The organism is Dactylosporangium sp. NPDC049525 (assembly GCF_040676755.1).
Classification (GTDB): domain Bacteria; phylum Actinomycetota; class Actinomycetes; order Mycobacteriales; family Micromonosporaceae; genus Dactylosporangium.
This window is the reverse complement of the sequence record NZ_JBFAPO010000012.1, coordinates 56,562-114,232: the sequence shown is the minus strand read 5'-3', so window position 1 is coordinate 114,232 and position 57,671 is coordinate 56,562. Positions and strand designations below refer to the sequence as shown.

Annotated in this window: 47 protein-coding genes and 1 pseudogene (1 of these 48 only partly in view); 28 read left to right on the top strand and 20 right to left on the bottom strand. The window is 70.7% G+C overall.

Translation table 11 applies throughout. The annotated features are described in order from the left end of the window. The first annotated feature begins 686 nt into the window (after nt 1–686). Nucleotides 687–2,729 carry a ThuA domain-containing protein gene (locus AB0K00_RS19720; RefSeq protein ID WP_363522626.1) on the top strand — a complete coding sequence of 681 codons (2,043 nt, stop codon included), beginning with the start codon at nt 687–689 and terminating at the stop codon, nt 2,727–2,729. A gap of 663 nt (nt 2,730–3,392) precedes the next feature. On the opposite strand, the gene AB0K00_RS19715 is transcribed toward AB0K00_RS19720, so the two are convergent. Further along, the gene (locus AB0K00_RS19715; protein WP_363522624.1) at nt 3,393–4,064 is read right to left on the bottom strand and encodes a response regulator transcription factor; all 672 of its coding nucleotides are present in this window, start codon (nt 4,062–4,064) and stop codon (nt 3,393–3,395) included. After that, nucleotides 4,061–5,245 carry a sensor histidine kinase gene (locus AB0K00_RS19710; RefSeq protein ID WP_363522622.1) on the bottom strand — a complete coding sequence of 395 codons (1,185 nt, stop codon included), beginning with the start codon at nt 5,243–5,245 and terminating at the stop codon, nt 4,061–4,063. Before AB0K00_RS19710 ends, AB0K00_RS19715 begins: the two co-directional genes overlap by 4 nt. 134 nt (nt 5,246–5,379) lie before the next feature. Here AB0K00_RS19710 and AB0K00_RS19705 point away from each other — a divergent pair, with 134 nt between their 5' ends. Further along, the gene (locus tag AB0K00_RS19705; RefSeq protein WP_363522620.1) at nt 5,380–6,246 is read left to right on the top strand and encodes a type II CAAX endopeptidase family protein; all 867 of its coding nucleotides are present in this window, start codon (nt 5,380–5,382) and stop codon (nt 6,244–6,246) included. A 202-nt stretch (nt 6,247–6,448) separates the two neighbouring features. On the opposite strand, the gene AB0K00_RS19700 is transcribed toward AB0K00_RS19705, so the two are convergent. Continuing rightward, complete coding sequence (locus AB0K00_RS19700; RefSeq protein WP_363522619.1) at nt 6,449–7,000, bottom strand: hemerythrin domain-containing protein; 552 nt, start codon at nt 6,998–7,000, stop codon at nt 6,449–6,451. After that, nucleotides 6,993–8,210 (bottom strand): hypothetical protein, encoded by a 1,218-nt coding sequence (locus AB0K00_RS19695; protein ID WP_363522618.1) that lies wholly within the window; start codon nt 8,208–8,210, stop codon nt 6,993–6,995. The genes AB0K00_RS19700 and AB0K00_RS19695 overlap by 8 nt, the downstream gene beginning before the upstream one ends. 152 nt (nt 8,211–8,362) lie before the next feature. Here AB0K00_RS19695 and AB0K00_RS19690 point away from each other — a divergent pair, with 152 nt between their 5' ends. From AB0K00_RS19690 to AB0K00_RS19660, 7 genes and pseudogenes are all read left to right on the top strand, one after another. Continuing rightward, nucleotides 8,363–8,503, top strand: coding sequence for a hypothetical protein (locus AB0K00_RS19690; RefSeq protein WP_363522616.1), 141 nt, complete (start codon nt 8,363–8,365; stop codon nt 8,501–8,503). Continuing rightward, nucleotides 8,500–8,952, top strand: a complete 453-nt coding sequence (locus AB0K00_RS19685) for a hypothetical protein (RefSeq protein ID WP_363522614.1) — start codon at nt 8,500–8,502, stop codon at nt 8,950–8,952. Before AB0K00_RS19690 ends, AB0K00_RS19685 begins: the two co-directional genes overlap by 4 nt. Continuing rightward, nucleotides 8,949–10,118 (top strand): zinc-dependent alcohol dehydrogenase, encoded by a 1,170-nt coding sequence (locus AB0K00_RS19680; protein ID WP_363522612.1) that lies wholly within the window; start codon nt 8,949–8,951, stop codon nt 10,116–10,118. The genes AB0K00_RS19685 and AB0K00_RS19680 overlap by 4 nt, the downstream gene beginning before the upstream one ends. Beyond that, nucleotides 10,115–10,237 (top strand): annotated as a pseudogene (locus tag AB0K00_RS19675) (DUF2243 domain-containing protein); the annotation flags it as partial. The gene AB0K00_RS19680 and the pseudogene AB0K00_RS19675, both read left to right, overlap by 4 nt. 157 nt (nt 10,238–10,394) lie before the next feature. Continuing rightward, nucleotides 10,395–10,511: a DUF2243 domain-containing protein gene (locus tag AB0K00_RS19670; protein ID WP_363522611.1), complete on the top strand. Its 117-nt coding sequence runs from the start codon at nt 10,395–10,397 to the stop codon at nt 10,509–10,511. Between the two features lie 21 nt (nt 10,512–10,532). Beyond that, entirely contained in the window at nt 10,533–11,180 is a 648-nt protein-coding gene (locus AB0K00_RS19665; protein ID WP_363522609.1) for a cytochrome c oxidase assembly protein, read from the top strand. After that, nucleotides 11,158–11,424 carry a hypothetical protein gene (locus AB0K00_RS19660; RefSeq protein ID WP_363522607.1) on the top strand — a complete coding sequence of 89 codons (267 nt, stop codon included), beginning with the start codon at nt 11,158–11,160 and terminating at the stop codon, nt 11,422–11,424. The genes AB0K00_RS19665 and AB0K00_RS19660 overlap by 23 nt, the downstream gene beginning before the upstream one ends. Before the next feature lie 54 nt (nt 11,425–11,478). Here the strand turns inward: AB0K00_RS19660 and AB0K00_RS19655 are convergent, their stop codons facing one another. Then, nucleotides 11,479–12,315, bottom strand: a complete 837-nt coding sequence (locus tag AB0K00_RS19655; RefSeq protein ID WP_363522605.1) for an MBL fold metallo-hydrolase — start codon at nt 12,313–12,315, stop codon at nt 11,479–11,481. A 111-nt stretch (nt 12,316–12,426) separates the two neighbouring features. Between AB0K00_RS19655 and AB0K00_RS19650 the strand changes: the two genes are divergently transcribed. Further along, nucleotides 12,427–13,428 (top strand): DNA topoisomerase IB, encoded by a 1,002-nt coding sequence (locus AB0K00_RS19650; protein ID WP_363522604.1) that lies wholly within the window; start codon nt 12,427–12,429, stop codon nt 13,426–13,428. A gap of 280 nt (nt 13,429–13,708) precedes the next feature. On the opposite strand, the gene AB0K00_RS19645 is transcribed toward AB0K00_RS19650, so the two are convergent. The 3 genes from AB0K00_RS19645 to AB0K00_RS19635 form a co-directional block, all read right to left on the bottom strand. Next, nucleotides 13,709–14,557 (bottom strand): SDR family oxidoreductase, encoded by an 849-nt coding sequence (locus AB0K00_RS19645; protein ID WP_363522602.1) that lies wholly within the window; start codon nt 14,555–14,557, stop codon nt 13,709–13,711. A 283-nt stretch (nt 14,558–14,840) separates the two neighbouring features. Beyond that, nucleotides 14,841–16,085, bottom strand: coding sequence for a PP2C family protein-serine/threonine phosphatase (locus tag AB0K00_RS19640; protein ID WP_363522600.1), 1,245 nt, complete (start codon nt 16,083–16,085; stop codon nt 14,841–14,843). Further along, the gene (locus AB0K00_RS19635) at nt 16,082–16,888 is read right to left on the bottom strand and encodes an SDR family NAD(P)-dependent oxidoreductase (protein WP_363522598.1); all 807 of its coding nucleotides are present in this window, start codon (nt 16,886–16,888) and stop codon (nt 16,082–16,084) included. Before AB0K00_RS19635 ends, AB0K00_RS19640 begins: the two co-directional genes overlap by 4 nt. 157 nt (nt 16,889–17,045) lie before the next feature. On the opposite strand from AB0K00_RS19635, the gene AB0K00_RS19630 reads away from it, so the two are divergent. Further along, nucleotides 17,046–17,633, top strand: coding sequence for an STAS domain-containing protein (locus tag AB0K00_RS19630; protein ID WP_363522597.1), 588 nt, complete (start codon nt 17,046–17,048; stop codon nt 17,631–17,633). 152 nt (nt 17,634–17,785) lie between these two features. Beyond that, the gene (locus AB0K00_RS19625) at nt 17,786–19,567 is read left to right on the top strand and encodes an ATP-binding protein (protein WP_363522596.1); all 1,782 of its coding nucleotides are present in this window, start codon (nt 17,786–17,788) and stop codon (nt 19,565–19,567) included. A gap of 56 nt (nt 19,568–19,623) precedes the next feature. On the opposite strand, the gene AB0K00_RS19620 is transcribed toward AB0K00_RS19625, so the two are convergent. From AB0K00_RS19620 to AB0K00_RS19610, 3 genes are read right to left on the bottom strand one after another with little or no spacing between them, the layout of a single operon-like run. Next, the gene (locus AB0K00_RS19620; protein WP_363522594.1) at nt 19,624–20,274 is read right to left on the bottom strand and encodes a methyltransferase domain-containing protein; all 651 of its coding nucleotides are present in this window, start codon (nt 20,272–20,274) and stop codon (nt 19,624–19,626) included. Beyond that, nucleotides 20,271–21,263: an alpha/beta hydrolase gene (locus tag AB0K00_RS19615; protein WP_363522592.1), complete on the bottom strand. Its 993-nt coding sequence runs from the start codon at nt 21,261–21,263 to the stop codon at nt 20,271–20,273. Before AB0K00_RS19615 ends, AB0K00_RS19620 begins: the two co-directional genes overlap by 4 nt. Nucleotides 21,264–21,299: 36 nt before the next feature. Further along, nucleotides 21,300–21,605, bottom strand: coding sequence for an antibiotic biosynthesis monooxygenase (locus AB0K00_RS19610; RefSeq protein WP_363522590.1), 306 nt, complete (start codon nt 21,603–21,605; stop codon nt 21,300–21,302). 167 nt (nt 21,606–21,772) lie between these two features. On the opposite strand from AB0K00_RS19610, the gene AB0K00_RS19605 reads away from it, so the two are divergent. Further along, a complete protein-coding gene (locus tag AB0K00_RS19605; protein WP_363522588.1) occupies nt 21,773–22,360 on the top strand; it encodes a ferritin-like domain-containing protein in 588 nt (195 codons plus the stop codon). Here AB0K00_RS19605 and AB0K00_RS19600 read toward each other — a convergent pair. Beyond that, nucleotides 22,326–25,079 carry an AAA family ATPase gene (locus AB0K00_RS19600; protein ID WP_363522586.1) on the bottom strand — a complete coding sequence of 918 codons (2,754 nt, stop codon included), beginning with the start codon at nt 25,077–25,079 and terminating at the stop codon, nt 22,326–22,328. The genes AB0K00_RS19605 and AB0K00_RS19600 overlap by 35 nt on opposite strands. Nucleotides 25,080–25,192: 113 nt before the next feature. Between AB0K00_RS19600 and AB0K00_RS19595 the strand changes: the two genes are divergently transcribed. Continuing rightward, nucleotides 25,193–26,149: an AraC family transcriptional regulator gene (locus AB0K00_RS19595; protein WP_363522585.1), complete on the top strand. Its 957-nt coding sequence runs from the start codon at nt 25,193–25,195 to the stop codon at nt 26,147–26,149. Between the two features lie 79 nt (nt 26,150–26,228). On the opposite strand, the gene AB0K00_RS19590 is transcribed toward AB0K00_RS19595, so the two are convergent. The 3 genes from AB0K00_RS19590 to AB0K00_RS19580 form a co-directional block, all read right to left on the bottom strand. After that, nucleotides 26,229–27,017, bottom strand: a complete 789-nt coding sequence (locus AB0K00_RS19590) for an oxidoreductase (RefSeq protein WP_363522583.1) — start codon at nt 27,015–27,017, stop codon at nt 26,229–26,231. Then, nucleotides 27,014–27,805: an alpha/beta hydrolase gene (locus AB0K00_RS19585; RefSeq protein WP_363522582.1), complete on the bottom strand. Its 792-nt coding sequence runs from the start codon at nt 27,803–27,805 to the stop codon at nt 27,014–27,016. Before AB0K00_RS19585 ends, AB0K00_RS19590 begins: the two co-directional genes overlap by 4 nt. Nucleotides 27,806–27,873: 68 nt before the next feature. Continuing rightward, entirely contained in the window at nt 27,874–30,642 is a 2,769-nt protein-coding gene (locus AB0K00_RS19580) for an AAA family ATPase (RefSeq protein ID WP_363522580.1), read from the bottom strand. A 730-nt stretch (nt 30,643–31,372) separates the two neighbouring features. Between AB0K00_RS19580 and AB0K00_RS19575 the strand changes: the two genes are divergently transcribed. The 9 genes from AB0K00_RS19575 (at nt 31,373) to AB0K00_RS19535 (ending at nt 41,484) form a co-directional block, all read left to right on the top strand. Next, complete coding sequence (locus AB0K00_RS19575; protein WP_363522578.1) at nt 31,373–32,500, top strand: hypothetical protein; 1,128 nt, start codon at nt 31,373–31,375, stop codon at nt 32,498–32,500. Next, nucleotides 32,497–33,960 carry an NADH-ubiquinone oxidoreductase-F iron-sulfur binding region domain-containing protein gene (locus AB0K00_RS19570; protein ID WP_363522577.1) on the top strand — a complete coding sequence of 488 codons (1,464 nt, stop codon included), beginning with the start codon at nt 32,497–32,499 and terminating at the stop codon, nt 33,958–33,960. The genes AB0K00_RS19575 and AB0K00_RS19570 overlap by 4 nt, the downstream gene beginning before the upstream one ends. Nucleotides 33,961–33,966: 6 nt before the next feature. Continuing rightward, nucleotides 33,967–34,569, top strand: coding sequence for a sigma-70 family RNA polymerase sigma factor (locus AB0K00_RS19565; protein ID WP_363522575.1), 603 nt, complete (start codon nt 33,967–33,969; stop codon nt 34,567–34,569). A 130-nt stretch (nt 34,570–34,699) separates the two neighbouring features. After that, entirely contained in the window at nt 34,700–35,353 is a 654-nt protein-coding gene (locus tag AB0K00_RS19560; RefSeq protein WP_363522573.1) for a hypothetical protein, read from the top strand. Further along, complete coding sequence (locus AB0K00_RS19555) at nt 35,353–36,195, top strand: DUF4142 domain-containing protein (protein ID WP_363522571.1); 843 nt, start codon at nt 35,353–35,355, stop codon at nt 36,193–36,195. The genes AB0K00_RS19560 and AB0K00_RS19555 overlap by 1 nt, the downstream gene beginning before the upstream one ends. A 9-nt stretch (nt 36,196–36,204) precedes the next feature. Continuing rightward, nucleotides 36,205–37,314: a DUF1996 domain-containing protein gene (locus AB0K00_RS19550; RefSeq protein ID WP_363522570.1), complete on the top strand. Its 1,110-nt coding sequence runs from the start codon at nt 36,205–36,207 to the stop codon at nt 37,312–37,314. A 265-nt stretch (nt 37,315–37,579) separates the two neighbouring features. Then, complete coding sequence (asnB, locus tag AB0K00_RS19545; RefSeq protein ID WP_363522569.1) at nt 37,580–39,430, top strand: asparagine synthase (glutamine-hydrolyzing); 1,851 nt, start codon at nt 37,580–37,582, stop codon at nt 39,428–39,430. Between the two features lie 174 nt (nt 39,431–39,604). Continuing rightward, nucleotides 39,605–40,006: a DUF4440 domain-containing protein gene (locus AB0K00_RS19540; protein WP_363522568.1), complete on the top strand. Its 402-nt coding sequence runs from the start codon at nt 39,605–39,607 to the stop codon at nt 40,004–40,006. Between the two features lie 14 nt (nt 40,007–40,020). Further along, nucleotides 40,021–41,484, top strand: coding sequence for an FAD-dependent oxidoreductase (locus AB0K00_RS19535; RefSeq protein ID WP_363522566.1), 1,464 nt, complete (start codon nt 40,021–40,023; stop codon nt 41,482–41,484). A gap of 398 nt (nt 41,485–41,882) precedes the next feature. On the opposite strand, the gene AB0K00_RS19530 is transcribed toward AB0K00_RS19535, so the two are convergent. After that, nucleotides 41,883–47,942, bottom strand: a complete 6,060-nt coding sequence (locus AB0K00_RS19530; RefSeq protein ID WP_363522564.1) for an RHS repeat-associated core domain-containing protein — start codon at nt 47,940–47,942, stop codon at nt 41,883–41,885. A gap of 825 nt (nt 47,943–48,767) precedes the next feature. On the opposite strand from AB0K00_RS19530, the gene AB0K00_RS19525 reads away from it, so the two are divergent. The 3 genes from AB0K00_RS19525 to AB0K00_RS19515 all read left to right on the top strand — a co-directional run bounded on the left by AB0K00_RS19525 (nt 48,768) and on the right by AB0K00_RS19515 (nt 51,485). Then, nucleotides 48,768–49,250: a cation:proton antiporter regulatory subunit gene (locus AB0K00_RS19525; RefSeq protein WP_363522562.1), complete on the top strand. Its 483-nt coding sequence runs from the start codon at nt 48,768–48,770 to the stop codon at nt 49,248–49,250. Nucleotides 49,251–49,257: 7 nt separating this feature from the next. Then, nucleotides 49,258–50,493: a cation:proton antiporter gene (locus tag AB0K00_RS19520; RefSeq protein WP_363522561.1), complete on the top strand. Its 1,236-nt coding sequence runs from the start codon at nt 49,258–49,260 to the stop codon at nt 50,491–50,493. A gap of 113 nt (nt 50,494–50,606) precedes the next feature. Further along, nucleotides 50,607–51,485, top strand: coding sequence for a glycosyltransferase family 2 protein (locus tag AB0K00_RS19515; RefSeq protein ID WP_363522559.1), 879 nt, complete (start codon nt 50,607–50,609; stop codon nt 51,483–51,485). A 34-nt stretch (nt 51,486–51,519) separates the two neighbouring features. Here AB0K00_RS19515 and AB0K00_RS19510 read toward each other — a convergent pair whose 3' ends face one another. Both AB0K00_RS19510 and AB0K00_RS19505 read right to left on the bottom strand, forming a co-directional pair. Continuing rightward, on the bottom strand, nt 51,520–52,287 hold the full coding sequence (locus tag AB0K00_RS19510) for a class I SAM-dependent methyltransferase (protein ID WP_363522557.1): 768 nt from the start codon (nt 52,285–52,287) through the stop codon (nt 51,520–51,522). Beyond that, nucleotides 52,284–53,402 carry a glycosyltransferase gene (locus AB0K00_RS19505; protein ID WP_363522556.1) on the bottom strand — a complete coding sequence of 373 codons (1,119 nt, stop codon included), beginning with the start codon at nt 53,400–53,402 and terminating at the stop codon, nt 52,284–52,286. The genes AB0K00_RS19510 and AB0K00_RS19505 overlap by 4 nt, the downstream gene beginning before the upstream one ends. A gap of 57 nt (nt 53,403–53,459) precedes the next feature. Between AB0K00_RS19505 and AB0K00_RS19500 the strand changes: the two genes are divergently transcribed. Continuing rightward, nucleotides 53,460–54,518, top strand: a complete 1,059-nt coding sequence (locus tag AB0K00_RS19500) for a lysylphosphatidylglycerol synthase domain-containing protein (protein WP_363522554.1) — start codon at nt 53,460–53,462, stop codon at nt 54,516–54,518. Here AB0K00_RS19500 and AB0K00_RS19495 read toward each other — a convergent pair. Continuing rightward, entirely contained in the window at nt 54,452–56,452 is a 2,001-nt protein-coding gene (locus AB0K00_RS19495) for a hypothetical protein (protein WP_363522552.1), read from the bottom strand. The genes AB0K00_RS19500 and AB0K00_RS19495 overlap by 67 nt on opposite strands. A 264-nt stretch (nt 56,453–56,716) precedes the next feature. Further along, nucleotides 56,717–57,055: an STAS domain-containing protein gene (locus tag AB0K00_RS19490; RefSeq protein WP_363522550.1), complete on the bottom strand. Its 339-nt coding sequence runs from the start codon at nt 57,053–57,055 to the stop codon at nt 56,717–56,719. A 142-nt stretch (nt 57,056–57,197) separates the two neighbouring features. On the opposite strand from AB0K00_RS19490, the gene AB0K00_RS19485 reads away from it, so the two are divergent. After that, a protein-coding gene (locus AB0K00_RS19485; protein WP_363522791.1) for a response regulator transcription factor crosses the window boundary here: on the top strand, nt 57,198–57,671 show its 5' portion. The gene runs 204 nt beyond the window's last position; only the first 474 of its 678 coding nucleotides appear in the window; the start codon lies at nt 57,198–57,200; its stop codon lies off the right edge, out of view.

Genomic DNA, 57,671 nt, shown 5'->3' with positions numbered 1-57,671 from the left:
GCGAAGATGTTGTGCCACATAGCAAAACGCCACCTAGCATTTACCCATGAGGCCGCGATCGGCACCGCGGCACGCGCTGCATTGAAGGCCTCGCACGGGAATCGTTCGGTGCACTTTTGTTCATTTGAACGAAAGTTGAATCATATGACATCGAAGCTCTGGACAGTCGGTACGGAAGGCTTCTACTGTGTCGGCCACGGGGCAGCATCGTTTCGACCATGTGAACGAGCCGGGGGTGGACTGCTTGTACCTCAGCTCTGACACCCACCGCACAGCCCAGGCAATGGGCTCGATCCGTGCATACCGCCCGCCGCCGCGGGCCCGAGCATCGTGACCGCCGAGCATCGCTGACCCACGACCGTCCCTTGAGGACGCGCCGCTGGGACCACCGTTGCCATCGACGCATGCGCAAGAACTGTCGCCGCACGCGGCGGCACAGGGAGAGCTCTCCGGCGACGCTGTCCAGAGGGTCCGGTTGTGGGTGCGCTCCACAGCCGGAGGCGGCGAAGCGGGAGTGGTTGGCCGGTGCGGCCGGGGGGACGGGACCCTTCCGGCCGCACCGGACACCGTCCGAACCCGTTTCCGTTCCTAGAACCGGAAGGAAAGCCATGCCCAGCCAACCTCCGACCACCAGAGCCCTGGCGTCACAACCGTTCAGCCGAGCGCGCAGACACCTCCGCCGGCACGTGTTACGCCGCCTGCTCGTTGCCGTGCCGGTGGCGTCCCTGGCCATCGGGTCGTTCGCCATCGCCGTCCCTGCATGGGCCGCACCGACGAGCACGCCGGCCACCCTCTCCCCCGCACCTCCCACCGGGACCAACAACTACTACCGGGGTCCGGTCACGCTGAACCTGTCCGCGACCGACGCGGTCAACGGTGTCCAACGCCTGGAGTACAGGCTCGGCAACGCGGCGCCGTTCCAGGCCGCGGTGTCCTCGACCGGCCCGTACCCCTCGACGTTGACCGGCTCGGTGCAGATCACCCAGCAGGGCACCACCACCGTCGGCTACCGCGCCGTCGGCGGCGACGGTTCGGCCGAGGCCGTCCGCACGATCACGGTCCGGATCGACACCGTCGCGCCGGTGGTCAGCTGGCCCGGCATCGTCGACGGGCACGTCGGCCACACCGCGACGCTGATCCCGACCCGGACCGATCCCGCACCCGGCTCCGGCGGCGTCTTCATCCACCGCATGTGGATCGACCAGACCGAAACGACCCCGCTGCCCGTCGCCACCTCCGCCCTCGCCACCGGGGCGCACACGATCAGCGTGCTGGCCAGCGACGCCGCCGGCAACGCGGCGCTGTTCGACCAGACGTTCGTGGTGACCACCTCGTTCGCCGACCTCGACACCCTCATCGGCGGCTTCGTCACCAGCGGCGCGATCAGCGCCGAGCACGCCGCCGCCCTGCGCGCCAAGTTGACGGAGGCGGCGAGCCTCGCGGAACAGGGCAACACCAACCAGGCGAAGCGGGCCCTCAACCAGTTCGTCGCCGCCGCGCAGGGCGGCCCGACCTCCGGCACGGTCCGGGACACGCTCGTCGGCGACGCCCGCTACCTGCAGGATCAGGTCACCGGGACACTCCCCGGCGATCCGCCGACCGGTATGACCGTCACGCCGGCCGCCGGGCCCAACCCGATCACACCGGCAGTCCCGCTCGCGGCCTCGACGAACTTCCCCGGCGCCACCTACCGGGTGCTGTACTTCTCGGCCACCAAGGGCTTCCGGCACGACCACATCGCCGACACCGCCCTGCTCGTCCAGCAGTGGGGTCAGCAGCACGGCTTCGACGTCGACATCTGGGACCCGAGGCTGGCCCCGGCGTCGCTGGCGAGCACGCCGTTCACCTCCGCCGCCGACCTCGCGAAGTACAAGACGATCATCTTCGGCTCCCCGGTGGACGGGACCAACCCCAACAGCGCACCGGCGGCCGACGCGCTCAACGCCGACGAGTTGGCCGCGTTCAAGGCGTACATCCAGGCCGGCGGTGGATACGTCGGGCTGCACGGCGCATCCGACGCGATCCACAACGTGCCGTGGTACCGCGACCTGGTCGGAGCCTGGTTCACCAACCACCCGGGCGGCCAGAACGGCGAGGGCACCTGCGGCAGCTGCATCAACGTGCGGGTCAACACCGAGGACTCCACGAACCCGGCCACCGCGCACCTGCCGAAGACCTGGCTCACCATCGACGAGCTGTACAACTTCGACCACAACCCGCGAGCCGAGGTGCACACGCTGCTGAGCCTTGACGAGTCCTCATACAGCCGCAGTCTCAACAGCGGCAACGCCGCGAACGCCCCGCTGGCACTCATGGGTGGCGACCACCCGATCGCGTGGTGCCAGAACTACGACGGTGGCCGCCAGTTCTCGCTCATCCTCGGCCACGATCGCGCGCAGTACTACCGCGAGTCATTCACCAGGATCCTGCTGGCCGGCATCAGCTGGACCGCCGGCCAGACCCAGGCGAACTGCTCGACCTTCCGGCAGACCCGCACGCTGATCACCACCAGCGCCGCGGCAGGCACGCTGGATCCGGAGTCCGCCGCGGCGGCCACCGCGCTCCTCGACGAGGCCCAGGCCGCCTACCTGCAGCAGGACCACAACGCCGCGACCAGGTCACTCAACAAGATCATCGCGCTGGCCGGCTCGCCCGCCACCGGCGCGGCCCGCGGCGAGCTCGACCGCCAGGCCCGCGAGCTGCGGGACTGGATGAAGTCCTTGAAGTAGCCCCGCGCCGACCACAGTGAACCGGAAGCCGGCTGGGTGTGCACCCCGCCGGCTTCCGGGACGGGCCGGTTCACTGCCCGGTGATGCGGCGAACCGACCCGTTCCAGGGGTTGTGTCGTCAGCTGTCAGCCCAGTGGTTGACCGGATGTCCGCAGGCCGACCTGTCGCCAACCGTTGCCGGACAGATGGCCCAGAGGCAGTTGAACGCGAGGCTCCGCAACCACAGCTCTGGCGCACCTCGAACCGGACTGGGCCGGGAAATCTCCGGCCTCGCGACAGCTTCCCGAACTCGGCGTCGCGATCGAAAGCCACGGTCGTGTCCAGGCAATGCCGCAGCGACCACGATGAACCTGCGAGGCGATCTGCCGTCACCAGCATTGCCGGATCAGGTGCTCGATACCACCGCCGAACCTCTCGGTCTTGCGGCTTCTCAGCTCCGCTGTGCTAACAGCTTCGCTTGCTCGGTCGTCTCGCAGGCAATTACGACGCTACACCCGAACTGACCGGCACCCGGGTGAACGCGTGGGTGACTCGGGCCTGCACGCGTAGGCCGTCGTGCCGGCCGGGGCGGACGCCTGGGTGCTCGTTCGACCTCTCCGGGGCCAAGGGCCCGGTGTGGTGCGGCGCGAAGGTGAGGTGCCGGGGCCGTGGCCCGCCGGGTGGTCAGCGGGCGAGCCCCGACTGGTAGGCGATCATCACCAACTGAGCGCGGTCGCGGACGCCGAGCTTGGCCAGCAGGCTGCTTACGTGCGTCTTCACGGTGGAGTAGCTGACGAACAGCTCGCCTGCGATCTCCACATTGGACAGTCCGCGTGCCACCGCGGCGAGCACGTCGGTCTCCCGTTGCGTCAGCCCCGGCAGCGGGCCTTCGCCTGGCCACTGCCCGGCCCGCGCCGCGTCCAGACGGGCGAACCGGTCGATGAGCCGGCGGGTGACCGACGGTGCCAGCAGCGCGTCGCCCTTGGCCACCACGTGCACGGCGCTCGCGAGGTCGCGTGGCGCGATGTCTTTGAGCAGGAAGCCGCTCGCCCCGGCGCGCAGCGCCTCGTACACGTGCTCGTCCGTGTCGAAGGTGGTCAGCACCAGCACGCGCACCTCGGTCGTGTCCGGGCCGGCGGTCAGGTGCCGGGTCGCCTCGAGGCCGCCCATGTCCGGCATCCGGATGTCCATCAGCACCACGTCGGGGTGCAGCCGCCGGCACAGCGCGAGCGCCTCCACGCCGTCGGCAGCCTCGCCCACCACCTCGATGTCGTCGTAGGAGTCGAGGATCATCGCGAAGCCGCTGCGGACCAGCGCCTGGTCGTCGGCGACCACGACACGCACGGGCCGGGTCACGGCTGCACCTGCGTCCCGAGCGGCAGCAGCGCCCAGACGCGGAAGCCGCCGCCGTGGACCCGGCCGCTGTCGAGTTCGCCCCGGTACATCGCCACCCGCTCCCGCATGCCGATGAGGCCGTGGCCGCGCACGGCCGGGCCGCCGTCGGCGTCCGCGGCGGGCTGTGCCGGGCCGGCGCCGTCGTCGGTCACCTCGATCTCCACGGCCTGTGCGGTGCAGGTGAGCCGGACCTCGGCGCGGGTGGCCCGCGCGTGTTTGAGGCAGTTCGTGAGGGCCTCCTGCACGATCCGGTAGGCCGCCAGCTCCACCCCGGCCGGCAGCGGGGCGTCGCCCCCTGCCACGGTCAACGTGACCGGCAGGCCGGCCCGCTCGACCCGCTCGACCAACCGCGGCAGTTGGACCAGGCCGGGTGCGGGCTCCGCGTCGACGCCGTCGCCGGCCGGGTCACCTTCGCGCAGCACCGCCAGCATGCGGCGCATCTCGGCCAGCGAACTGCGGCCGGTCTCCATGATCGCCGTGACCGCCGCGCGGGCCTGCGCGGGCCGGCTGTCCATGAGGTGCTCGGCGACGCCTGCCTGGACCACCATCACGCTCAACGCGTGGCCGATCACGTCGTGCAGCTCGCTGGTGATGCGCAGGCGCTCCTCCGCGGTCGCCCGCGCCGCCCGGTCCCGCTCCGCCTGCGCCTGGAACTGCGCGCGGGCGATGTCCTCGGCGTGGCGTTCGCGTCGCTGACGGCTGCCGGTGCCGAGGATCCAGCCACCGACCAGGATCGCGCCGTTGACCGCGATGCCCTCGGCGCTCAGGTCGCTCGGTTGCAGCGCGGTCGTCGCCGCGAGCCCGGCGAGCAGCACGAGCACAGCCCAGCGGGCGTTGCGGCGGGTGTCCCACGCGACGACCGTGTAGAACGCGACCTCGACCCCCAGGGTGCTGGCCCCGACGGAGTGCTGCAGTGCCATCAGCGCGAGCAGGCCCGGCCAGCAGGCGATGAGGGTGGCGAGCGGGTAGGCCCGGCGCAGCGCCACCGGCACGATCGCCGCCGCCGTCAGGATCAGCGACACGACGTCCGGTGACCGGTTGGCGGGCACCGCGTCGTAGGCGGTGGCGTGCACGAGCAGCGCCGCGGTGAGCAGGACCGCGGTCAGCAGCAGGTCCCAGGCTCGGTACGCCCTGGTGGTCATCGACGGACTGTATGCCGCCCGCCCTGCCCCACACATCGGTCCCGGGACGGAGGCGGGTTCCGTCTCGGGGCCGACGCGGCTTCGAGGCTGCGGACCGAGGCGGGCGGCCGTCCGGCCGCGCGAGACTCGGCGGCATGACGAGCATCGACATCATCCAGCCCGCCGCCGACCCGTCCGCCGCCGTCGAGCGGCACGCGAACCCGGCCGTGCGGTTCGTGCGCCGCCGGCCACTGCTCACCTTCTTCGTGTTGTCGTGTGCCCTCGCGTGGTGGCCGGCGCCGTTGTACGCCCACGGCTGGCTGCCGTCGGCCCAGACCGGCATCGGGCCGTTCCTCGCCGCGCTGGTCGTGCTGGCCGTGACCCAGGGCCGCCCGGGTGTGCGCCGGCTCCTGGCCGGCATGCTGCACTGGCGGGTGCCGGTGCGGGCATACGCCGCCGCGGTCGGCGTACCGCTGCTGGTGAGCGGGGCGGCGATCGGGTTGACCCTCGCGACCGGCGCGGCCGACCCCGGCGCGGCGGCCCTGACCGCGTGGACCGGCATCCCCGTGACGGCGCTGCTCCTGCTGATCGTCCCGGGGATCGGCGGCGCCTGGGAGGAGCCGGGGTTCCGCGGGTACGCGCTGGCGCCGCTCGAGCGGCGCTTCGGCGGTCTGGGCGGTCCGCTCGTGCTCGGCGTGCTGTGGACCGGATGGCACCTGCCGTCGTTCGTCACCGGCGACATCTTGTGGCCGGACGTGCTGGTGATCCTCGCCGCCAGCGTCGTGCTCGCGTCGGTGTTCCACCTCGGCCGCGACAGCGTGCTCATCGCGATGCTGTTCCACGCGACGAACAACGCGGTCGGCGGCAGCTACGCCAGTCAGCTGTTCCACGGCGCCGACAAGACCCGGCTCAACGTCATCACCGCGGCCGGCTGGATCGCCGTCGCCGTCGCCGTCGAGCTGACCCGGCGGCGCCGGGCCGGCCGGGTCGCGGGTGCGGGTGCGCCGGCCGCGCACCAGTGAGTCACCCGCTCGATGCGCAGCTGCGAGCGCGCCGCGCAGACCACAGTGCCCGGCGGTCTGCGCGGCGGTGCACCCCCGGTAGGGGCCGGCGCAGGTGATACAAGCCGGGCGGCGTGGCGCCGCCGCTGGCCGATCGGCAGGCCGGGCCGGGCGAGAGCCAGGCGGCTACGGCAACACCGATCGTCCGCCGTTGGTGCCGCAGTCAGTCGGATGCGCGGCGAACCGCGTCGCGGACCCGGTCGATCACCGCCAGCGGCGGGCCGGCGAGCAGGTTCGCCTTCGCCGTCTCCGTGCCCGCATGGGGCCGGGTCGGCGCGGCGGCCTCCGCGGCCCGCAGCACGCCGGCGAGTGTGCGCAGCCGGTCGGCGGGCACGCTTGCGCGCAGGTGCGGGAACTCGTACCGCTCCTCGTGCCGGGCATGCACCAGGACCGCGTCACGCAGCACCAGGAGGCCCGCGTCGAACCCTTCGGCGTCCACGCCGCCGTCGACGAGCGCCGTCAGCATCTCCTTCGCCTGCCGCTCCTCCAGGAGGCGGTCCTCCACCATCGCGTCGCCGCCCGCGGCGGCCAGCCCCCGCGACAGCGGATGGACGACCTCCTCCTCGGCGGTCTCGTGGGCGGCGAGCAGGCGCACCAGGTCATCGAAGGCGTCCCGGCGTGCGTCGCTGGTGCTGCCGGCGACCAGCACGAACTGCTCCTCGATCTGCGCGTGCTGGGTCAGCAGCACGTCGATGAGGTCGTCGTTGTCAGGCACGGCGAGCCCCTTCCTTCGCCCGCAGCGACTCGACGGGGTGGGGTCCTTCCGTCTCGATGCGGTACTCGTCGCCGTACATGCCACGGTGCTGTTCGATGACCTCCTCGCTCGGCGGCTGCTGACCTTCGTGCAGCTGCTGCTGCATCCACTCGAACCGCTCGTGCGCCTCGGTGACGTAACCCTCGCCGAGCTTGGTCAGGTCCATCTGGGTGGCGAGCAGGTGCCGCAGGTACCGTTTGTTCGGCTCGAACAGCAACGGCTCCGGCACCCCGGCGGAGCCGACGACCTGCTCAGGCTCCCGACCGTCGTGCTGACGCAGCAGTTCAGCAGCCTGTTGCAGGTGGGCGAGCTCCATCTGCAGGTGCAGCTCCCACACGGCTCTCACCCGCGGGTCGCTCTCCTGCTCCATGAACGAGTAGTAGAGCCAGCATTCGTTGTACTCGTGGGTCAGCAGCCGCTCCCACCAGTTCTCGCCGGGATCGAGCAGCGACTCGTAATGGGTCACGTGCTCCTGCTCGATCATGCTGATCTCCTGGTACAGCTGCCGAGCGATCGGCTCCATGTACTGCGGGCCAACGTTCATGTAATAGATCATCACCTGCTGCTCGGCGGACAAGATCGTCAGCGCGTTGAGCTTCGAGCGCGGGTCGACGACGTTCTTGTCGTACGGGGTGCGCACCTCGTCGAACGGGTGCCGGTGCTCCAGGACGGTCGGACGGCCCGGCATGACCTCCGTCAGCCCGTCGACGATCTTCTCCGCCTTGCGGCGCTCAAGCATCTCGTACAGGTTCGCGTAGCGGTACAGGTGGTCGAAGTCCTCCAGGACGCCGAACTCGTAGGCCTGCCGGAGGTACGGGTCGGGCTCGTGGCGGGCGACCCACGCGGTCAGGTCGACGGCCACCTGTTCGTAGCCGAGGGTAGTCTCCAGGACGCTGGCCACGCCTGGCAGCATCCAGTTGACCACCCGCTGCTGCTGGCTCTCCACGTACCTGGTGTACGCCAGCTGCCGCCTGACCTCCTGGTCCGGGCAGACACGGGCGAACTGGTGCGAGAACATGATCGACTCGACCTCGATGCCGTTCATCGTGATGATGCGGCAGCGGGTGTAGGGGTCGACGGCCTCCGGGTCGATCGGTTGCACGTTGAGCTCCCGCCAGCTGCGCAGCTGCTGCTGCAACGGGATCCCCTGGTGTTCGAGTGGGTTGAACATGCCTGCTCCTCACGTGGTACTTCGGCAACGAGGCGCGCCAATACCCGCAGGTCCGGCGGGCAAACACAGGTCGCTGACCGATGGGCACCGAGAGTGACCGAGCCCGCGGCGGCGCCGAGGCAGAAATCCGGTCCGCGCATGCATCGACGGGCATGCGCCGGGTAGGGACCGACCGGCAACGACGGTTCACCCACCTGGAGGACGGCATGAGCAACGACCGGCAACAGGCCGGGACCCTCGCGGACAGGCACGGCGCCGCGCGGCGGTACACCGGACAGGGCAAGCGGCCGTGAAGCGCGGACTGCTGATCGTCACCGCCGTGACCGCCGCGGCAGGGGCGGGAGTCGCGGCGGCCGCCCGGCGGCGGGGCGGCGCCGGCACCGTGCGCCCGATGGTCACCCGCGGCCGCTCGGACGCGGACCGCTGGCACAGCGTCACGATCAACCGCACGCCGGAACAGCTGGGTCCGAAGCCAGCCCCGCTGGACGAGCTGGACTTCCCCGTGCAGATCCGGGTGCGTCCGGCGCCCGGCGGCCGGGGCACCGAGGTCGCGGTGCGGGCCGAGCCAGGTGCGGACCGGGACATGATCCGGCACCTGCGGCGGGCGCTGCGGGAGGCACGCTCGCTCGCCGAGGTCGGTGAGGTGCTGTTGCCCGACGCGCCGGCGACGACGCACCCGACGGTGACCGGGGCGCCGCTGACGTACGCGACCCGGCACGGGCATGAGGAGGGCCGGCTGTGAGGGCGCTGTGCTGGGAGGGCGTGAACAAGGTCGCGGTCGAGGAGGTACCCGATCCGGTGCTGCGCAACAGCGGCGACGCGATCGTGCGGGTCCGCCGTACCGTGACATGCGGCTCGGATCTGCACCTGCTGGGCGGGTACATCCCGTTCATGCGGCAGGGTGACGTGTTGGGGCACGAGTTCATCGGGGACGTCGTGGAGGTCGGCGCGGAGGTCCGCAGGCACCGGCCGGGCGACCGGGTGGTCGTGTCGTCGTTCATCTCGTGCGGGCGCTGCTGGCACTGCGAGCGTGAGGAGTTCTCGCTGTGCGACAACGGCAACACCAACCCCGTGATCACCGAACGTCTGTGGGGCGCGGCGCCCGGCGGCTGCTTCGGCTACTCCCACGCGATGGGCGGCTTCGCCGGCAGCCATGCCGAATACGTACGGGTGCCGTTCGCCGACGTGGGCGCGTTCACGGTGCCGGACGGCGTCTCCGACGAGCGGGCCTTGTTCGCCTCCGACTCCGCGGCCACCGGCTGGATGGGCGCGCACCTCGGCGGCGTGCAGCCGGGCGACGTGGTGGCCGTCTGGGGTGCCGGCGCGGTCGGGCAGATGGCGGCGCGCGCCGCGATGCTGCTCGGCGCGCATCAGGTGATCAGCATCGACCGCTACGACTACCGGCTGGAGATGACGCGGCGGCACGTCGGCGCGGAGACGCTGCACTACGAGCGCACCGACATCGGCGCGGAGCTGCTGGAACGCACGGGCGGGCGGGGTCCCGACGTCTGCATCGAGGCGGTCGGCATGGAGGCGCACACGTCGGGCCCGCAACACGCCTACGACATGGTCAAGCAACAGCTGCGGCTGGAGTCCGACCGGCCGGCCGCGGTCCGGGCGGCGATCTACAACTGCCGCAAGGGTGGCAGCGTCTTCGTGTTGGGCGTGTTCGCAGGTGTGGTGGACAAGTTCCCGCTCGGCGCGGTCATGAACAAGGGTCTGACGTTGCGCGCGGCCCAGATGCACGGCCAGCGGTACATCCCGATGCTGCTGGACCGGATGGCCCGCGGTGAGCTCACCACGGAACACCTGGCCACCCACACCATGAGCCTGGAGCAGGGACAGGACGGTTACGACATCTTCAAGAACAAGGTCGACGGCTGCGTCCGAACCGTCTTCACGCCATGAGGAACCAGGTGTCCGGTGCCCTGCTCGGTGTCGGTGTGGCGGCGTTCGTGGACGAGACCGTGTTCCACCAGCTGCTGCACTGGCACCACTTCTACGATCGGTCCACGCCGGCCGCCGGTCTCGTCTCCGACGGGATCTTCCACGCGTTCGGCCGGTTCGCCACCGTCGCGGGTTGTTCCTGTTCGCCGACCTGCGCCGGCGGCAGGCCGTCGATCCGGCCCGCTGGCGGGCCGGTCTGCTGCTCGGCGCCGGGGCCTTCCAGCTGTACGACGCACCGTGCAGCACAAGCTCATGCGACTGCACCAGATCCGCTACGTGGCCGACGTCGCCCGGTACGACTGGACCTGGAACGTGATCGCGGTAGTGATGCTGCTCGCCGGGGCGACGCTCTGATCCGCGAACGGCGACGGCAGGGTGCATGAGCACGGCGGCGCCGCGGTCGTCTCCGCGGTCGGCCTGCTGCTGCTCGCGGGCCTGTGCGGCTACCCGGCCCTGCAGCTGCTGCCCAGGCGGCGGCCGTGGCCGGTGTGGCGGACGCTGAGCTGGTCCGCCGGGCTGCTGCGGGCCGTGCCGGCGCGGCACGCGCGGCGGGTGTCGCGGGTGCTGCGTTCGTCACCGGCCCGGCTCGCCGGGCACCCGGTGACGGCGCTGGTCCTCAACGCCGGTGGGCTGTGGCTGCTGTACGCGACCCCGCTGTACGCCCGCGTCGGCGGGCACCCGCTGGTGCACGCGCACGTGTTCCTCGCCGGCTGCCTGCTCACCTTCGCGCTGGTCGGCCCGGACCCGGCGCCGCACCGCGCCGCCTGGGAAACCCGCGCGGTCGTGCTGGTCGCGTTCCTGGCCGCGCACGGCGTGCTGGCGAAGTTCCTCTACGCCCACCCACCGCTCGGCGTGCCGGTCGGCGAGGCGAGGTCCGGTGCACAGCTGATGTACTACGCCGGTGACGCGGTCGACATCGTGCTGCTCGTCATGCTGTTCCTGCCGGTGTACCGGCGGCGCCGACGTGTTTTCCGCCACATCCGGCGGGTAGCCACGGAACATGGCTACCGACACGAACCATGACGTCATACTGGCCGGCGGCCCGCGCGACGGACTGCTCGTGCGCTCCGCCGGTGCCGCCGTCGTCGAACTCGAGATCGACGGCTTCATCCACAAGTACGTGCTGACCAACCAGCGGCAGCAGCGCGGCGGGACCTCGTACTCCGTGTTCAACTACGACGGCCAGATCGACCCGACCGGTGCGATGCCCGGCGCGGAGACGCCGGACGGCGGTCAGCACGACCCGATCGACGTCGACCGAGAATGACGCCCTGACCCGCCGCGCCGGTCGGGACCCAGACCGCGGAGTCAGACCGCGGAGTCACACCGCGCGGGCCACCGCGGCCAGGTCGATGGTCTCGCCGCGCTGCAACGTCCGCACCGGAAGGTGCTCCGCACGCGCCAGGTCCACAAACCGGGCCAGCGGCTCCTTCATCACCGGGTAGTCGTCGTAGTGGACCGGCAGGATGCCGCGCGGCCGTATCAGCTTCGACAGCGCCACACCCTGCCGACCGTTCATGGTGAGCAGCAGACCGAGGATGCGGGTGGCACCGAGGTGGATCAGGGCCACGTCGACGTCGGGAAACCGTTGCGGGATCTCGTGCAGCTTCCGCGGGTGGTACGTGGTGTCCCCGCTCTGGTACAGGCGCAGCAGCCGTTCACCGTCGCGCTCCCAGTCGATGATCGTGCCCATCGTCTCGGGCAGCGCCCGGTGGACGCCGGCCGGGCCGTGCTGCGCGGGGACGGCGGTGACCCGCACGATGTCCCTGCCCCGCTGCCACACCACGTTGTGCCAGGTCTGCAGGCCGACAGCCTCAGTGAACTGCCATCTGCGCAGCCTGCGTCGGGCCTGCGAGGTGGTGGCGATGGGCAGCGTCTTGGGCAGTCCGCGGCGGGCGACCCGGTCGAAGTGGTCGCCGTGCAGGTGCGACAGTACGACCCCGTCGAGTGGCGGCAGCTGCCCGATCTCCAGCGCCGGATCCAGGCGCCGCCTGGACCACATGCCGTAGCCCAGATAGGCGCGCTCGCCCGCGTGCAGGAAGTTGGGATCGGTCAGCAGCGTGAACGCGCCGAGCCGCAGCAACACCGTGGCGTTGCCGATGAAGGTTGCGGTGGCGTCTGCCCCGGAGCGCGGGTCGGGGCCGTTGTCGGTAGGCATATCCGCGGCGCTACCCAGCCGCGGCGCTCCGACACGTGCCGTGGCGCGCCGCCCGCGGGTGGCGGACGGATCCGGCGTTTGTCGATGCCGGTGCCGGGTACCCGCCGAGACGTGCGGCTGCGGCGAACTGACCTCAGCAGACCCGGATACCGCCGGCGCCGGTCCGGGTCCGGTTTCACGTACTTGCACCCGGACGGCTCAGTACTCAAGGACGCCGACGAGAAGGCGCGGATCGCGGCGCTCGTGATCCCGCCCGCCTGGACCGACGTGTGGGTCAGCACCGACGCCCGGGGACACATCCAGGCGACCGGCGTGGACGCCGCCGGGCGCAAGCAGTACCTCTACCACCCGCGGTGGCGCGAGCAGCAGGACAGGGCCAAGTTCGACCACGCGCTCGAGGTCGCCGAACGGCTTCCGGGACTGCGCGACCGGTTGCGGGAGGACCTGACCGGCGGCCGGGGCCTGCGCCGCGAACGTGTCCTCGCCGCCGTCATCTGCCTGCTCGACATGGGCATGTTCCGCGTCGGCAGCGCCCGCTACGCCGACCGTGACGAGGACCCGTCCTACGGGCTGTCCACGATCCGGCCCGAGCACGTGCGCAGCGACGGCGGCTGCGCGGTGCTGGAGTTCGCCGGCAAGTCCGGCGTCGAGCACGCCGGCAGGGTCGGCGACGGGGAGGTCTGCGCCGTCCTGCAAGCGCTCAAACGCCGCCGGGGCGGCGAGGACCGGCTCTTCGCCTACTGGGACCCGGCCGCGCGGCAGTGGCACGTGATCGACGCCGCCGAGATCAACGAATACCTGCGCGAACTGACCGGCGAACAGATGACCGCCAAGGACTTCCGCACCTGGCACGGCACCGTCAAGGCCGCCGAGACCCTGGCCGAGGCCGGCCCGCAGCCGACGGCCGCGAAACGCAAACGAGCCGTGTCCAGGGCCATGCGCGAGGTCGCCGACCTGCTCGGCAACACCCCGGCCGTGGCGCGCGCCTCCTACGTCGATCCGCGCGTCGTGGCCGCCTACGAGGACGGCGACACCGTCGACGTCCTCGTAGGCGGCCAGGATGCGCCCCACCACACCGAGCAGCAGGTCATGAACCTGCTCGCCGACCGCTGACACGCTGGCCGGCGCCGGTCCGCGCCCCACGAGAAGACTGCCGACCTGCGGGCCCGCGACGGTGCGGGACCCGCATCCCCCCTGCCACGGGTCCCGCCGTCGGCGCGCCACCTTGCCGGCGGCGCGGCCGTTCGGGACGTATACACCTCCGTTCCGGCAGCCGGCCCCCCAATCGTGGCTGCCTCCGGATGGCACCGTCCCACGCCACGTGTCTCTACCCGCCGGGCTGCCGGATGCAACAAACGAGGACGGTGCCCGAATTCGCGCTGGCCGCAAAGACTCACAGAATCGGTTTACCGCCGGTAACCGGGACCAGTGCACCGGAGATGTAGCTGGCCTCGTCGGAGGCGAGCAGGACATACACCGGCGCCACCTCCTTCGGCTCGCCGGGGCGGCCCAGTGGGGTGTTCTTGCCGAACTCGGCGACCTGCTCCGGCGGCATCGTCGACGGGATCAGCGGCGTCCAGATCGGCCCCGGAGCGACAGCGTTGACGCGGATACCCTGCTCGCCGAGCATCTGAGCGAGGCTCGCCGTGAAGTTGGCGATCGCACCCTTCGTCGTCGCGTACGGCAGCAGCGTCGGCCGGGGCGCGTCGGCATTGATCGAGCTCGTATTGATGATCGACGACCCGGTGTCCAGGTGCGGCAGCGCGGCGCGTACGAGCCGGAACATCGCGGTGATGTTGACGTCGAAGGTGTGCTGCCACTCCTCGTCGGTGACCTCTTCGAGGGTCTCGTGAGTCATCTGGTATGCGGCGTTGTTGACCAGCACATCGATGCCGCCGAATGCTTCGACGGCCCGGTCCACGATCTCCCGGCAGTGGCCCGGGTCGGCGAGATCACCCGCGACGAGAACGGCACGGCGACCGGCGGCCTCGACGAGCGCAGCGGTCTCACGAGCGTCGTCGTCCTCGTTCAGGTAAGCGATGAGCACGTCGGCGCCCTCGCGGGCGAACGCGATCGCCACGGCCCGGCCGATGCCACTGTCGCCACCGGTGATCACGGCCCGCTTGCCGGCGAGCCGGCCCGAGCCGCGGTAGGAGTCCTCCCCGTGGTCGGGCCGGCGGCGCATCGCCTCCAGACTGCCGGGCGGTCGTTGCGTCGGTTCGTCAGCTTGCGTGTCAGGCATGAGCGCTCCTCACTCATCCGTGCCGGTGCTCCGGCGTCCCCACACCGGGTCATCTCCCCGCCTTCCCGCCGCGTGCCGCGGCAAACACCGTCGCGAGCAGGCGGAGTTCCCTGCCCCGGCAACCACACCGAGCAGCAGGTCACGACCCTGCACGGCCGGACGTCCGCCGCAGCCGCGCGAAGCGGCCATCAGCAGGGGCACGGTGTCGTCCATGCGGATGCGGGTGGATGGCGGCATGCGGGCCCTCCCGCCGGCCCGGCAGTGAACCAGCACCGCCGTCCGGTCAGGGGTCACCGGCTGGTGCCGCGCCGTCCACGGGCTCCATGGCCTCGACCGCGTCCCCCGACCACTCCAGCAACAGCAGCGTCGCGTCGTCCCGCGGGGGCCCGTCGAAACGCGTCAGCGCGGCATGGCACAGCCGGCGCAGCGTCTCCGGTGCCGGTAGCCGACCGACGTTGCGTTCGACGAGATCGATGAGGCCGTCGACGGTGACGGGGCCGCCGCCGCGCTCCCGTGCCTCGGTGACCCCGTCGGTGTACAGCAGCAGCCGGTCGCCGCGTTCCAGCATCTCCTCGGCGACCTCGACCTGCGGGTCGTCGAGGCCCAGCGGCATCCGCCGTCCGCCGGCAAGGCTGCGCACCACCTTCCCGTGCCGGATGAGCAGCGGCTGCGGGTGGCCGGCGTTGACGTACCGCAGCCGGCCGGTGTCGAGGTTCAGCTCACCGAGCACGGCGGTGGTGAACCGCAGCTCCGGCAGGTGCGCCTCCAGGGCCCGGTCCGCGGCGCGGGCCATCGCGTACAGGCCGTCGCCGGCGCGCCGCGCGGCCCGGATCGCGGACATCACGACCGCGGTGCCGAGGCCGGCCCGCAGCTCGTGGCCGGCGGTGTCGAAGATCGAGAAGTAGAGCGACGAGCCGTCGGCCGCATAGTCGAAGCCGTCACCGCCCACCTCGTAGCAGGGTTCGAGGATCGCGGAGATGACCGCCCGCTCGCAGACGAACGTCAACGGCGGCAGCAGGCGCCACACCAGTTCCGACGCCTCGGACATCCGCCGGGTCCGGCGGACCTTCAGCAGCGCGTCACCATAGGGCACCTTGGTCGCCACCAGGTGCCCGACGAGCTGCCCCAGCAGGTCACATCCCGACTGGAAATCCGGGTCGTCCACGGCGGCGGCGCCGCCCTGGACGACGAACTCCAGCACACCGAGGCGCTCGGTGCCGTCCAGCAGCGGCATCCACAGCCGTTGCCGGCCGTCGGCCGTGGACAGCTGCGGTTGCACGGTCATGAACACCCGGCCCGCGACCGTCGACTCGACCGCCAGCGGCTGCGGGGGTTCGACCGGCGGCCGCGGCACCGGGCAGAGCACCCGTTGCTGCTGATCGACCAGGTACATCCAGACGTCCACGTGCAGCGGTGCGGCGGCAGCCGCGACCGCGGTGGCGAGCTGGTCCGGTTGCGCGAGACGGGCCCGTCCCAGCAGGTCGGCCACCACCGCCCGCCAGCGCGGGCCATCGCCCGCTGCCGTCACGTGCCTGATCCGGGCTCGGCCATGCTGCGGTGCATCTCCGCCTTCACCGTGTCCGGCATCGCCTTCGCGGCCATCGCCTGGACCTTGTTCTTGAACGAGCCGGCCACGACGTGGTCGTCGCCCTTCATGAGCGCCTCGAAGCCCTGCTCGGCGACCTTCGCCGGGTCGTCTTTCGGCGCCGCGCCGACCTTGGTGTCGGTCATGTCGGCGCGTTCGAAGAAGTTCGTGTCGGTCGGACCGGGCATCAGCGAGGTGACGGTGACGCCGGTGTCCTTCAGCTCGTTGCGGACCGCTTCAGAGAACGACTGCACGAACGACTTCGACGCGTTGTACACCGCCTGATACGGACCCGGCATGGTCGAGGCGATCGAGGAGGTGAACAGCACCTTGCCCGCGCCGCGGCGGACCATGTCCGGCAGCACCCGCTTGGCCAGGTGCACTGTCGAGGTGACGTTCACGTCGATGATGTTGAGCTCGTCGCGCAGGTCCGTGTCACGGGTGAAGTCGCCGCCGGCACCGCGGCCGGCGTTGATGGCGATCGCCTCGACCGGGCGCCCGGTCCGTTCGATGTCCTGGTACAGCCGCTCGACACCGTCGTAGGTCGCGAGGTCGACCCGGCACGTCTGGACCTGCCGGCCGCCGTCACGACGCAATTGGGCGCCGGCCTGTTCGATGCCGGTGTTCTCGGCCGCGATCAGCAGGTCGAACCCGTGCTCGGCGAACTGTCTGGCCAGCTCGTAGCCGATACCGCTGCTGGCGCCGGTGACAACGGCGAGGGGACGTTCGGCGGTCGGTGCGCTCATGGTGGTTGGCTCCTTTCGCGGGTACCCGGTCGCTACAGGCGGACGGCCGTCACGAACGTCGAGATCGTGCTGAACGCCTACCCGCGCGTCTCACCCGGAAACACACCCGCCGCGGCCGGACGCGCCGCGGCGGGACGATCCGGTTACGCTCGCGATCGTGGAGTTCTCACTGATCCGGGACGGGTCGTCGCCGCAGGACCGCCTCGAGGTGGCAGTCGTCGAGGACGGCGATCCGGTCGTCATCCGCGTGGTCGGCAAGATGCTCTACGACACCCTGCAGCCGCTAGCCGACATCCTGGACCTGCTCTGCTGCGGTCCGTGTCCGCGGCTGATCCTCGACCTGTCCGAGGTGCCGACGTGCGACTCGAGCGGGCTGAACCTGCTGGCGGGGACGCTGACGAACCTCACCTCCGCCGGTGGCTGGCTCCGCCTGGCGGTGGCCCGGCCGATGGTTGCCGGTGTCCTGCAGATCACCAACCTGATCCGGGTGCTACCCCCGTACGTCACGGTCGACGAAACACGCCTTAAGAGCCGGCGGGGCCGCCGGCCGGTGGCGTGTCGCCGGTACGGAACGCCGGCGGCTGCGGTGCGGGCCGGCGCATACCGGTCGATCCGCTTCGCGCCGAGCGCCGTCATCCGCGTGGACGTGCGCACCGGCGCGGCCGAACGGGTGCCGCTGCCGCAGGGGCGTGGCTCCTGCGTACCGGTCAGGCCGCTGCTGGCCGTGGGGACACCACTCGGATAGGCCGGCTGTGGGCGGCGGCCCGGGCGGCGCCGTGAACGGCGTGTTGCCCCTGGTGTACCTGGGACGTCCGACGGTTCGGGAGGTGCCCTCAGCGGGCACGGATCGCTGCGGTCGGCGGTCAACCGCACCAAGGGGTGCCTACCATCGGAAGGGTGACCGCTTCGCCTGGTTGGGCTGGGTTTGGTGTTGGACCGCGGGTCGCCGGGCCGCTCGCGGGGACGGATTTCCGCGCGCTGTTCGAGGCTTCGCCCGGCCTGTTTCTGGTGCTGGACCGGGAGTTGCGGATTGTCGCGGCGACCGACGCGTACCTGTCCGCGACGATGACGCGCCGGTCGGAGATCCTTGGCCGGGGCATCTTCGAGGTGTTCCCCGACAACCCGGATGACCCGGGCGCGTCCGGGGTGTCCAACCTCCGTGCGTCGCTGGACCGGGTGCGCAGCGGCCGGGTGCCGGACACGATGGCGGTGCAGAAGTACGACGTGCAACGCCCGGCCTCGGCCGGTGGCGGGTTCGAGGTGCGGTACTGGAGTCCGCGCAACGTGCCGGTGCTGGGGTCGGACGGGCAGCTGGCCTTCATCGTTCACCGGGTGGAGGACGTCACCGAATTCGTGCGGTTGCAGCAGGAAGGTGATGCGGCTCGGCAGCTCAGCAGCGATCTTGCGCAGCGCACGCAGCAGATGCAGGCGGAGATCCTGCGCCGCTCGGAGGAACTCGCCGTGGCCGTGCGAGCGCTACGCGCGGCGGACAAGGCGAAGAACGAGTTCCTGTCGCGGGCCAGCCATGAGCTGCGTACCCCGTTGAACGCCATCCTCGGCTTCGGTGACCTGCTGCGCCTGTCTGACCTGGACGGCGAGTACCAGGAATGGGTGGGCATCATCGTCAAGGCGGGCAAGCATCTGCTCGCGTTGCTCAACGACGTGCTGGACATCTCCCGGATCGAGGGCGGGCACCTGTCGCTGTCGGTGGAAGCGGTGCGGCTAGGTCCGCTGCTGGCCGATGCCTTGGACCTGATCGGCCCGCTGGCCGACGCCAACGCGGTGGATCTCACCCCGATCCCGCCGCTGCCCGAGGATCTGTGCGTGGCCGCCGACCACCAACGGCTCAGGCAGGTGCTGCTCAATCTGCTGTCCAACGCGGTGAAGTACAACCATCCGACCGGCAGCGTCACCGTCACCGTGGCGCACCAACCGCATGGCCGCGTTCGCATCGCCGTCACCGACACCGGTCGCGGAATGAGCAAGGACGCCCTGGCGAAGCTGTTCACCCCGTTCGAGCGGCTCGACGCCGCGCAGGCGGGCATCGAAGGCACCGGGCTGGGGCTGGCGCTGTCCCGCCACCTGGTGCAGTCGATGAGCGGCACCCTGGACGTCTCCAGCATGCACGGGCGCGGCAGCACCTTCACGATCGAGCTGCCGGAGGCGGCCGCGCCGGCCGTCGTCGCGCCGCCGGTGGACCGCGAGGTGCTGCGCGCGCCCGCCTACGACGGGCCGAAACGGGTCCTCTACGTGGAGGACATGGTGGAGAACGTGCGGCTGGTCGAGCAGATCCTCACGCACCGGCCGGACATCACGCTCATCCCGGCGATGCTGGCCGGCGTCGCGTTGGACCTGGCGCGCGAGCACCGGCCCGATCTGGTGCTGCTCGATCTGCATCTGCCCGACCTGCCCGGTGAGGAGGTCATGCGGCGGCTGCGCGCCGAGCCCGCGACGAGCGATGTGCCGGTGGTGGTGCTCAGCGCTGACGCCACCCGGCCCCACGTCGAGCGACTGCTGGCCGAAGGGGCCACTGCCTACCTCACCAAACCCATCGTGGTACGGGAGTTGCTCGACGCGGTGGACGGCATCCTTGCCCCGCAACCGCACAGCCGCCGCCCACAGAGCGCCACCCGTCCAACCGCGAACTCAGAGACGACAACCGTGGCCGAACCCCGATAATCGCTGTGTGCGCCGCGGCCGGCATCGGCACAGGGCGAGCTTCAGCATCGGTAATGTCATCCCCCGGCCGGCGCCGACGTGCGGGGCCGGCGGCAGTAGTAGACGAACGCGGGCGGCACGTTCGCCCACACCGTCCGGCTGAGGACGACTTCTTCGAAGCGCGATACCAGTGAGCGTCGCAGCCGGCGGGCCGGCGGCGCCCATCGCGTGTACGTGTAGGCGAAGGTCGTGAACGCTCCCTGCGGGGCGAGTGCGTCCGTCACCGCGTCGAGGACGTCGTCCTGCAGGCCGGGCGTGAACGCCGCCCACGGCAGCCCGCTCACGATCGCGTCGGCTTGGCGGTGACCGCGCTGGGCCAGGACGTGACGGAGGTTGCGGGCGTCGGCGACCACGACGTCGACGTCCGGGTAGCGTGCGGCCAGCAGCGCGGCGAAGCGTTCGTTGACCTCGACGGCAAGGTGACGGCCGCGGCCGGCGAGCCGGCGCTGGATGGCGGCCGTGAACGCGCCCGTGCCGGGGCCGAGCTCCACGATCAGTGGTTCGCCGGTGCGGGGCACGGTCGCGGTGACCACGTCGGCCAGCGGCTCGCCGCTCGGTGTCACGGCGGCGACGGTGAACGGGTCGCGGAAGAACTCGCGCAGGAACGCGGTGCGGTGCGCCGCAGGGGCGGCGGCCGCCGGCCGGGTGGCGCCGAGGACGGTGGTCACGATGCGGTCCTTTCCGGGGTACGAGCGGCCGGGACCGCGCTGAGCACGCGGGTGAGCCAGTTATTGCGGGTGCGCCGCGCCGCGGCCGAGACGCGGGTGTGGGGGTAGAGGGCGTCGAAGCCGTGGAAGCCACCGGCCCAGACGTGCAGTTCGGCCTGGACGCCCGCGGCCCACAGGCGGGTGGCGTAGTCGACGTCCTCGTCGCGGAAGACCTCGGCCGTGCCGGCGTCGATGTACGTCGTCGGCAGGCCGGAGAGGTCTGCGGCCACGGCCGGCGAGACGTAGCCGGGCACGTCGCCGCCGGTGAGGTCACCCAGGACGGACCGCCATCCGAATGCGTTCATCTCACGGGTCCAGACGCCGGGTTCGCCGGAGTACTGCCGGCTCGATGTGGTGTCGTTGCGGTGGTCGAGCATGGGGCAGATCAGCATCTGCGCGACGATCGCGGGGGTGCCGCGGTCCCGGGCCATCAGCGTGACGCCGGCGGCGAGGCCACCGCCGGCGCTGATGCCGGCGACGATGACGCGGGCGGGGTCGATGCCCAGGGCCGTGGCGTGCTCGACGGTCCACAGCAGGCCGTGGTAGCAGTCGTCGACCGGGGTCGTGCCCGTGGCCTCCGGTGCGCGCCGGTGGTCGACCGAGACGACGACGGCGCCGAACCGGTCGAGCCACTCCAGTGGGATGTCGATCTGCGAGTAGCGGTCGCCCATGACCATCCCGCCGCCGTGGATCCAGTAGACGCAGGGCGCCACGCCGCTGCGGGCGGTCTGGGCGGGGCTGAGGACGGACAGCGGGATCCGGGTGCCGTCGGAGGCGGCGGCCGTGACCTCGAACCGGTCGATCGGGCGTCCGTCGGGGAGGGTGTCGACCGGTGTCGAGGGCAGCTGGCGGATCTGGGCCAGCAGCTCCGGGTTGAGCTCCGAGGAGAGCGGCAGTTCGGCGAGCAGCGTGCGCAGCTCAGGGTCGAGGTCGGGTCGCGTCGGTGTCATGATCGGCTCCTTCTTCTTGGTGGGTACCGCGAAAGCTCAGAACGCCGGCTTGCCGCCGACGGGCACGGCGTCGGTGTACTGCGACTCGCCCGCCACCAGCGCCTGGACCTCGGCGACGAACGCCTGCGCCGTCTCGCTGGCGAAGAACTGCGCGTGCGCCTCGCGGCTGGTCCAGCCCTCGGCGACGGACACGACGTCCGGGTCGGCGGCCGAGCGGCTGACGAGGAAGACGACGCAGTCCTCGTGCGGCAGCGACGGCGCGGCGAGCAGCAGGGCGACCAGCGCGTCGCCCTTGCCGGGCCGTGCGGTCATGGTGGCGTGGAAACCGTGGGTGATGCTCATGGCGGTGGTGCTCCTTCATCGGTCGGGTTCGTCGGGTTCCACTGTTCGGCGCCGCCGGCTCGGCGCGCTGCTGTCATCCGTCTTCGATCCGGCAGGTTGCGGCGGCCGGTGACGTTAGGTCGTTCGACAGATGTGCCGCGGCGGCCCGGGGTCCGACGATCGTGGGCATGGAGAGACCAGCCGCCCTGCGCACGCGGGAGGTCCGCGACCGCGCCCTGTTCGACCTCGACGACGGGCCGGTCACACCGTCCAACCGCGCCGAGCTGACGGCGGTGGCGCGGCTGCTCAACGTGTTGCTGGCGAGCATGGTCGTGTCGTCGTTGCAGTACGAGCAGCACGCGCTGCTCGTCCGTGCGCCGTCGGACCGGCCGGTCGTGGAGTTCCTGCTCGCCTGCGCCGACCGCGACCGTGGCAGTGCCCGGCTGCTCGCGGCACGGATCCGGCAGCTGGGGCTCGACGCCGACCATGACCCGCAGCACCTGACGGCCCGCTCACGCGTCACCTTCCGCACGTTCGCCGACGGGGACCTCACGGGCATCGCGACCCAGGATCTCGTCGGGGCGCGGATCCTGGTCCAGACGCTGCAGGAGGCGGTGCGCTGGGTCGGCGACGACGACCCAACGACCCGGCGGCTGCTGGAACGGCTGCTGGAGGACAAGGAGGCGGAGGCGGACCAGTTCGGCGCCCAGGCCCTGGCTGCGACCGCCGGCGCCGCGGCGGCTACCGCGGGCGAGGGCTCGACATCGCGTCCCTGAGCCCGGCGCGCGACGTGACGCCAAGCTTGGGGAAGATCCGGTACAGGTGGGCGCCGACCGTGCGATGCGACAGGTACAGGCGCTCGGCGATCTGCTTGTTGGTCAGGCCGCTCGCCGCCAGTTCCGCGATCTGGAGTTCCTGGGCGGTCAGGACGGCCGGGCCGTCCGGCGGCACCTCGGGCAGCCGGAACTTCGTGGCGCGCAGCTCGCCGTGGGTGCGTTCCAGCCACGGCCCGGCGGCCATGGCGGCGAATCCTTCGCGTGCCTTGAGCAGGTGCCCGCGGGCTTGTGACACGGGCCCGGTGCGGCGCAGCCGCTCGCCGAGTGCGAGCCGGATCCGGGACGCCTCGAAGAGCCACCGCTCGGCCGTCGGGTCCGTCAGCAGTGACTCCAGCCGCGCCGTGGCCGGCGCGTGGCCGGTGACGAGGACCTCGGCACCGGCCTGGATGAGCGCCATCCTGCTCGACAGCCCGGCGACGTCGGCGGCCCGCATCGCCTCGAGGTGTGCTCTGGCCTCGACCGTGCGCCCGGTGCGTACCGCCGCTTCGATCAGATCGAACATGACCCAGGTGCAGTGCGGCACGTGCGAGGCCAGCACGCCGGCCGGGCTCATGGCGGCGGCGTGCAGGAACGCGGCGTCGTAGTCGCCCTGGCCGGAGGCGGCGAGCGCGCGCGGGTGGTGGGCGAAGATCGCCGCCGCGGCGACACCTCGGGGCAGCGCCCAGTGGGTGATCTCGTCGGCGAGTGCGTATGCCTCGTCGAAGCGCCCCCGGCCCGCGGCGATGACGGCCCGGTTGTAGAGGAAGTACCACGCGAAGAACGGGAAGCCGCCGGTGGTGCAGATCCGCTGCCCTTCCAGGGCGAGTGCCTCGCCCTCGTCCCATCGCCCGGTGAGGTAGTCGTCCAGGCACAGGTGCATCAGGGCGCCGAGGTGCCGGCGGGGTGGTCCGCCTTCCCGGCCTTGTTCGACCAGCCGCCACGAGGACTCGCGGCAGTCGCCCAGCCGGTCCAGGTAGACCGACGCCGTGCCGACCCGCACGATGCGGGAGGCGTCGGCCTCGTCGGTGAGCGCGCTGAGGATGGCATCGATCTGCTGCAGTGCCGCCGCCCCGGTGCGCACCGGGTCGGGAAAGGTCCGGCTGGCCAGCGCGAGGACGTCGGGCGGCCGCGGTGCGAGCCGCCGCAGTGCCCGGTGGAACGGCTCCCAGTAGTCGGGGCTGCTGCCGTACCAGCACAGCAGCAGCAACGTGTGCATGGCCTCGATCAACGCGGGATCGTGGGCCTGGTATCCGTGCTCGCCGGTCTCGATGGCGCCGACCAGGAGCCGGTGCGCGGTGTTGACGTCGCCGTCGCCGTTGAGCATCAGGAACGCGGCCGCGTTGGCGGCGTGCAGCGAACCGGCGGAGTCCGGCGTGGCCCGGCGCGCGTCGGTGAGCAGCATCCTCGCGTCGTCGCCGGCGCCGCCGGCCTCGGCGCCGATGTACGCGGCCTCGGCGAGCCGGCGCCCTCGGGCGGCGCCGGTCTCGCTCAGCTCGGCGGCGCGGATCAGCGCCGCGATGGCGGCGAACGCGTCCCCGCGCAGCATGATGCGATGCGCCGAGTCCTCCAGGAGCTCCGCCACGGCCTCGTCCGGTCCTGTGGCGGCCGCCGCCAGGTGCCACGCGCGGCGCTCGTGGTCGCCGTCGAGCGCACCGGCGAGGGCGATGTGCGCGCTGCGGCGCTCCTCATGCGTGGAGGTCGCCACGATCGCCGAGCGGATCAGCGGATGCCGGAACGCGAACCGGGCGGTGGCGTCGTCGACGCGGACCAGCTGCGCCCGCTCTGCCGGGGCGAGGTCGGCGAGGCCGAGCCGGTCGCCGAGGGCGGCCCTGAGCACCCGGACGTCGCCGGTACCCTCGAACGTGGCGAGCAGCAGCAGCCGGCGGGTCGGCTCGGGCAGATCGGTGATCCGCGAGGCGAACATCGCTTGCAGCCGGTCGCTGAGCGGGACCAGGTCGGGGCGTAGCGCCGTACGCTGGACCGCGCCGAGCAACGTGGACGGCAGCTCCATCAACGCCAGCGGGTTGCCCTGGGCGAGGCCGAGCAGCCGCTGCCGGATCCTGACCGGCATGTCCGGGAAGTTGGTGTCGACCAATTCCCCGGCCGCCGCGTCGTCGAGTGGCGGCACGACGATGTCGGCCAGTCCGCGCGGATCGAGGAAGCTGGCCGTGCCTGTCCGGGCGGAGGCCAGCAGGCCGGTCCGGGATCCCTGCAGGCGGCGGGCAACGAATCCGAGGACCACGCCGCTCGCGCGATCGATCCACTGGACGTCGTCGATCAGCAGCACGACCGGCAGGTCGGCGGCCACCGCCCGCACCAGCAGCAGCGCGGCGTTGCAGACCAGCAACGCGTCCGGGGGCGGGCCGGCACCGAAGCCGAGCGCCACCGCGAGCGCCTCCCGCGGGCCGGGCGGCAGACGCTCGAGGTCGGCCAGGACCGGCAGCAGGAGCTGATTGAGGCACGAGTAGCTGACGTCGGCCTCGAACTCCGACCCGGACGCCCGCAGCACCCGGATGCCGGCCGCGGCGGCGAGCTCGGCCGCGGCGGCCATGAGGGAGGACTTGCCGACGCCGGGCTCGCCCCACAGCAGCCGCGCGTCACCGTCTGCCCGCACGCCGTCGAGGAACCCGGCAAGCTGGTCAAGCTCGCCAACGCGCCCGAAGAGTTCGATCCTGGTCAAGTACCCATGAAATCAGCCCGGTGGACCGGATCCGTTGCCCAAAGGTCGCAACGTCTTGCCAGATCCTGCCGGGTTCACTGTGCAGCCGCGTCCTCCGCCGGTTAAATCGCACCATGGTCCCCGACGCCCCCGACGATCTCGACGCGCCGTGTGCTCTGCACGAGCTTCGGACGTTGCTTGCCCGGCACGCCCGGCCCGACCTGCGGACCGCCATCGAGGACGTCCTCATCTTCAGGGCGGACGAGCCGTACCCGCCGGCGCCGGCCACGTACGGCAGGGTGATGGCCGTCGTCGCCCAGGGCAGGAAACGGTTCGCGCTCGGCGACCGCGTCTACGACTACCACGCCGGGCAGTATCTCGTCGCCTCGGTCGACCTGCCCGTGACGAGTCACTTCACCGAGGCCAGCCCACAACGGCCAGGCCTCGGCGTCGGGCTGAACCTCGATCCCGCCGCGGTCGCCGACGTCCTGCTGCAGGCGGCGCCGGGTGACCTCCCGGACGTCAGGGTCGACGCACCCCCGGGGCTCGCCGTCAGCACCGCACCCGCCGCACTGCTCGACGCCGTCGTCCGGCTCGTGCGCCTGCTCGACGAGCCGCAGCACATCGCTGTGCTCGCGCCGCTGGTCAAACGCGAGATCATCTGGCGGCTCATCGCCGGCGAGCAGGGCGCGATGATCCGTCAGTTCGGTCGCCCGGACAGCAGCCTCAGCCACGTCGCCCGCGCGGTCCGCTGGATCCGCGACCACTACGCGCAGCGTTTCCGCGTCGAGGAGGTGGCGCAGCAGGCGGGCATGAGCGTCTCGGCGTTCCACCGCAACTTCCTGGCCGTCACCGCGATGAGCCCGATCCAGTTCCAGAAACAGATCCGGTTGCAGCACGCCCGGCTCCAACTCGCCGCGAACCCCAACGACATCGCCGGGATCAGCCGCCGGGTCGGCTACGACAGCCCGTCGCAGTTCAGCCGCGAATACCGCCGCCAGTTCGGCTGCCCGCCCAGTCAGGACGCCACCCGGCTGCGCTGGTCTGGATCAACGATCGGTGTGGGTAGTGGGTGCAGCGGTCGGGCGTAGGCGTGCTCATGATCGACCGAACGGACGATCCGGCGATGCGTGTTCAGCCAGCTGGTCGGACACGCATCGCCGGACGCTTTCAGATGGTGCTGACCAGGCCGCCGTCGATGATGACGTCCGTGCCGGTGATGTTGCCCGCGGTCTCGGCGGCGAGCAGCAGCACCACCTGCGCGACCTCGTCGGCGCGGGTGAAGCGGCCCGTCGCGGTGCCGGCAACGGCGGCTGCCCGCACGGCCGCTGGGTCGACGCCGCCGGCCCGGGCGAGCGTGTCGGCCACGCCGCCTGGGCCCAGCCAGAGCTCGGTCTCGACCGGTCCCGGGCTCACCGTGTTGACCCGGACGCCTGACGGGCCGAGCTCCTTCGACAGCGACTTGCAGAAGCTGCGCAGCGCCGCCTTGGCCGCGCTGTAGTCGATGACGCCGGGATCGGGCAGGGTCGCGTTCACCGAGCAGACGGTCACGATGGCCGACGGGGCGCCGGCCAGCAGGTGGGGCAACGCCGCCCGGGTGGCTCGGACGGCCGAGAACAGGTTGGCCTCGAGCGCCTGCTGCCAGTCCTCGTCGGTGACCGAAAGGAAGCCGCCGGTGCGCGGGTGGACGGCGCCGACGTTGTTGACGAGGAGGTCGACGCCGCCGAAGCGAGTCACGGCCGCGTCCACGAGCGCGGCGCAGCCGGCCGTGGTGGTCAGGTCGGCGAGGACAACGAGGGCATCGGCCTCCTCGACAGTGGCGGTGAGCTCGGCCGAGGCGTGCCGGGCGCCCGCCGCGACGCGGGCGCCCTCCTGCAACAGCGCGCGGGTCACGGCCAGGCCGATGCCCTTGCTGGCGCCGGTGACCACGGCCCGGCGGCCGGTCAGACCCAGGTTCACAGGGAATGTTCCTTCAGCCAGGTCAGGCACGTGTCGGCGACCTCGCGCCAGCCGGAGTCGATGGTCAGCGAGTGGGCCTTCTCCGGGAAGGTCAGGATGTCGGTGACGGCCTCGGAATGGCGGTACTGCTTCAGGGTCGAGCGGGTCACCGACTCCGGGACGGTGTGGTCCTTGCCGCTGGCGATGAGCAGGAGCGGCCCCCGGTTCTGGTTCTCGGTGGCGACCTTGGCCGGGGAGTGCGGGTTGAAGTTCGCGGTGGCCGCCTCGAAGAGGGGCTTACCCGGCGCCGGGATCGTCCAGCGCGCGTGCAACTCGTCGGACTCCTGCTCCGACACCGTGTTGGCGAACGCGAAGCGGAACTGTTCCGGGGTCAGCGACACGGCCCGGTGCACGTTGGCCGGGTTCTTGAAGACCGGCAGCGTCGCCCGCAGCGCTGACAGCGGTACCGGCAGCACGCCCTTGATCTGCGCGGCGTCGATGGCGATGGCGGCCCGGGCGCGGTCGTGGCCCAGCAGCTTCTGGGCGATCATGCCGCCGAATGAGTGCCCGATCAGGATCGGGGCCGACGGCAGCTGCTCGATGATGGCGGCGAAGTGCGCCACGACATCGTCGATACCGTGATCGCCGATCGCCTCGGGGTTCGCGCGGGACGCCTCGACGGTCTCGCCGTCGCCGGGCCAGCCGGGGGCCTGCGGGTCATAGCCGTTGGCGCGGAACAGGTCGGTCCACGGGTCCCAGGACGAGGCATGCAGCCAGAGGCCATGGATGAAAAGCACGGGCGTGGTCACGGTTGTTCTCCACTCGTTACGAGCACAGGCAGTCGTGACGACCGTAGGCGACACCGGCGCCGCGGGCTTCAGTCTTGAGTAGCGTCAGGTGACTGCACGTGGCTCGACAGCGCCTCGGCGAGCTGGCCGCGGGCGGCGATGCCGAGTTTGGGGAACATGCGGTACAGGTGCGAGCTGACCGTGCGGTGCGACAGGAACAGGCGCTGGCCGATCTCGCGGTTGGACAGGCCCTGCGCGGCCAGTTCGGCGATCTGGGTCTCTTGCGGCGACAGGCGGTCCCGCGGGTTGGCCGCCGGCTGCCAGCCGCGCTCACCCGTCGCCCGCAGCTCCCGGTCGGCCCGCTGCGCCCAGGTACGGGCGCCGACGGACTCGAAGACGGCACGGGCCGCACGGAGCGGGTCGCGGGACTCGACGACCCGGCGCTGCCGGCGCAGCCACGAGCCGAAGGCCAGCTCGGCCCGGGCCCGGTGCCAGGGCAGCGGCCGGCTCGCGCCGTCGATGGCCGCTTTGAACAGAGGCTCGGCCGAGGCCGGCTCGGCCAGGACCGCGCGCGAGTACTCCAGTGCGATGATCGACCCCGTCGCGGGTGAGGCGCCCGCGAGCCGCTCCATCGCGGCCAGCGCGTCGCGGCCCTCGGCGTGCCGGCCGGTGTGGACGGCGGCGTCGGCCAGGTGGCTCAGCGTCCACACCTGCTGCTGGCGCTGGAAGGCTGGGTCGGTGGGCTCGAAGACGCGGTGCAGCTCCCGGAACGCGGGGTCGGGCCGGTCGGCGCCCAGCTCGGCAACCCCTCGGGCCAGCTGCACGCCGGCCAGCAGCGACGACGCCGCGTTCGGGGTGCGCCGGGCCACGAGCTCGGCCTCGGCCAGCAGGTCGTGCCGGGTGTCCCAGCCGCGCCCGACCCCGTCGATCAGGGCCACGGCGATGCGCGCGGTCGCGGCCCACAGCGACTGGCCGGTCTCGTCGGCGAGCCGCATGGCCTCGTCGGCCGAGCTCGCCGCGTCGAAGGTACCGAGGTAGATCTCGGCCCACGCCCGGATCGCCAGTGCCTCGGCGAGCAGACTCATCCGGCCCTGCGCCCGCAGCTCCTGCACCGGCGTGGACAGGAACGCGACCGCCCGGCCGAAGTCGCCGGTGCAGAACGCGGCGATGCCCAGCAGCCCGGCCAGGTCGGGCCGCCCACCGGCGTCGGCGGGCCACCGGGCTAGCTGTTCGATGACCGCCGGCCCCTGCTCGTGCGACTCGGCCAGGGCGAAGATCGCCAGCCGTCGCGGGTCGCCGTCCGGCAAGCCCAGGTGCTGGGCGGCCTGCACGATCTCGTGCCGCAGCCCCTCACCCGGGTCGCGCCACCACACCCGCCGGGCCGCGCCGACCAGCAGCTGCACCGCCAGCTCGACGTCACCGTCGAGGGCCTGGCCGGCGAGGTCGACGAGGTGCCGCACCTCCGCGGGTTCCCCCGTCGAGCCGTCGTGGAAGACCCCTTCGAGCCAGATCAGCCGCGACCGGTCCCGCGCCCGCAGCGGCATACCCGCGACCTGCGTCTTGATCTGCTCCACCTGGCTGAACCGGCCCAGCTGAAACCCGAGCTCCGCCGCACCGAGCAGCCGGCCGGCCTGGTCCTGCGGGTCCGGGCTCAGCGCCGCCGCCCGCTCCAGCCACGCCGCCGCCGACGCGGTCGCCCCGCGCCGCTGGGCATTGCCGGCCGCCTGCTCCAGCGCGGCCGCGATGTCCTCGTCCCGCCCGGACACCGCCGAGGCCCGATGCCACACCGCCCGGTCCGGATGCGCCGCCAGCACCTGGGCGAGCGCCTCGTGCGCCCGGCGCCGCGTGTCCGGCGACATCGCCTGCCGCAGCGCAGATGCGACCAGCGGATGACCGATCCGGTACCGCTCGCCGACCACGATCAGCAGTCCGTGCTCCAGCGCCGGCTGCGCCGCCATCCGGTCCAGCGGCGCCCCGTGCAGCATCCCCGCAGCCGCGAGCACGTCGTGCAGGTCGTCACCGTCGTCCACGGCGGCGATGGTCAGCACTGCCCCCGCGGCTGCCCCGAGGTGCTCGGCCCGCGCCGCGAACGCCCGCTCGAGCCGTTTCGTCATGGGCAGGTCGTCGTCGAGCTCGGCCCACGCGTACCGCCCCGACTCCAGCGCACCGGCGAACTCGACCAGGGCGAGCGGGTTCCCACGGGCCTGCCGCAGCACCCGCTCCCGGGCCGCCTCCGGCAACCGCGGCGCCCGCTCGTCCAGCAACGCGGCCGCCGCCCCGTCGTCGATCCCGCCCAGCTCCATCCACTCGACCGCATGTGCATCGGCGAACGGCAGCGGCCCGGGCCGCGACACACCCAGCACAATGACCCGCTCACTGCCGATCCGCCGGGCGACGAACGCGAGCGCGTCGATGGACGGCTGATCCATCCAGAGCAGGTCGTCGAGCCCCACGAGCACCGGGGTCCGCCGGGCCAGGTCGACGAGCAGCTCCAGCACCGCCAGAAACGCGAAGAACGGGTTCACCTCGCTGGAGCTCCCCATGGCGAAGCAGGCGAGCAGGGCGTCGCGCTGCTGGGCCGGTAACCGGTCGGCCCCGGCCAGCAGGGGCCTCAGCACCTGGTGGAGGCTGGCGAACGGCAGATGCGTCTCGGACTGGCTGCCTCGTGCGCTGAGTACCGTGAAGCCGCGCGCCCGGGCCTGTTCCACGACCTCGGCGAGCAACGCGCTCTTGCCGACGCCCGGCTCACCGATCAGGCCGATCGCGCGCCCCTGAACGTCGACCCCGTCAAGGTGCCCGGCCAGGACCCGCATTTCGTCGTCCCGCCCGATGAGCTGGCGAGAGGTGGGAGCGCTCACAGCACCGAGCTAACCGTGACCACGCCCCGCTGTCCACCGTGACAGACCTAACGAAGGAGCCGACACCGGAGCGCCCCGCCGAGCGATGTGCGGCGGCGGTATCGCGAAATCGCACTGCGCCGCTTCATCGCGAACTGGAGGCGGTGGCCTTCGGCCGAGCACGACCTCGTCCCCACCCGAGACACAGCACGGGCCACAGGCCGCCCGACCGGCGCGCACGTCTGCCACGAACCGCGCGGCGCCTGCGGGAAGTGGTCAGCTCGGCAAGCCTCTCGACGGGGCGAACGTTGGCGTGGTGCCCAAACCAGCGACCATCCGGTGCCCCGTTTCCCGCGACCGTCGCCAGGGCCGGCGATCACCCGGCGTAGCGGCCCGAACACTGGCCTTCAAAACCACAGCCGATCACCGAAAGCGGATCTAACGCCGGCTTAAGCGAACCTTTGAAATCAGGTCTCCACTCACTTCGATGAGCATCAATGTCTTCCCTTGCCCCGACACCCTGCATGTGCATCCTAGATGCGCGGAAATGACCGCACGAGCGGCCCGATCTGGCCAAACTGGATCAAGTAAATTCATTAACGAACCCTAAACCGTCATTATTGATCAGCCGAAGTTATTCGATGAAACTTAAATTGACCGGTTCCACCGAGCCTGCCTAGGTTGGACTCGCCGAACGGGGCGAAATCGTCACACAATGCGTCGGCAGCGTTACGCAGATTGAGGATAAACGATGGTTCGACGGTATCCTCCAGCTCGGGGCGGGCAACCATCCGCCATCAACGTCAGCCTGCTGGTGCTCGCCGGCCTGGTCCTGCTGGGCGTCATGACCGAAGGCGGGCGGCCGGTGCTCACCGGACTGGTGGGCTTCCTGCGCTTCTACGGCGGCGTGTTCACGCTCGTCACGCTGACCCTCACCGTGATTGCCGGACTCGTCGCCACCGACCGTATCCTGCTGCTGGCCCGGCACCGGCTGTGGGTTCAGTCCGTGCACCGTACCCTCGGCATCGTGGCGGTGTCGTGCCTGGCGCTGCACATCGGCACCGAGCTTGCCGCCAGCCGGGTCGGCGTGTTCGGCGCGCTGGTGCCATTCACCTCGGCGCCGTTCGAGATCGGGCTGGGCAGCGTCGCGGCGTATCTGATGCTGACCGTGATGTGGAGCGGCATCGTGCGGGCCCGCTTCGCGCAGAGCGGACGGCCAGGGCTGTGGCGGCCGCTGCACGCCGTGGCCTACCTGTCCTGGCCGGTGGCGCTGACGCACGGGCTCAACGCCGGGCGCCCGGCGGCCGTCTGGGTCACCACCAGCTACCTCATCCTGGTGTTCCTCACGACCGTCGCGCTCGGCCTGCGGCTGTCGGCGGAGTACCACCGGCGCCGCCAGCAACTGGCCGCGGACCGGACCACGACGACGATCGCGCCGGTGGGACGGCCGGTGCCCGCTCCGGCCGCGCGGCGGGCCGCACCGCCGGGACGGACGGCGACCCGGTTCCGGTGGGATGCACCATCCGCGGAGCAGCTGTGGCAGGAACGGGACCTGCACGATCGGCAGATGCCCCACCGCGATGAGCCAGCCACGGCCACGTACCGGGGCACGGCCGCTCCGTTCACGCCCACGAGCCAGACCGGCCGGCACACGACAGCGAACGAGTCCCCCGGCCTGACCCTGCGCGACCGGTTCGAGGCGCGCCGCGCGAAGGTGGAGCAGGCGGAACCCGAGGACCGCTACCCCGACGACGACACGCCGACCCTCGTCAACCTCGACACACGCCGCGCGATGCGGCGCCGGTCGCGCCGGAAGTCGCACGACCTGGACGACGACGACATCAAGTACTGGGCGCAGCTTCGGGGTGAGGCCAGGTGAGCAACCCATTGCCGGCCGTGCGCTCGATCGGACCGGCCCGGCTCACCGCCGGCCTCGAGCGCGCCGAACGGCTGGGGCTCCACGCGCATCTGCAGGTCCATGGGCCGCTCGGCCCGCTGTCCCAGCGCGCCCTGATCGCGCTCGCCGAGGACATCCGGCTGACCGGCCGCGGCGGCGCGGGCTTCCCGTTCGCGCGCAAGCTGCGGGCCGTCGTCGACGCGGTCGACCGGCGCACCCTCGCCCCGGTCGTGGTGGTCAACGCGGCCGAAGGTGAGCCCGCGGCCTGGAAGGACAAGGTCCTGCTGACCCGCGCACCGCATCTCATCCTCGACGGCGCCGCACTGGTCGCGTGGGCGTTGCGGGCGGAGGAGATCGTCGTCTGCGTCGCCGACGATGGTGTCGGTGAGCAGTCGATGCTCGCCGCGCTGGCCGAGCATGAGCTTCCGGCGCCGGCACGGGCGATCCGGGTGCCGCACCGGTTCATCTCCGGCGAGGGCGGCGCGCTCGTGCAGGGCATCAACGGCCTGCCATACATCCCGCCGGGGATCAAGCGCCGCGCGAGCGATGGAGGTGTCGGCGGACATCCGACGCTGCTGTCCAACGCGGAAACCTTTGCACAGCTGGCGATTGCCGCCAGGATGGGCCCTCGACGGTACCGCGAGGCCGGCACCGACGAGCCCGGGACGGTCCTGCTGAGCGTGACCGGCAGCGCTGCGTCGCCGGCAGTGGTGGAGTGCCCGACCGGCACCCCACTCGCCCAGGTGCTCGACGTGTGCCAGGTGCCCGCCGGTCCCGCCGTGCTGACCGGCGGCTTCCACGGTCGCTGGATCGACATGACGACCGCATACCGCGCCGAGGTCTCCCGGCACGGGCTCACCGCCGTCGGCGGGGCGCTCGGCGCTGGGATCATGCTCCCGATCGGCGCGGGCACCTGTCCGATCGGCGAGGTCGCCCGGGTCGTGCACTACCTCGCGGCGGAGTCCGCCGGGCAGTGCGGACCGTGCCGGCTGGGCCTGCCGGACCTGGCCCGCGCGGTCGACGGGGTGGCATCCGGCGCCGGCGATCCGGGCGTGGTCCGGGCCGCCGCCACGGCGGTGAAAGGTCGTGGCGCGTGCGGACACCCCGACGGCACCGCCGGTTTCGCCTCCTCCGCGCTGGAGGTCTTCGCCGACGACCTGGCCCGGCACGCCCGCGCCGGCGACTGCGGGCGCCCCGTCGCCGGGACCCTGCCGGTGCCGGACCGCGACGAGGACGGCGCACTGCGCCTGGCCGTGGACTGGTCGCGGTGCGACGGTCACGGGCTCTGCGCCGAGATCGCGCCGGACCTGATCCATCTGGACGGCAACGGATTCCCGGCGTTCCTCGACACTCCGGTGCCGACGCGACTGGAACCGGTAGCGGCGCAGGCGGTGGCGACGTGCCCGGCGCTCGCGCTGCGCATGGCGGCATCGAAGCGGTAGTGGCTGATGCATCAGGCGTACCGCGGAGATCACGTCGCAGGCCAGGTCGGCGTCCACGACCGGGGCCGGCCCCGGCATGCCCGGTGCGACCCCGAGGACGAACTGCTCCGCGTGCTGTACCAGGAGCACGCGGAGGCGTTGCTGCGCTTCGTCGTGCGCATCACCGGCGGCGACCGGCAACGCGCCGAGGACATCGTGCAGGAGACCCTGCTGCGCGCGTGGTGCAACGCCGACAAGCTCGATCCGCACGCCGCGGTCTCGTTGCGGCCGTGGCTGTTCACCGTGGCCCGCCGGATCGCCATCGACGAATACCGCAGCGCGAGCGCGCGCGCCCCCGAAACCTACGACCAGGACGTGGAAGCGTTGTGGCTCAACGACGAGACCGACCGCGTGATCGCCAATCTCGTCGTCGCGGACGCCATGCGCAGCCTCAGCCCCGCGCACCGGGAGATCCTGGTCGAGACCTACCTGCGCGACCGCACCGTGAACGAGGTCGCCGAACTGCTCGGACTGCCGATCGGCACGGCCAAGTCACGGGTGTACTACGCCCTGCGCGCATTGCGGGTCGCACTCGACGACCGTGGTGGTACGGGCGAAACCCGGCACTAGTTCAATGCTGCGCCAGAAATCGCTGTGAATTTGTCCACTGTGGAGCCGTTCAGTCCCCTCCCCCTCCCGTCGCGTACCCCTCAGCGGAACGAGCAACACGAACGCGAGCGACGGAGACGAGGAGGACGACGTGGCAGCACGGAGGTTCATCGTTACCCCGGCCGGCTGCGCTGTGGCGGCGGCCGCCCTGACAGGCCTGACAGCACTGACCGGATGCGCCCCGCAGGGCGGCTACGACACGGGACAGCAGCAGGCGCCGGCACTGGCCAACGCCGAGGCAGGGCCGAGTTCGGCGCCGCCCGCGTCGACGGCGCCGCCGCAGCCGCTCACCGAGTCCCTCAAGGCGGTCACCATCCCGAAGATGGGCAAGGTCGTCGTCGACCAGAAGGGCTGGGTGCTGTACCGCTTCGACAAGGACACCGCCAACCCCTCGAAGTCAGCGTGCGAAGCCAAGTGCGCCCAGGTGTGGCCGCCGGCCATCACCGACGGCAACCCGGATCTCGCCGGTGTCGACCCCGCGATCGTCGGCACCGTCATCCGGGGGGACGGCTCGCGGCAGATCACCCTGGCCGGCTGGCCCGTCTACCGGTACATCGGCGACCCCAAGCCGGGCGCCTGGAAGGGTCAGAACGTCGGCGGTACCTGGTTCGTCGTCGCCCCGACCGGCAAGAAGAACCTCACCTGCCTGCCGACGCCCGCACCCGCCGCGGTCACGCCACCTGCCGCCTCGGCAGCCGCGGGCCCGGCGGAGTCGACCAGCGCCGGCAACGGATACGGGTACTGATGAGTTCGCTGCATCGCAGCGCCGCCGGCACGAACTGGCTGGCGCGTCGCGGGCGGTGGCCGTGGTGGGCGCTGCTCGCCGCGATCGTCGGTGCGGTGCTGCTCGTCCCGTCGCTGCGCGCCCGCGATGACGCCGCAACGAGTGCGCCCGAACACCACCACGATGTCGTACCGGCCGCGGTCACCGGCACCGGAATCGTTGCCACTGAGCTGCCCGACGGCTGGACCATGACCAGTTTCGGAATGATCGGCCCTGCCGACCGGGAGCTGCTGGTGAAGGTTCGCCAGGCCGGCCTCTGGGAGGGTCCGGCCGGACAGCTCGCCCGCGACCACGCCGCCGACAAGCGGGTCAAGGAGGTCGGCGCGCAGCTGGCCACCGATCATCATGGCCTCGACACGCAGGTGCGGCAGGTCGCCGCCCAGCTCGGCGTGCCCCTGCCCAACGAGGCCAGCGCCGAGCAGCAGGGCTGGGTCCGGGAACTGGACGGCAAGCGGGGCGGCGAGTTCGACCGCACGTTCGCCAACCGGCTGCGCGCCGCGCACGGCAAGGTCTTCGCCCTCGTCGGGTCGGTCCGCTCGGGCACCCGCAACGAACTGGTCCGGTCCTTCGCGCAGACCGCCGTCAACGTCGTGATGAAGCACATGACCCTGCTGGAGAGCATCGGCAACGTCGACTTCGAGGACCTCCCCACGCCGGCCGCCGCGGCGACCGGCAGCAACACAACCCCCGGCGAGGCGAGCTACCGCGAGACCCTCTGGGTCGTCGTCGCACTGGTCCTGGCCGGCGGGGGCACCGCCGCGTTCCGCGCACTCCGTGCATTCCGTGCGCGGCGCACCTTCTGACGAGAGGACGTGAGCACATTGCAGCAACGAAGGAGACGCCCGATCCGGTGGTGGACCGCGCTCGCCGCCGCCATCGTGGTGATCGGCGCGATGCTGTCCGTCACCCACGCGGCCACCGCGGAGGAAGAACCGGACGCGCTCGCCCTGGCCGCAAGGATCCCCAACGACCAGGGGCCCGCGCCGGAGTGCGCCGGGTCGAAAGGGGGGCACGTGCACAACGTCCCCGACAAGTGCCATGCCGACATGGGTGGGCCGGCGAACGGCGACTTCATCGACATCCGCCAGGTCCGCCCGGCCGGCCGCGGAAGCCAGGCCGGCCGCCAGGCGTCCACCGGCACGTTCGTCTCGGTCTGTGGCACCAACGCCGAGGGGCACCACAACTCGGACAACTTCATCGTGGCGCCCGGCGTGACGAACGGTGCCCATCACACGCACGACTACGTCGGCAACGTCTCCGCCGACGGCAACTCCACCAACGAGAGTCTGGCAGCCGCCGGTACCACCTGCGTGAAAGACGACCGGTCCACGTACTACTGGCCGGTGCTGCGCCGAACCGGCAAGCAGGGCTCGGATCAGAACGCCGACGGGGGCGGCAAGGACGGCAACGTCGGCATCATCCTGAAGCCCGCGTCGGTGCGGCTGGAGTTCGGCGGCAACAGCCAGGCGAAGGTCCGCGCGATGCCGCAGTTCCTGCGGGTCATCACCGGCGACGCGAAGGCGCTCACCAACGGGCCCGCCAACGCCCGCGCCAAATGGACGTGCAGCGGGTTCGCGAACCGGACGACCACGAAGTATCCGCTGTGCCCGCAGGGCAGCCAGATCCAGCGGATCCTGGAGTTCCCGAGCTGCTGGGACGGCAAGAACACCGACAGCGCCAACCACCGCTCGCACATCGTGTTTCCGAACTCGTCCGGGCGCTGCCCCCGCGGCACAGTCGCGGTGCCGCAGCTGCGGATGGTCCTGTCGTACGAGCGGCAGAACGGCACCGGCTTCGCACTGGACTCGTTCCCGGAGCAGTTGCACGCCCCGATCACCGACCACGGCGACTTCGCCAATGTCATGTCGGCGCAGCTGATGAACTTCGCCGTGCAGTGCATCAACAGCGGCCGCCGTTGCTAGATTTCCGTGGACCCGCACTGCCTCAAGGTGGGTGGTGCGGTCCACCCCTCCCGGATGCTCCGGGCATCAGCGACAAACTCAGCTGAGAACGCCGCGACGACATCCACGAAGCATTCCTCAGCCTCGCCACCTGCATCATCACGTACGCCCAGTCTCCACCCCCGGAACGCACCCGCTGGGTCTCGGTGGTCGGGCCCACGCCGCACGTCGCAAGTCAGGCGTTTGCGGGCGATTGTGCCCGGCGCTGGATGGGTACCGGCCAACTATGTGTGGAATTGTCGGATGGGTCGCGTATGACCGGAATCTGGTCCACGAGCAGTCGGCGCTCCGAGCTATGACGGCCACCGCCGCGCTCCGCGGACCCGATGCCGAAGGGCTTTGGCTCGATCAGCACTGCGGCTTCGGCCATCGCCGGCTGGCCGTGATCGACCTGGCGGGCGGCGTTCAGCCCATGCTCGCCGAAGAGGACCGGCAGCCGACCGTCGCCCTCACCTACAGCGGGGAGGTCTACAACTACCGGGAGCTGCGCGCGGAGCTGCACGCGCTCGGACACGACTTCCGGACCGACTCCGACACCGAGGTCGTGCTCCACGCCTACCTCGAGTGGGGCGAGGATTTCCCCGAACGGCTCAACGGCATGTACGCCTTCGGGGTGTGGGACGGCCGCCAGCAGCGCCTGTTGCTGGTCCGGGACCGGATGGGGGTGAAGCCGCTGTGCTTCCATCCGACGCCGGACGGGGTGCTCTTCGCCTCGGAGCCGAAGAGCATTCTGGCCCATCCGGACGTGTCGGCCGAGGTGGACCTTGACGGGCTGCGGGAGCTGCTGGCGCTGGTGAAGACGCCGGGGCACGGCGTGTATCGCGGGGTACACGAGGTCCGGCCGGGCCACGTTGTTGTCGTTGACCGAGACGGAACTCGGACGCGCCGCTACTGGGGGCTGTCGGCGCGGCCGCATCCGGACGACCTCGATACGACCGTACACACCGTGCGGGACCTGCTGGAAGACATCATTCGTCGGCAGTTGATAGCGGATGTACCGCTGTGCACCCTGCTGTCCGGTGGGCTCGACTCGTCGGCGGTCACCGCGCTCGCCGCTCTCGGGTTGCGGGAACAGGGGCTCGGGCCGGTGCGCTCGTTCGCGGTCGACTTCGTCGGGCAGACTGAGCACTTCCACCCGGACGCGATGCGGCCGGAGCCGGACACGCCCTACGTCCACGAGGTCGCCAAGCACGTCGGCTCCCAGCACGCCGACATCATGCTGAACAGCGGCGAGTTGACGGATTCGCTGTACCGCACGGAGGTCATGGTCGCCAACGACATCCCGACCGGCCTCGGCGACCTGTACACCTCCTTGTTCTTGCTCTTCCGCGCGGTGCGGGAGCACTCGACCGTCGCGTTGTCCGGCGAGTCGGCGGACGAGGTGTTCGGCGGGTATCGCTGGTTCCACGACCCCACCGCGGTCAACGCAAACGGGTTCCCCTGGCTGACCGCGCTGCCGGATAGATCGGGCAGCACACAGGGGCTGTTCGCCCCGGAGTTGGAGCGCGCGCTGGATCTGCACGGGTACCGGGACGCCGCCTACCGGCAGGCGCTGGCCGAGGTCGATCACCTGCCCGACGAGTCGCCGGTCGAGCACCGGATGCGCGAGATCTCCTATCTGCACCTGACCCGATTCCTGCAGGTCCTGCTGGACCGCAAGGACCGGATGAGCATGGCGCACGGGCTGGAGGTCCGAGTGCCATACTGCGACCACCGGCTGGTGGAGTACGTCTACAACACGCCGTGGTCGATGAAGGCATTCGACGGCCGGGAGAAGAGCGTGCTGCGCGCCGCCGTCGCCGACCTGCTGCCCGAGTCGGTTCTGCGCCGGCAGAAGAGCCCGTACCCGTCGACGCAGGATCCGGTGTACGAACGGACGTTGCGCCAGTCGTTGATCGAGGTCGTCGACGACCCGCAGGCACCGATCGCGGAGCTGATCAACCCGACGCGGGTCCGGGAGACGCTGGCCGCCCCGCTGGAGGAGAGCGGGTTCGGGATGAGCCGGCGCTCGGTCGAGCTGCTGCTCGGCCTCAACCTGTGGCTGCGCCGCTACCCGGTCCGGCTGGCGCTCACCTGATCGAGGCATAAGCCGACCGAGCGGCGTCGCGGGAAGACGATCATCCGCATGCGTTCGTGAAATGGAGGGTGATCTTCTAGGACGGCCATCACCCGCCTCCTCCTCCAGTTACCCCATCACTCGCCGATAGCGTGGGAGCCATCGCAACTCCACCAACCCGGAGAGGAGATCGCGATGTCCGAGTCCTTTTCCCTCCCCACGGCACCCGAGGGCGTCATCCCCGCGCTGGTCGAGCGTTTCAACTCCGGCAAGGTCGGCGAGTTGATGACCCTGTACGAGGGGGCGGTACTCGTCGCCGACGACGGGCGGACCGTCACCGACAGCGCCGAGGTCGCGGCCGAGCTCGAGCGCGACATCAGCCTCGGCCTGCCGCTGGCGGCCAAGGCGCGCCATGTGTTCGTGGCCGGCGACATCGCCGAGATCGTGGTCGACTGGGCGATCGACGGCTCCGGTCCCGACGGCCGGCACGTGCACGTCGCCGGCACGGCCAGCGATGTGGCGCGCCGCGGCTCCGACGGCCGCTGGCGGTACCTGATCGACAACCGTCTTGGGACCGCGGTACGACAGCCCGTGTGACGGGGGGGTGCGCCATGACGACCATCGAGCTGTACCCGGACGACGTGTACAACCGGCGGACGATCCACCAGGGCCACCCGCCCGACTGGGTCAACCGCGACGGTGGCGACTACGACGTGGTGGTGGTCGGCGGCGGACCTGCCGGCCTCACCGCCGCCACGACGGCCGCCGCAGGCGGGCACCGCGTCGCGATGACGGAGCAACGGCTGACCGGGGGCACCTGTGTCAACTTCGGCTGCACGCCGAGCAAGGCGCTGATCCGGTGCGCACGCGCGGTTCACGATGCGGGCCGCGGAGCCGAGTTCGGATTCCGGCTCGACGCCCCGCCCCGAACCGATTTCGGCGTGGTCATGGAGCGGGTCCGCCGGATGCGCTCCATGAGCAGCGCCGGCGACGCGGTCCAGATGGCCGAGGAGGCGGGGGTGGAGGTCTACCTCGGCCACACCCGCTTCACCGCCGCGAACGCCGTGGAGGTCGACGGCCGGCCGCTGCGGTTCCGCAAGGCGGTGATCGCCACCGGATCGGAGCCTGTGGTGCCCGCCATCGACGGTCTGCGGACCGGCGAGTACCTGACCAACGAGACCGTCTTCGCCCTGACCGAGCAGCCCTCCCGGCTGGTCGTTATCGGCGGCGGCCCGCAGGCGTGCGAGCTCGCCCAGGCCTTCCGCCGCCTCGGCAGCGAGGTGGACCTGGTCAGCCACCCCATGACCCTGCTGTCCCAGGACGAGCCGGAGGCCGGCGAGCTGATCCGCCACCGGTTCGAGCAGGAAGGGATTCGGCTGCATCTGGGATTTACGGCGGTACGGGCAGGCGCCGGCCGGCTGCTGGCGCTCGGCGCCGGCGGGACACGCGAGCTGCCGTACGATGCCCTGCTGCTCGCTACCGGCCGCAAGGCGAACGTCGAGCATCTGAACCTGGACGCGGCCGGGGTCCACGACGCCGGGGATGGCGTGGCGGTGGATGCGTACCTGCGCACCGCCAACCCCGACATCTATGCCGCCGGAGATGCGACCTTCCCGCTGAAGTACACGCACGCAGCCAACGCGACTGCGCGGCTCTGCATCGCCAACGCCCTGGATGCAGCGCATCGCCCGGCCCGGGACCTCGTGATTCCCCACTGCACCTACACCGATCCCGAGGTGGCCGAGGTGGGCCTGGCCCCACGCCGGGCCCGCGACGAGGGCGTCGCCATCGACACGTACCGGCTCGACCTGACCAAGGTGGAGCGGGCCTTCATCGACGGCGAGGACGAGGGTTACGGGGCGATCCACACCCGCAGCGACAGCGGCGAGATCGCCGGCGCAACCCTCGTGGCAGCACACGCCGGCGAGATGATCAGCGAGCTGACGCTGGCGATCACGAACCGGCTGACGCTGGAAGCACTCGCCGACACGGTGCACTGCTACCCGACCCAGGCCGAGGTCTTCCAGCGGATCGCCCTGCAGGGCAGACCCCAGCGGGTTGCGGCGGCCCACTGAGCGCCGGCCGGCCTGAGACCCGGGACGGCACCAGCCATGGCGGTGCCGTCCCGGATCCACCGATGACTCTCGGCCGTCTACCGCGCTGTGGCGCTGCCAGCGAGGTCGAAGCACGAGCACGCCGAGCAGGGCAGCCCGCATGACGTTGACCGTCGACATCGCCCGCCGGCGATCCAGCCGGTCCACCAGCGCGCCGCCCGGCAGACCGAACAGCAACCACGGCAGGAACGCGAATGCGGTCAGGCCGGAGGTGAGCACCGGACTACTGGTCAACGACACGGCGAACAGCGGCAGCGACACCGGCAGCAGCCGCAAGTCCGAGGACTGCGGCCGCCGCAACGACTGCACGTGCGATGGCGTTCGTCACGACACCGACGACCATCACGTTCAACTAGATACTAACCGCCGAACATCGCCATTCGATTCGACTGGACCGCAGCTTTGACTTGCGCTGCAAGCAGATCGTTGAATTCCTTCCTATTCATTCCAACGATGCTCATCGACTTCATATTTCTGCCAATATCGAACCCGACGCCATTATTGTACATGTCGACCCTGGAGTCCTGGGTTCCGTAGTCATTGTTCGAACTACCTTTCCCCGGCCCCACGTCGCCCGTCGCAATACGATTGTGGACCGCACCGATTTCGTGTGCCGCTCCCAGCAGCATTGCGTTATCGCGGGTCATGTCCGAGCCCATTCCCAGCAGCGCGAACCAGTACGCATGCTTGAACGCATTGTACTCCCGGCTACCTTCAGGAAATGTCTTTTTCGCCACCTCTGTTGCCATGGCCGTGGCCGTATTGACGAAGCTGCAATAGCTGATGTTTGCCGCGCACCACGCATTCTCCCATACACTCTTGCCTTTGAAGAAGGCAATAGCACACATCAGAATGCAGTTCTGAGCCTGTTGAGCGATAATAACCTCGAGCTCGGTCAGAGCGGCTTTCTCCGTGTCCGTCAAGTCGCAGGTGATCTGCACACCCTTATTTGTGCAAGGTTTCGGCGTTGGCGGTACCCACGGCTTATTGTTGTTCGTCGGGTCGTCGGCTGGGTGGCACTCGTAACTGTTGCTCTTGGCGCAGTCGTCGGGGTTGTAGTCGGGGTCGTGCCATGGCCTGGGTTCGGTGCCGCTCGGGTCGCTCAGCCGCAACGGGCTGCCGTTGGCGTAGCTGTACCCGTTGATCTGCAGTGGATCGTTGGAGTTGGTGACGGAGTCGTCGGAGATGAACCGACCGGTGGTGGGTTCATATTCGCGGGCGCCGAGGTGGGTGAGTCCGGTGTTGTCGCGGGTGCCGCCGACGAACCCCTTGGTGTTGGGCCAGGTCGGGTCGGCGCCGCGGGGGTTGCCGAACGGGTCGGTCTTACGCCGGGTGACGGTCTGGCTCACCGCGTCGACAGCGAGTTGTCCGGTGCCGTGATGGTCCGCGGCAACCCAGGTCAGGCCGGATGGGGTACGGCTGGCAACGCCGTAGTAGCGCGTGCCGGTGACGGTGCTGCCGACCTTGCGCAGTTCGTAGCCGGGCAGGTACAGCGTCGCCCCGGCAGGGTCCTTCGCGACGAGGCGGGTGCCGTTGGTGTCGTAGATGTAGCTGCTGACGCCGGCGCTGTCGGTGACGGTGGCGAGGTGGCTTTCGCTGTCCCAGCCGAGGATCTGGCCGGGTTTGCCGGTGATGTTGCGGGTGAGGGTGTTGCCGGCGTTGTCGTAGGTGTAGCTGTCGGTGCTGGTGCTGCCGCCTGCGGCGTCGACCTTGGTAAGGGTGTGCCGTTTGCCGGTGGTGGGGTAGGTGTAGGTGCGGGTGGTGTCGGTGCCGCCGCCGATGGCGTGGCGGATCTCCTGGGTGCGGTTGCCGTTGCTGTAGTTGCTGGTGCCGGTGGCGTACTGGTAGCTGGTCCAGTACGGGTCAGGTCCGCCGATCACCGCCGCGGACGGGTTGGCCTGGCACGTCGCGGCGGTCGTGGTCCACGCTTCGGTCAGTTCACGCAGTGCGTCGTAGCCGAAACACTGGTTGGACACGACCGACCCGGCGAGGGTTTCGGTGATGTTCTTGACGTTGTCGGCGGGGTCGTAGCCGTAGCCTTCGGTGAGCCGTTCGATCCACGTGTTGGGGTTGGCGGCGTTCTCGGTCTCGGTTTTGGCGCTGGTGAGCCGGCCGGTTGCCTCGTCGATGACGGTGGTCTGCCGGACCCGCTTCGAACCGGAGCCGAGGATCTGCTGGTACTGGGCGCCGAAGGCGTGGTAGCTCGTCCCAGCGATGTACGTTTCCAGCCCGCTCAGGGTGAGCGCTTTGCCGGTGTTGTCGTAGGTGCTGGTCAGCGTCTCGGCGGGCAGGCCGCCCGCCGCCGGGTAGGTCAGCGTGGCCGTGGACCCGTCGACGTTGTACGTCATCGACGTGGTGTAGGCGCCGTTCGGCAGCCACGGCATGCTCAGGCTGGACGGGATCACTGTGGTGGTGCCGAGTGGCCGGTAGCTGTCGTCGTAGCCGGTGATGGTGCTGGTGAACGCGTCGCTACCGACGTATCGGGTAGATGAGGTCAGCTGTCCCTTGGCCACCGTGTCATACGCCCACGATGCCCTCTTGAATCCGGTCGTGCCGACCCCGTCATACAGGCCGGTCTTGCGGCCGAGCTCGTCGTACTTGATGGTCGTGCTGACGGGACTTGCGTCGGTGACCGTCGTCGGCCGGCCGTTCAGGTCGTAGGTGGTGTTGGTGGTGCCCTTGTCCGGGTCGGTGGTGGAGATGACCTGGCCGAGCAGGTTGTACTGGCTGGTCCAGGTATTGCCGGACTGGTCGGTGGTGGTCCGCAGCCGGTCGAGGAGGTCGTGGTTGTAGGTGGTGGCGTGGTAGCTACCAGTCGGGGTACTGCCGAGGTACTGGCGCAGTTCAGTGGTATTGCCGCGGCTGTCGACATAGGTGGTGGTCGGGGTGCCGCCGGCGGGTGGTGTGACGGTGGTGAAGTTCCCGTCGTAGGCGGTGGTGGTCTGCCACTGCAGGGTGTTGACGGAGTACAACGCGTCGACGGTCTGCCGGCCGAGGCTGTCGTAGGTGTAGCGGTGCTGGTTCTTGACGCCGGCGTCGGTGTCGTTGAACCCGGCGAGCGTGGCGGCCGGTGCGTTCACGTTCCAGAACGTGGTCGTTTTGGCGTGGAGGCCACGTCCGTCGTACTGGAAGTCGGTGACGATCCGTCCGGTGTTCGCCTGCGGGGCCGGACCCTGATGTTGCCGTTGCCGCAGGTTGCCGTCGTACACGTCGTAGCTGGTGATCCCGTTACCGTTCGGGCCCAGCACCGTCGTGGCGATCGAGGTCGGAGACGGCGCTGCGACGGTCCACAACGCGTACACGTAATGAGAGTCCGGCGGGCCGGTGGTGGTGCGGTTGAGCCACACGTCGGTGAGCCGGCCCAGCGGGTCGTAGACCGCGGTGGTGGTCTTGTTGTTGGCGTCTACGACCGTGACCGGTACTCCGCGGGCACCGTCGGTCGTGATGGTCGTTTTGTGCCCGAGCGGGTTGGTGCTGACGGTCGTGATGACCGGGGCGTCCCCGGCGGGGGTGTACTCGGTGAGGGTCTTGTGGAAGTTGTCGTTCATCGGATCGCGGGTCCAGACGACCCGGCCATAGCTGTCGTAGCCGGTGTTAGCGGTGTTCTGCCAGCTCAGGACCGGGTTTGCCGGCACGCTGTAGTCGACGTTGCTCAGCGCGTCGACCCTGGTGACGAGGCCTTGGCCGACCGGACCGGTGCCGGTGGTGTTGCCGTCGTAGTAGGTGAACGTCCCGGCGATGATTCGACCGGCCCCGAGGAGGTTGCAGATGGTCTGCAGGGTCTGCCGCTTGTAGTTGACGTGGTAGCGGCCGTTGGCAGGGTCGACGCTGCGGTCGGCGTACGTGATCTCGGTACAGCGGTCGTCGAGCGGGTCGGCCTCGTCACCGTAGTCACGGATCAGGGTGGGCAGGGTGTAGCTGTCGGTCGTGGTGGTGGTCTTGGTCCACCGCCACCCCTCGACCCCCGCCGTGGTGGTGTGGGTGCGGGTGCGGGTCTCGGTCTCGGCGAAGTTGTTCGCGACCAGGTTCCCCATCCCGTACGCCAAGGGACGCATCGCGACCGTACCCCAGCCGTAGCTGTGCAGCGTCGAGGAGTACGCCAGCCCGCCAGGCCGGAACGACGTGTCCTCCCGCAGCTTCCCACGCAGCAGGTTGACGTCAGTGGTGGTGCCCTGCGAGTCGGTGATGGTGGCCGATCGGGTGCCGCCGGTGTCGCTGGCCCGGTCACCGTTCAAGCCGCGGTAGTACAGCGCCGAGGACACCGTCTGCGTGCCGCCGACCGGCCCGGTCGTGGTGGTGACGTCGGTGTAGCCGCGCCAGTCCGACCACGACCGCCGCGACAGCGGCGAGGTCTCGGACGGGTCATGACCCCACAGCACGTTCGTCGAGGAGTGCGTGAGGCTGTAGTTGTAGCTGGTCAGCACAGGCAGGGCGGTCGCATCGGCCATGTCCGTCTGCTGCACCGCGGTGACCACGTACTTGTGGAACCAGCCGAACCCGGCCGTACCACCCTCCGGCGACCAGTACTGCGGGAAACACCGGTAGATGTTGTTGTTCGCGCTGCCCTCGGGGATGCTCGTCGGGCTGCAGTCCGGTCCCGCGTAGTACACCGTCAGCAGACCACCGGTGCCGTTCTCGATGCTGCTGAGCCGGAACCGGCGCAGCTTCAGCACACCAGCGGCGATGTTGTAGTCGACCCGGTTGTCCAACGCCCCACCACCGAACGCCATCGGCGGCTCCGACAACGACGTGCTGCCCTTGAACCCGGTGTGCTGCAACCCTTCCAGCCACAACGCCGCCGGGCTGGTGTCACCCGGGTTCAGGAAGTCGTGGTCGAGGGTCCACCGGTCGACGTTCTGATACGTAGCGGTGGCCGGATTCGTCAACACCTTCGTCGTCACCGACGCCAACGCCCACTGCATGAAATGCGCCGGGCTGGTCTGGTTCGGACACGACGTCTGCACACAGTACTGATCCCACGGCACGTCGATCCCGCAGGACCCCACGTCGTTGCACCGGCCGGCCGGGTTCACCGCGAAGTCGACCACCATCGGAGCCGGCTTCCCCGCCGCGCCCTCCGAACCTTGCCGCGTGCCGTACTCGATCCGCACCGGAAACACATTGATGTCATAGGCGGCGACACCGTTGCCGTTGTTGTGTCCGTAGTTCGCGGTCGTCTTCTGGTAGAAGATCGTCTCGCTGTTGCCGCGCGGGTCCACGACGTAGTCCAGATTCCACCGGAACGCCTGCGGACACGACGACGCCGCATACCCACCCTGCGCCGGCGTCTTGTAACACGGCTCCCCACTGTTGTTGCCGTACACCGGCACGATCCCGGTGGAGTACGTCTGCGCCGCCGTCGGACTGTAGGCACCGCCGTGACCGAAGAAGTACTGCGTCCCGTCCGGCGACATCACCTGCCAGAACTCACCGTCATTGTCATAGTTGACCGCGCCGGTGTACTTCTTGAAACTCCACCCCGTGTGGACCGCCGACTTGTACTCACCCGTGGTGCTGTCCCGCACCAACTGCCCCGACACACCATCCATCACGATCGAGATCGGCTCGTTGTCGCCGTTCGCCGACGTCCAGCACAAGTCACCGGTGGCGTTGCCGTCATCGGCACATCCACGGTAGGACCGCTCGATATAGCCGAGATCGAGGTCCCAGCCGTCGCCGACCCACGACGCCTGCGCATTCGTCGCCACCGTCTTGCCGTCCAAGCCGCCCGAGCTGTATCGCAGCTGCAGGTTCGGGGTGGGACCGCCCAACGACGGCGGCACCTTCAACGGCACCGAGTAGGTGAAGTCACCCGACGAGCCGCCCTGCGACCACGATGCCGCCGGCGACAACGAGGTCTTCGACCAGTCACCCGCCTGCGAAGCCGTACCCGCCGTCAATGCCAGCACCACAGACCCCGAACCGGCGGACTTCGACCCACCCGCCAGCACAGCCGGGTCACCCGGCACCGACACCGAGTCGAACGACACCCGCTTCGACACCGGGTTGTTCACCGACTTCAACGGCGTCTGCACCTGACACTGCGGCAACGCCGGCGTACTCGCCGCGCACGCCGGCAGCGACACCAGCCGGAGCCGACCGCCGTAGTCGCCGCCATACCCCGTCGCGAACGCCGCGTAGTCCAGGTCCAGGCCCACCGCCGCGGACCCCGCAGCATCGTCCGCCCGGGCCACGCTCAACACCACACCCTTGACATTCAATGCCGCGGCCGCGTCCTGGCCAAGCACCGAAATCCGCACCTGCGACACCGCCGCAGCAGCCGCCTGCGCCGCCTGCTCCCCCGCAGTGCGCGGCTCCGACACCGGACCACCCGGACGCACCACCACCGGCAACCCACCCGGCGCCACCACCGCCCCCTGCTGTTTCGCCTGAGCCTGCGCCTGCGCAGTCCCGGACACCGGCACCACCGCCGACGCAGCCACCGGCCACACCGGCGCCGGCACCTTCCCCAACGCCGCCGTATCGGACTCCACCGCCGGCCGCGCTCGACCCGGCACCCGAGACACCGCCACCGACCGCTCTTGAGGATTCACCGCCCCCGATGGGTTGGCCGGCGCGGCATGCGCCGGCAGCGCCACCAGCACGGTGCCCAACAACGCACCTGTCGACACGGCGGTCAAGCACCGCCACATCCGGCCACGTCCCGACCCGTGCACCGAGAATGCGCCCCGACGACCCACCATGCGTGCCTCCCCCGCAACGATCATGCAGGCAGGACGATAGTGATGACCGACGATGCTGGGAAGAACCTGAAAGACCCACTACATGCCGTCACCGACTCGTCCGCGGCGTCTCCCTGTGAGAGCCGCCAATACCGAGTAGCTCAGTGACCGGCATCACATCGCCGAGATACGCGGTGTCACGGAACCCGGACAGCTCCCCCAAACGACCTGCCGCTCTCTTCGCCAAAATGGCTCGAACAGGCCGTCAAACCCGTCGCCATCGCACATGCCTCAGCCGCCACGCACGCAACGCCTGCTTGCCGCGGACGGCGGCCGAACAGCCACATGGAGATGGTCGTCCCGGCCGGCGCGAACCATCCGCCGATCCCCTCCGTCGATGTCCGGACACCCTGGCCGCAGCCCCTGCCGGACGTTGGGAACCATAGTCATTTAACTGTCATATGGTCGCTATGCGATTGCCATACCAGCCCGACAACCTAACGCCTGCGGTCCGCGTGCTTGGGGCGATGCCGCAGTCGCGAGTGAAGGAGTTGCTGGTCGGTGGAGGTCGAACGTACCGCGCTACCCGGGATCGGTCTGCGGCATGAATTCGTGACCGCGAAGGGCCAGCACGCGGCGGTGGTGTCGCACGTGTCCGGGCGGCGGGACGTGGTGCTGTACGGCAGCGACGATCCGGACACAGCGGTTGCGACGCTGTCGCTCAACACCGACGAGGCCAACGGTGTCGCTGAACTCCTGGGTACGGCGCGGATCGTAGAGCGGCTGGCCGACCTGCAACGGCAGGTGACGGGGCTCAAGACGGTCCAGGTGCCGATCATTGCCGGTTCTCCGTACGACGGAGGCACCCTCGGCGACACGCAGGCACGGACCCGCACCGGGGCTTCGATCGTGGCGGTGATCCGCGCCGGTCAGATTCTGGCGAGTCCCCGACCGGACTTCACATTCGACCCCGGGGACCTCGTCGTTGTGGTGGGCACAGCCGACGGCACCGCCGCGGTCGCCGACATTCTCGCCAACGGTTGAGCCGCTCATGCATGGCAGCATCGCATTGATCGAAATCGGGGCTGTGATCCTGGGGCTGGGCCTGCTCGGCGCGGTCTCCGCCAGGTTTGCCATCTCACCGATCCCGCTGTACCTGCTGGCCGGGCTGGCCTTCGGCCAGGGCGGCATCCTGCCGCTGGCGACCAGTGAGGAGTTCACCGCGACCGGCGCCGAGATCGGCGTCATCCTGCTGCTGTTCACGTTGGGCCTGGAGTACACCGCGCCGGAGCTTGTCGGCACGTTGCGGCACAACGCGGTGGCCGGTGTGGTCGACCTGGTGCTCAATGCCGCACCGGGGGTGGCGACGGCGCTGCTGCTGGGCTGGGGTCCCGTCGCCGCGGTCGCGCTGGGTGGCGTCACCTACGTGACGTCGTCCGGCATCACTGCCAAGGTCCTCGCCGACCTGCAGTGGCTCGGCAACCGCGAGGTACCGGTCGTGTTGTCGCTGCTGGTCTTCGAAGACCTCACCATGGCCATATATCTGCCGATCCTCACCGCGCTGCTGGCCGGTGTCGGGCTCGTCGCCGGCCTCAGCACACTGGCGATCGCCGCGGCCACGATCACTGTGATCCTGATCGTCGCGCTGCGCTTCGGCCGGTACGTGGAGATGTTCATCGCCGCCCCGAACGAGGAGGTGCTGCTGCTCAAGGCGTTGGGTCTGACCGTGCTCGTCGCCGGGGTGGCGCAGCTGCTGCAGGTGTCCGCAGCCGTCGGTGCCTTCCTGGTCGGCATCACGCTGTCCGGTCCGTTGGCGCACACCGCGCGCGAGGTCCTGGCCCCGCTGCGCGATCTCTTCGCCGCCGTGTTCTTCGTCTTCTTCGGGCTGCACACCGATCCGGCGACGTTGCCGCCGATGCTGGGCATCGCGCTGGCGCTCGCGGTCGTCTCGGTCCTGACCAAGATCGCCACGGGCTGGTGGGCGGCGCGGCGGGTCGGCATCAGCCCGCTGGGCCGGGCCCGGGCCGGCATCGCGCTCACGCCGCGCGGCGAGTTCAACATCGTCATCGCGGGCCTCGCCGTCAGCGCTGGACTCAACGACCGGATCGGCCCGCTCGCAGCCGCATACGTGCTCGTGCTGGCGGTCACGGGTCCGATCCTGGCCCGCTCCCTGGAGCCGATCGTGCGGTGGCGCAACCGCCGCCGCGGCAGTGGCAACACCCCGGCTGAGGCAACGCCCGCCTCGGCCGCGTTTGATTCCGCAGAACCCGCACCGAGCCAGTTATGAGCATCGATCACGTCATGAACATCGAATCTGGTACGAACGTCAGAACTGATCCTGATATCGCAGGTACCGGGCGCACACTGCCCGGGGTCGGCGCCGGAGCGACGGCACCGGACGTGACCATCGTGTTGCCGTGCTTCAACGAAGCCGAGCATGTGCGGGCCGAGCTTGACCGCATCTGCGCCGTCATGGACCGGTCCGAGCTGCACTATGAGGTACTTGCCTTCGATGACGCCTCGACCGACGCCACGCTCGCCGTGTTGCACCACGCGCAGGCCGCGCTGCCACAGCTGCAGGTGATTGCGATGCCCCGTAACAGTGGGGCCGGCACCGTGCGGCGGCTCGGGTCACGGATGGCCCGGGGTGCGATCGTCGTCTGGACGGATGCGGACATGACGTATCCGAACGAGCGAATCCCGGAGCTGGTGCAGTGGCTGCGCGACAACCCGGGCATCGACCAGGTGGTCGGCGCCCGGACGTCGGAGCAGGGCAGCCACCGCCTGCTGCGCATCCCGGCGAAGTGGGCGATCCGGAAGACCGCCGAGTGGTTGGTGGGGCAGTCGATCCCGGACCTCAACTCCGGCCTGCGGGCGTTCCGGCGCAGCGTTGCCGCTCCGTACCTGCGCCTGCTACCGCCCGGGTTCTCCTGCGTCACGACGATCACCTTGGCGTTCCTGTCGAACCAGCACGCGATCGCCTATCTGCCGATCGACTACGCGAAGCGCGCCGGACGCTCGAAGTTCCGTTTCGTCCGCGACGCCTACCGCTACCTGCTGCAGGTGCTGCGCATGGTGATGTACTTCGACCCGCTCAAAGCCCTCATGCCCCCGGCCCTGCTGCTGCTGAGCATCGGAGCGGTGAAGAGCGTGTTCGACATCGTGGTCCATCCCGTCCGTCTGGCCAACAACACTGTGATGGTGTTCTTGACGGGGCTCATCATCGGTTCGCTGGCGCTGCTTGCCGACCTCATCGTCCGGTCCCGCCCGGACGCCTGACGCCCGCCGCCGCACCCCCCTCCGGCGGCGGGCGTCAGTGCACCACCGGCCCGGGGGTGTTACCGGCGGGACGGCGAGCCATGGCGACCAGTCCGGGCCCACGGCCGGGCGTCGCGCGCTGCGCCCACCGGAACGGCGCCGTCGCCCACCGGTGCACAAGACCGCGTAATGGCCGGGATGGTTGCAGCAGCCGGCCAGACGCGGCCGTGCGCTCCGCCGCCGAGGCGCGGCCCGCCTGACGCAGCCGCCGCTTGGCGACCGCGTTGCGGCCGGATTCGAGGAGGTAGCCCAGCGGCATCCCGTAGTGACGGACCTCGACGGCCTCGAGTCCCGCGCCGGTCAGCAGTGCCTGTAGGCCCGTTGGGTCGTAGCGGCGCACGTGCCCGACCAGTTCGTCGGCGGGGCCGAATCGGTGCTGATAGGCAGGCACTGACAGCAGCAGGCGCCCACCGGGACGCAGGCGGGTGGCCCACGCGGCTACGGCGGCCGTGTCGTCGTCGAGGTGCTCGAGCACCTCGAACGCGCACACGAGGTCAAACCGTGCCGGCGGCAGGTCTTCGAGGCGGATGTTCGCCACCGTTCCGGTCCCGGCCAGCCGTTGCTGGGCTACCGCGTATGAGGCGGGGTCGGGTTCGATGCCGGTGTAGGTGTACCGCTGGGCGAGCCTCGCCGCGAACCCGCCTTGACCGCATCCGATCTCGAGGACGTCCACCGCGTCGGCGGGCAGCAGCCGCGCGACGAGGTCGAAGCGCAGCCATGCGTTGAGCGACAGCGGGGCGGTCCGGTCCAGGCGTGTGCTCATCGCAGTTCCATTCGGGTGCTGAGAATCCGGTGCCACAGCGGCGTCGCGGCCCGTCCGGCGGTGAACGCCTGACCGGCGACGGTGTGCGCCGCGGTGCGAAGGCGGGCGAGTTCGGCCCGGTCGGTGGCCAGCCGGTCCAGCGCCGCGGCCAACGCCGCCGGGTCTCCGGGGGGCACGAACACGGCAGCGTCGCCGAGGGTCCGCCGCTGCGGTGCGGTGTCGGAGGTGACGATGGCGCAGCCGGCCGCGGCGCCTTGGAAGATCTTGTTCGGCACGACGCGCGCCGCCTTCGGGCCGGCACCGAAGATGCCCAGGCACACGTCGTGCGCCGCGACAACGGCAGGCAACGTGTCTGCGGCGACCCAGGTTCGCCACTGCACGTCGGCGTCGGCGGCGGCCTGCCGGGTGGCGGCGTCGTCCTGTCCATGTCCGATCATCGTGAACCGGACCGGTCGCCCTGCCAGCAGGGCAGCTGCTGCGCCGATGATCGGGGCGCCCTGCAGCGGCGTGTACAGGCCGAAGAACACCACCCGCAGCGGACCGTCCGCGTCGGGTGATGCCGGGACTTCGGCGCCCGCTGTGAACCAGGTGTCCGGTGCACCGACCGGACATACCACGCTGCGTGCTCGCACCTGCGGCGGCAGGGCGTCGCGCTGCTCGTCGGTGTCGACCACGACCACGCTGGAACGCGCCAGCGCGGCGCGGTCCACTGTGGACAGCAGGCGGTGCCGCATCCCCCGGCCCAGTCGCCGGTCGGCCCCGGTGTCCGCTGCCCCCGCCATGTGGTCCAGCACGGTCGGCACGCCGCGGAACAGCGCGCGTGCCAGGTGCACATCGAACAGGCCCAGGTACCCGACGACCACCGCGTCGATGACCGCAGCGTCGCGGCGGGGGCGGATCGTGCGGGCGGCCCGGGCCAGACGCCACCACCGGCGTGCAAGCCGACCCGCGAGCGGGACCGCACGCCACGGCTGACGCACCGCGGCGACCCGCTCGGCGGTGCTGATGCCGAGCGGCGCGTTGCATTCCACGACCGATGCGCCGCAGGCCCGCAGGCCTTGTGCCAGGACGAGTACCCGCGGATGCGTGGCGGTGTCGTACGTGCCGAAGAACACGACACGAGGGGTGTACGGGCCCTCCGGTGCGCTGCTGGGACGGGCTACGCTCTGCGGATGTCCAGCCGGTTGCCGCAGTCCGACCGGCCATCGGCGTGCACGGCCGGCACGCGCCGGCTGCACGTGCGCATCAGGCACATCGGGCGCATCGGGCGGGCTGTCGCCGCCAGCCGCTGGACCCGCTTCGCGTTCCTCGCCGTCGCGCTTGCCGCCGGTGGTGCCGCGATCGTCCCGCACCGCCACGCGATCACCGCTGCCGCGGCGGACGTCGGACTGGCCGCCGTGCTCGCTGCTGCGGTCGCCGCCGTCGTCGGGCTGCTTGCCACGATGCAGGTCTGGCGGGCAATCCTGGCCGGACTGGGTTCCGTCGTACCGCTTGGCGCAGCGGCGAAGATCTTCTTCGTCGGCCAACTCGGCAAGTACCTCCCGGGTTCGGTCTGGCCGATCGTGGCCCAGATGGAGCTCGCCCATGCGCACCATGTGCCTCGCCACCGCACCGGTACCGCCGCCCTGCTGACCATGATCGTATCGCTCGGGGCGGGCCTGCTCACCGCGGCCGTGACGCTGCCCCTCGCATTGGCCGGCACCGACCGCCGCTACCTGTGGCTGCTGGGCGCCGTTCCGCTCGTCGCCCTGGCGCTGCACCCGGCCGTCCTCAACGCGCTGCTCACGACCGGGTTGCGGGTGACCCGTCGGCCGAGGCCCGAGCAGCCGCTGCGGGGACGAACGGTCATGGCCGCCGTCGGGTGGGCCATCGGATCGTGGCTGCTGTTCGGCGTTCACGTGTGGCTGCTCCTGCTGCCGTTGATGACCGGGCGGCCGGGGACCGCCGCCGCGGTGTCCGCTGGCGGGTTCGCCTTTGCCTGGTGCGTGGGGTTCCTGCTCGTCGTCGCACCCGCTGGCGCCGGAGCCCGGGACCTGGTGCTCGTCGCGCTGCTCGCAACCCAGACCGGCGCCGCCGGTGCCGCCGCCGTGGCGCTGCTATCCCGGGCCGTCATGACCGGCGCCGATGTCGTCCTGGCCGGCGCCGCGGCTGCGGCCGGCCGCAGTCACGGGCGAACCAGCCAGCATTCCAGCCGCCGCGGGTCGGTCCCGGTGGGGCGCCGCACCAGCTGATGCTGGTCCTCGCGTGCGTCCTGGTACACGATCTTCTCCAGCGGCAGCCCGTACGGCAGCAGCGGCAGCGTCGATGACGACATCAGCACCGGATCGTGCCCGGCTTGCCGGACCGCCGCCACCACCATTCGCAGCCGCTCGGCCGTTGGGTTCTCCAACGCTGCGACCGGCAGTCCGCATTGGTTGCGTACCGTCGGGGCCCACTGCGTATCGGTCATGATCACCGCATCGTCCGGTCGCAACGCCTGGCACACCGTGGCGGCCGCCTCAGGCTCCCCGAGCTCGGTGCGCTGCGGCGCAAGCGGTGCAGCGACGAGGACGGCGGGGACCGCCGCGACCAGGATGAGCACCAACGGGACCAGTGCCACCGCGTACCGCGGCCAGTGGGCCCGGCGCAGCGCCGGCACCGTGCGAGCCACCGCGAACGTCGCGAAGATCGCCACTGCGGGCAGCACCTCGACCACCAGCCGCCGGTCCGCCCACGGGTGATCCGGCGTGATGGCCGGCCGTAGCAGCGACGCGAGCCCTGATCCGCCGTACACCAGCAGCGCCGGCAACAGCCGCCAGTCCCGGCCGCGAACCGCGCCGGCGGCGGCCGCCGCGATCCCCGCGCCCGCGAGCACGATGGCCGGCCAGCCGAGATACCATGCCACCCAGTTCAGGCTCTGCTCGGCGTAGCCGCGGCTGCCGTCGACCGGCAGGCCGAACTGCTCCTGGTGCGACGCGACGTAGTCCATCGTGTTCGGCGCAGTGATGGAGTGGTCGACGTAGAACAGCGGCCGGGCCGCGAGGGCCACCCCGCCGATGATGATGCTTCCCGCCACGGCACGGGCCAGTGCGCGGCGGCGAGCGGGGCCGATCTGCAGCGGGTGGCGGCGCAGCAGCAGCCCGCCCACAACCGTGGCCAGCACCGCTGCGACCAGCAGGGCAAGCATCAGCTGGACCGACGCGAGGTTCACCTGGATGTAGGGCCATGTCACGTAACGGCAGTCGAGGTAGCCGAGGCCGCCTCCGAGCAGGGCCCCAGCGGCGAACGCACCGGCGCCTGGCCGTTTGCACAGCCACCACCAGCCGATGGCCGGCAACACCAACGCGAAGTCCACGCCCATGTCGACCCGGACCAGTTCGCCGGCGGACAGCACCAGGCCGGCAAGCCCGAGCAGCACCACGGCGCCCGTGCGGCCGCGCGCACTCGCCCCGCTCGACCAGCCGGCGGCGAGCAGGCCGAGCCCGCCGGCAAGCATGAGGCAGGCGAGGGGCTCCGAGTACGTCGTCTGGCTCACCCGCAGCATGGGCCATGCCGCCGCCAGCAGCAGCGCCGCAAACGGCGCCCACCGCGGCCCGCACAGCCGCGCTGCCAGCCCGGCGACAGCCAGCACCGCGGCGCCGCCGATGACGCCGGGCAGCGCGAACACGACGGGCCAGCCACCGGCCCAGAATCCCGCCGCGAGCATCGTCGGCCAACCCGTCATGAACTGGGGCACGATCTGGCCGTCCTGCACATAGAACCCCGGGTGGGCGAAGGTGACCGCGTCCGCAGCCGAACCGTACGCGTCGGCGGGCACCGGTGCAGTCAGGCCGGTATGCCCACTGAGCCACAGACCGACCTGGGCATACGTGCCGGCATCGCGGTGCAGGACCGCCTGTTCGCTGTGTGTCGCCACCGCCAGCACCGCGAAACCCACCGCGACGAAGAGCGTCGCGGCCAGCGCCCACGGCGGTGCCGGCCGGGCCGGCGCGGCGAGCAGATGCGGCAACGCCCAGCGCACCAGCAGGGTCGCCGCGGTCACCGCCGCGGGCAGGACCGTCAGCGGGTGGAAGCCGCCCAGCGCCGCCAGGGGGACGGCGACGAGCAGCCAGCCGGTCACCGCAAGCACCGGCAGTGCGGGCACCACAAGCAGCAGGGAGCCAGCCCGGGCACTCGGCGCGGTCACCGCGCGGCGCCACCGACTGAGCCCCGTGAACGGCACCACACGAAAGGCACCTGCCAACTGCTGTTGCGACGCCGTCCTCACCACCGCGTCATTGTCCGTGCCAAGTACGACGAAAATACCGACGTTGTATGACGAAGCCACGACAGCCGGGAGAGTCCGGCTCACCCGGAAAGGGGTCGGTAAGGCAGGTGGCGCGCGTGGCCGGACGGCGTGTACCGGCCTGGGCGAGGAGTGTGGCAGCTGCCCTGCGGACCCGTGACAGTTCTATGACGATGCGGGTGTGGGCTCTGCCGGGTCGGCGGCAACGTGCAGGACCCGGTCGACCCGGGCGAGTTGGAGTGTGCGGGTGACCCGAGGCGACAGCCCACGCAGTGTGAGCCGGCCGCCGTCGCGCCACACCTGGCGGTGGATGTCGAGCAGCACACCGATCCCCGCCGCGTCCACGAACGCGCACGCGGTCATGTCGACCACCAGGTCAACTGGCCTCAGCGCGACGGCATCGTCGAGCAGCGCCCGGATGTGGGGCGCCGCCACCGTGTCGAGTGGGCCGGTGACCAGGATTTCAATCCGCGGCAGTGCAGGAGGTTGTGCTCTTGGCTGCATGGCGTGTCCCTCCGTGTCGTACCGCCAGCGTCACCGCGCATTTTGGCGGCTTCTCCCCCGTCCATATGACAGTTGCGTGACATCCGGCGCTATGCGGGCTCAGGCCCTGCAGTCGGGGTGCGCCGCCAGGCATGATGCCCAGGTGGTTGACCTGTTGGTGATCGAGGACGACGACCGTATCCGGCTGGCGCTGCTGCTCGCCCTGGAAGATGAGGGCTACACCGTGCGGAGCGCATGCACCGCCGAGGAGGGTCTACAGCTACAGCACATGTCGCCCGCCGACACCGTGCTTGTTGACCTGATGCTCCCCGGCATCGACGGCTTCGAGTGTGTCCGGCAGCTGCGCCGCCATGACGACGTGCCGATCGTGGTGGTCAGTGCCCGTGACGACACCCATGACATCGTGGCCGCGCTGGAATCCGGTGCCGACGACTACCTGGTCAAACCGGTTGCGGTGAAGGAGCTGTCAGCGCGGCTGCGAGCCCTGCGCCGCCGCGCCCGATCTTCTGCGACGACCCCTGCGCCTGTCTGGCTTTTCGGCGACCTCGAGATCATTCCCGACGCGGGAGAGGTCCGGCTGCGTAACAAGCCGGTCGCGCTCACCCGCACCGAGTTC

Excerpts from the sequence above, each read along its gene's own strand:
- AB0K00_RS19500 (WP_363522554.1), top strand. The coding sequence starts at position 53,460 with ATGTCCAGCCGGTTGCCGCAGTCCGACCGGCCATCGGCGTGCACGGCC.
- AB0K00_RS19510 (WP_363522557.1), bottom strand. The coding sequence starts at position 52,287 with ATGAGCACACGCCTGGACCGGACCGCCCCGCTGTCGCTCAACGCATGG.
- AB0K00_RS19605 (WP_363522588.1), top strand. The coding sequence starts at position 21,773 with ATGGAGAGACCAGCCGCCCTGCGCACGCGGGAGGTCCGCGACCGCGCC.
- AB0K00_RS19645 (WP_363522602.1), bottom strand. The coding sequence starts at position 14,557 with ATGCCTGACACGCAAGCTGACGAACCGACGCAACGACCGCCCGGCAGT.
- AB0K00_RS19705 (WP_363522620.1), top strand. The coding sequence starts at position 5,380 with ATGACGAGCATCGACATCATCCAGCCCGCCGCCGACCCGTCCGCCGCC.
- AB0K00_RS19565 (WP_363522575.1), top strand. The coding sequence starts at position 33,967 with ATGCATCAGGCGTACCGCGGAGATCACGTCGCAGGCCAGGTCGGCGTC.
- AB0K00_RS19615 (WP_363522592.1), bottom strand. The coding sequence starts at position 21,263 with ATGACACCGACGCGACCCGACCTCGACCCTGAGCTGCGCACGCTGCTC.
- AB0K00_RS19520 (WP_363522561.1), top strand. The coding sequence starts at position 49,258 with ATGCATGGCAGCATCGCATTGATCGAAATCGGGGCTGTGATCCTGGGG.
- AB0K00_RS19610 (WP_363522590.1), bottom strand. The coding sequence starts at position 21,605 with ATGAGCATCACCCACGGTTTCCACGCCACCATGACCGCACGGCCCGGC.
- AB0K00_RS19535 (WP_363522566.1), top strand. The coding sequence starts at position 40,021 with ATGACGACCATCGAGCTGTACCCGGACGACGTGTACAACCGGCGGACG.
- AB0K00_RS19655 (WP_363522605.1), bottom strand. The coding sequence starts at position 12,315 with ATGCCTACCGACAACGGCCCCGACCCGCGCTCCGGGGCAGACGCCACC.
- asnB (WP_363522569.1), top strand. The coding sequence starts at position 37,580 with ATGTGTGGAATTGTCGGATGGGTCGCGTATGACCGGAATCTGGTCCAC.
- AB0K00_RS19660 (WP_363522607.1), top strand. The coding sequence starts at position 11,158 with ATGGCTACCGACACGAACCATGACGTCATACTGGCCGGCGGCCCGCGC.
- AB0K00_RS19695 (WP_363522618.1), bottom strand. The coding sequence starts at position 8,210 with ATGTTCAACCCACTCGAACACCAGGGGATCCCGTTGCAGCAGCAGCTG.
- AB0K00_RS19595 (WP_363522585.1), top strand. The coding sequence starts at position 25,193 with ATGGTCCCCGACGCCCCCGACGATCTCGACGCGCCGTGTGCTCTGCAC.
- AB0K00_RS19575 (WP_363522578.1), top strand. The coding sequence starts at position 31,373 with ATGGTTCGACGGTATCCTCCAGCTCGGGGCGGGCAACCATCCGCCATC.
- AB0K00_RS19710 (WP_363522622.1), bottom strand. The coding sequence starts at position 5,245 with ATGACCACCAGGGCGTACCGAGCCTGGGACCTGCTGCTGACCGCGGTC.
- AB0K00_RS19490 (WP_363522550.1), bottom strand. The coding sequence starts at position 57,055 with ATGCAGCCAAGAGCACAACCTCCTGCACTGCCGCGGATTGAAATCCTG.
- AB0K00_RS19555 (WP_363522571.1), top strand. The coding sequence starts at position 35,353 with ATGAGTTCGCTGCATCGCAGCGCCGCCGGCACGAACTGGCTGGCGCGT.
- AB0K00_RS19690 (WP_363522616.1), top strand. The coding sequence starts at position 8,363 with ATGCGCCGGGTAGGGACCGACCGGCAACGACGGTTCACCCACCTGGAG.
- AB0K00_RS19540 (WP_363522568.1), top strand. The coding sequence starts at position 39,605 with ATGTCCGAGTCCTTTTCCCTCCCCACGGCACCCGAGGGCGTCATCCCC.
- AB0K00_RS19635 (WP_363522598.1), bottom strand. The coding sequence starts at position 16,888 with ATGAGCGCACCGACCGCCGAACGTCCCCTCGCCGTTGTCACCGGCGCC.